This is a genomic window from Longimicrobiales bacterium, from assembly GCA_028823235.1.
Classification (GTDB): domain Bacteria; phylum Gemmatimonadota; class Gemmatimonadetes; order Longimicrobiales; family Gaopeijiaceae; genus UBA2589.
In genome coordinates this window covers 57,672-115,342 of the sequence record JAPKBW010000003.1, presented here as the reverse complement: position 1 = coordinate 115,342, position 57,671 = coordinate 57,672, and the positions used below count along the sequence as shown (strand labels likewise).

The 57,671-nt window shown below is 61.1% G+C and carries 51 protein-coding genes and 2 tRNA genes (2 of these 53 cut by a window edge); 43 read left to right on the top strand and 10 right to left on the bottom strand.

Annotation, left to right across the window (positions count from 1 at the left end; genetic code table 11):
• From OSA81_02375 to purH, 16 genes are all read left to right on the top strand, one after another.
• Positions 1-2,688, top strand: partial view of a hypothetical protein gene (locus OSA81_02375; GenBank protein ID MDE0897839.1) — the 3' portion only. The gene continues 663 nt to the left of window position 1, outside the view; only the last 2,688 of its 3,351 coding nucleotides appear in the window; the start codon falls outside the window, past its left edge; its stop codon occupies positions 2,686-2,688.
• Between the two features lie 167 nt (positions 2,689-2,855).
• Complete coding sequence (locus OSA81_02370) at positions 2,856-4,511, top strand: hypothetical protein (protein ID MDE0897838.1); 1,656 nt, start codon at positions 2,856-2,858, stop codon at positions 4,509-4,511.
• Positions 4,511-5,782, top strand: a complete 1,272-nt coding sequence (locus OSA81_02365; GenBank protein MDE0897837.1) for a hypothetical protein — start codon at positions 4,511-4,513, stop codon at positions 5,780-5,782. Before OSA81_02370 ends, OSA81_02365 begins: the two co-directional genes overlap by 1 nt.
• Positions 5,779-8,397 (top strand): DEAD/DEAH box helicase, encoded by a 2,619-nt coding sequence (locus OSA81_02360; protein ID MDE0897836.1) that lies wholly within the window; start codon positions 5,779-5,781, stop codon positions 8,395-8,397. Before OSA81_02365 ends, OSA81_02360 begins: the two co-directional genes overlap by 4 nt.
• 90 nt (positions 8,398-8,487) lie before the next feature.
• Positions 8,488-8,688, top strand: a complete 201-nt coding sequence (locus tag OSA81_02355) for a hypothetical protein (GenBank protein MDE0897835.1) — start codon at positions 8,488-8,490, stop codon at positions 8,686-8,688.
• A 119-nt stretch (positions 8,689-8,807) separates the two neighbouring features.
• Complete coding sequence (locus OSA81_02350) at positions 8,808-9,431, top strand: fumarylacetoacetate hydrolase family protein (GenBank protein MDE0897834.1); 624 nt, start codon at positions 8,808-8,810, stop codon at positions 9,429-9,431.
• On the top strand, positions 9,431-10,600 hold the full coding sequence (locus tag OSA81_02345; GenBank protein ID MDE0897833.1) for an aminotransferase class I/II-fold pyridoxal phosphate-dependent enzyme: 1,170 nt from the start codon (positions 9,431-9,433) through the stop codon (positions 10,598-10,600). The genes OSA81_02350 and OSA81_02345 overlap by 1 nt, the downstream gene beginning before the upstream one ends.
• Positions 10,601-10,634: 34 nt before the next feature.
• On the top strand, positions 10,635-11,447 hold the full coding sequence (locus OSA81_02340; protein MDE0897832.1) for a hypothetical protein: 813 nt from the start codon (positions 10,635-10,637) through the stop codon (positions 11,445-11,447).
• A 718-nt stretch (positions 11,448-12,165) separates the two neighbouring features.
• Positions 12,166-14,913 (top strand): valine--tRNA ligase, encoded by a 2,748-nt coding sequence (locus OSA81_02335; GenBank protein MDE0897831.1) that lies wholly within the window; start codon positions 12,166-12,168, stop codon positions 14,911-14,913.
• A gap of 41 nt (positions 14,914-14,954) precedes the next feature.
• The gene (locus OSA81_02330; protein MDE0897830.1) at positions 14,955-16,517 is read left to right on the top strand and encodes an Ig-like domain-containing protein; all 1,563 of its coding nucleotides are present in this window, start codon (positions 14,955-14,957) and stop codon (positions 16,515-16,517) included.
• Positions 16,514-17,941 carry an L-seryl-tRNA(Sec) selenium transferase gene (gene selA / locus OSA81_02325; GenBank protein MDE0897829.1) on the top strand — a complete coding sequence of 476 codons (1,428 nt, stop codon included), beginning with the start codon at positions 16,514-16,516 and terminating at the stop codon, positions 17,939-17,941. The genes OSA81_02330 and selA overlap by 4 nt, the downstream gene beginning before the upstream one ends.
• Positions 17,938-18,486, top strand: a complete 549-nt coding sequence (gene gmhB / locus OSA81_02320) for a D-glycero-beta-D-manno-heptose 1,7-bisphosphate 7-phosphatase (GenBank protein ID MDE0897828.1) — start codon at positions 17,938-17,940, stop codon at positions 18,484-18,486. Before selA ends, gmhB begins: the two co-directional genes overlap by 4 nt.
• Before the next feature lie 145 nt (positions 18,487-18,631).
• Entirely contained in the window at positions 18,632-18,958 is a 327-nt protein-coding gene (locus OSA81_02315; GenBank protein ID MDE0897827.1) for an iron-sulfur cluster assembly accessory protein, read from the top strand.
• 24 nt (positions 18,959-18,982) lie between these two features.
• Complete coding sequence (locus OSA81_02310; protein ID MDE0897826.1) at positions 18,983-19,639, top strand: MBL fold metallo-hydrolase; 657 nt, start codon at positions 18,983-18,985, stop codon at positions 19,637-19,639.
• Positions 19,636-20,325: a phosphoribosylglycinamide formyltransferase gene (locus tag OSA81_02305; GenBank protein ID MDE0897825.1), complete on the top strand. Its 690-nt coding sequence runs from the start codon at positions 19,636-19,638 to the stop codon at positions 20,323-20,325. The genes OSA81_02310 and OSA81_02305 overlap by 4 nt, the downstream gene beginning before the upstream one ends.
• Entirely contained in the window at positions 20,322-21,923 is a 1,602-nt protein-coding gene (purH, locus tag OSA81_02300) for a bifunctional phosphoribosylaminoimidazolecarboxamide formyltransferase/IMP cyclohydrolase (GenBank protein ID MDE0897824.1), read from the top strand. Before OSA81_02305 ends, purH begins: the two co-directional genes overlap by 4 nt.
• Here the strand turns inward: purH and OSA81_02295 are convergent.
• A complete protein-coding gene (locus OSA81_02295) occupies positions 21,895-22,488 on the bottom strand; it encodes a TlpA disulfide reductase family protein (GenBank protein MDE0897823.1) in 594 nt (197 codons plus the stop codon). The two genes, purH and OSA81_02295, sit on opposite strands and share 29 nt — an antisense overlap.
• A 185-nt stretch (positions 22,489-22,673) precedes the next feature.
• On the opposite strand from OSA81_02295, the gene OSA81_02290 reads away from it, so the two are divergent.
• Together OSA81_02290 and OSA81_02285 are read left to right on the top strand one after the other, a co-directional pair.
• Positions 22,674-23,060 carry a hypothetical protein gene (locus tag OSA81_02290; protein MDE0897822.1) on the top strand — a complete coding sequence of 129 codons (387 nt, stop codon included), beginning with the start codon at positions 22,674-22,676 and terminating at the stop codon, positions 23,058-23,060.
• A gap of 245 nt (positions 23,061-23,305) precedes the next feature.
• Positions 23,306-23,818 (top strand): hypothetical protein, encoded by a 513-nt coding sequence (locus OSA81_02285; protein MDE0897821.1) that lies wholly within the window; start codon positions 23,306-23,308, stop codon positions 23,816-23,818.
• 253 nt (positions 23,819-24,071) lie between these two features.
• On the opposite strand, the gene OSA81_02280 is transcribed toward OSA81_02285, so the two are convergent.
• Positions 24,072-24,155, bottom strand: a tRNA-Ser gene (locus OSA81_02280).
• Positions 24,156-24,485: 330 nt separating this feature from the next.
• Here OSA81_02280 and OSA81_02275 point away from each other — a divergent pair.
• The 3 genes from OSA81_02275 to OSA81_02265 all read left to right on the top strand — a co-directional run bounded on the left by OSA81_02275 (position 24,486) and on the right by OSA81_02265 (position 27,185).
• Positions 24,486-25,358 carry a carboxypeptidase-like regulatory domain-containing protein gene (locus tag OSA81_02275; protein ID MDE0897820.1) on the top strand — a complete coding sequence of 291 codons (873 nt, stop codon included), beginning with the start codon at positions 24,486-24,488 and terminating at the stop codon, positions 25,356-25,358.
• A 269-nt stretch (positions 25,359-25,627) separates the two neighbouring features.
• A complete protein-coding gene (locus OSA81_02270) occupies positions 25,628-26,125 on the top strand; it encodes an ester cyclase (GenBank protein MDE0897819.1) in 498 nt (165 codons plus the stop codon).
• Between the two features lie 22 nt (positions 26,126-26,147).
• The gene (locus OSA81_02265; protein MDE0897818.1) at positions 26,148-27,185 is read left to right on the top strand and encodes an alpha/beta hydrolase; all 1,038 of its coding nucleotides are present in this window, start codon (positions 26,148-26,150) and stop codon (positions 27,183-27,185) included.
• Between the two features lie 71 nt (positions 27,186-27,256).
• On the opposite strand, the gene OSA81_02260 is transcribed toward OSA81_02265, so the two are convergent.
• On the bottom strand, positions 27,257-27,940 hold the full coding sequence (locus tag OSA81_02260; protein ID MDE0897817.1) for a hypothetical protein: 684 nt from the start codon (positions 27,938-27,940) through the stop codon (positions 27,257-27,259).
• Between the two features lie 483 nt (positions 27,941-28,423).
• On the opposite strand from OSA81_02260, the gene ispG reads away from it, so the two are divergent.
• The 9 genes from ispG to OSA81_02215 all read left to right on the top strand — a co-directional run bounded on the left by ispG (position 28,424) and on the right by OSA81_02215 (position 39,169).
• Positions 28,424-29,629, top strand: coding sequence for a flavodoxin-dependent (E)-4-hydroxy-3-methylbut-2-enyl-diphosphate synthase (gene ispG, locus OSA81_02255; GenBank protein MDE0897816.1), 1,206 nt, complete (start codon positions 28,424-28,426; stop codon positions 29,627-29,629).
• 328 nt (positions 29,630-29,957) lie between these two features.
• Positions 29,958-30,341 carry a hypothetical protein gene (locus OSA81_02250; GenBank protein MDE0897815.1) on the top strand — a complete coding sequence of 128 codons (384 nt, stop codon included), beginning with the start codon at positions 29,958-29,960 and terminating at the stop codon, positions 30,339-30,341.
• A gap of 61 nt (positions 30,342-30,402) precedes the next feature.
• The gene (locus OSA81_02245; GenBank protein ID MDE0897814.1) at positions 30,403-31,161 is read left to right on the top strand and encodes a hypothetical protein; all 759 of its coding nucleotides are present in this window, start codon (positions 30,403-30,405) and stop codon (positions 31,159-31,161) included.
• A 10-nt stretch (positions 31,162-31,171) separates the two neighbouring features.
• Complete coding sequence (locus tag OSA81_02240; protein ID MDE0897813.1) at positions 31,172-32,362, top strand: hypothetical protein; 1,191 nt, start codon at positions 31,172-31,174, stop codon at positions 32,360-32,362.
• 364 nt (positions 32,363-32,726) lie between these two features.
• Positions 32,727-35,117: a glutamine--tRNA ligase/YqeY domain fusion protein gene (locus tag OSA81_02235; protein MDE0897812.1), complete on the top strand. Its 2,391-nt coding sequence runs from the start codon at positions 32,727-32,729 to the stop codon at positions 35,115-35,117.
• Between the two features lie 2 nt (positions 35,118-35,119).
• Positions 35,120-36,544 (top strand): glutamate--tRNA ligase, encoded by a 1,425-nt coding sequence (gene gltX / locus OSA81_02230; GenBank protein ID MDE0897811.1) that lies wholly within the window; start codon positions 35,120-35,122, stop codon positions 36,542-36,544.
• 95 nt (positions 36,545-36,639) lie between these two features.
• Positions 36,640-37,329, top strand: coding sequence for a transcriptional repressor LexA (gene lexA / locus OSA81_02225; protein ID MDE0897810.1), 690 nt, complete (start codon positions 36,640-36,642; stop codon positions 37,327-37,329).
• A gap of 56 nt (positions 37,330-37,385) precedes the next feature.
• On the top strand, positions 37,386-37,835 hold the full coding sequence (gene tadA / locus OSA81_02220; protein ID MDE0897809.1) for a tRNA adenosine(34) deaminase TadA: 450 nt from the start codon (positions 37,386-37,388) through the stop codon (positions 37,833-37,835).
• 143 nt (positions 37,836-37,978) lie between these two features.
• Positions 37,979-39,169 (top strand): family 10 glycosylhydrolase, encoded by a 1,191-nt coding sequence (locus OSA81_02215; protein ID MDE0897808.1) that lies wholly within the window; start codon positions 37,979-37,981, stop codon positions 39,167-39,169.
• Positions 39,170-39,209: 40 nt separating this feature from the next.
• Here the strand turns inward: OSA81_02215 and OSA81_02210 are convergent, their stop codons facing one another.
• Complete coding sequence (locus OSA81_02210; protein MDE0897807.1) at positions 39,210-41,126, bottom strand: Na+/H+ antiporter NhaC family protein; 1,917 nt, start codon at positions 41,124-41,126, stop codon at positions 39,210-39,212.
• A gap of 216 nt (positions 41,127-41,342) precedes the next feature.
• Here OSA81_02210 and pyrR point away from each other — a divergent pair, with 216 nt between their 5' ends.
• From pyrR to OSA81_02195, 3 genes are read left to right on the top strand one after another with little or no spacing between them, the layout of a single operon-like run.
• Positions 41,343-41,903, top strand: a complete 561-nt coding sequence (gene pyrR / locus OSA81_02205; protein ID MDE0897806.1) for a bifunctional pyr operon transcriptional regulator/uracil phosphoribosyltransferase PyrR — start codon at positions 41,343-41,345, stop codon at positions 41,901-41,903.
• A complete protein-coding gene (locus OSA81_02200) occupies positions 41,900-42,871 on the top strand; it encodes an aspartate carbamoyltransferase catalytic subunit (protein MDE0897805.1) in 972 nt (323 codons plus the stop codon). The genes pyrR and OSA81_02200 overlap by 4 nt, the downstream gene beginning before the upstream one ends.
• Positions 42,868-44,151, top strand: coding sequence for a dihydroorotase (locus OSA81_02195; protein ID MDE0897804.1), 1,284 nt, complete (start codon positions 42,868-42,870; stop codon positions 44,149-44,151). The genes OSA81_02200 and OSA81_02195 overlap by 4 nt, the downstream gene beginning before the upstream one ends.
• 104 nt (positions 44,152-44,255) lie before the next feature.
• Here OSA81_02195 and rpsT read toward each other — a convergent pair whose 3' ends face one another.
• On the bottom strand, positions 44,256-44,510 hold the full coding sequence (gene rpsT, locus OSA81_02190) for a 30S ribosomal protein S20 (GenBank protein ID MDE0897803.1): 255 nt from the start codon (positions 44,508-44,510) through the stop codon (positions 44,256-44,258).
• A gap of 114 nt (positions 44,511-44,624) precedes the next feature.
• Between rpsT and OSA81_02185 the strand changes: the two genes are divergently transcribed.
• From OSA81_02185 to OSA81_02170, 4 genes are read left to right on the top strand one after another with little or no spacing between them, the layout of a single operon-like run.
• Positions 44,625-45,290 (top strand): site-2 protease family protein, encoded by a 666-nt coding sequence (locus tag OSA81_02185; protein ID MDE0897802.1) that lies wholly within the window; start codon positions 44,625-44,627, stop codon positions 45,288-45,290.
• On the top strand, positions 45,281-46,123 hold the full coding sequence (locus OSA81_02180) for a segregation/condensation protein A (GenBank protein MDE0897801.1): 843 nt from the start codon (positions 45,281-45,283) through the stop codon (positions 46,121-46,123). Before OSA81_02185 ends, OSA81_02180 begins: the two co-directional genes overlap by 10 nt.
• On the top strand, positions 46,120-46,914 hold the full coding sequence (scpB, locus tag OSA81_02175; protein MDE0897800.1) for an SMC-Scp complex subunit ScpB: 795 nt from the start codon (positions 46,120-46,122) through the stop codon (positions 46,912-46,914). Before OSA81_02180 ends, scpB begins: the two co-directional genes overlap by 4 nt.
• An 11-nt stretch (positions 46,915-46,925) precedes the next feature.
• A complete protein-coding gene (locus OSA81_02170) occupies positions 46,926-47,669 on the top strand; it encodes a pseudouridine synthase (protein MDE0897799.1) in 744 nt (247 codons plus the stop codon).
• Positions 47,670-48,462: 793 nt separating this feature from the next.
• Here the strand turns inward: OSA81_02170 and OSA81_02165 are convergent.
• On the bottom strand, positions 48,463-49,917 hold the full coding sequence (locus OSA81_02165; GenBank protein ID MDE0897798.1) for a TrkH family potassium uptake protein: 1,455 nt from the start codon (positions 49,915-49,917) through the stop codon (positions 48,463-48,465).
• Positions 49,917-51,293 (bottom strand): Trk system potassium transporter TrkA, encoded by a 1,377-nt coding sequence (gene trkA / locus OSA81_02160; GenBank protein ID MDE0897797.1) that lies wholly within the window; start codon positions 51,291-51,293, stop codon positions 49,917-49,919. Before trkA ends, OSA81_02165 begins: the two co-directional genes overlap by 1 nt.
• A gap of 126 nt (positions 51,294-51,419) precedes the next feature.
• On the opposite strand from trkA, the gene OSA81_02155 reads away from it, so the two are divergent.
• Positions 51,420-51,493, top strand: a tRNA-Ile gene (locus OSA81_02155).
• Positions 51,494-52,171: 678 nt separating this feature from the next.
• A complete protein-coding gene (locus OSA81_02150; GenBank protein MDE0897796.1) occupies positions 52,172-52,582 on the top strand; it encodes a hypothetical protein in 411 nt (136 codons plus the stop codon).
• Between the two features lie 60 nt (positions 52,583-52,642).
• Here the strand turns inward: OSA81_02150 and OSA81_02145 are convergent, their stop codons facing one another.
• Positions 52,643-53,011: a peptide chain release factor-like protein gene (locus tag OSA81_02145; GenBank protein MDE0897795.1), complete on the bottom strand. Its 369-nt coding sequence runs from the start codon at positions 53,009-53,011 to the stop codon at positions 52,643-52,645.
• A 101-nt stretch (positions 53,012-53,112) separates the two neighbouring features.
• Between OSA81_02145 and OSA81_02140 the strand changes: the two genes are divergently transcribed.
• Together OSA81_02140 and OSA81_02135 are read left to right on the top strand one after the other, a co-directional pair.
• Positions 53,113-54,189 carry an AI-2E family transporter gene (locus tag OSA81_02140; protein MDE0897794.1) on the top strand — a complete coding sequence of 359 codons (1,077 nt, stop codon included), beginning with the start codon at positions 53,113-53,115 and terminating at the stop codon, positions 54,187-54,189.
• Between the two features lies 1 nt (position 54,190).
• Positions 54,191-54,700, top strand: coding sequence for a hypothetical protein (locus tag OSA81_02135; protein ID MDE0897793.1), 510 nt, complete (start codon positions 54,191-54,193; stop codon positions 54,698-54,700).
• Between the two features lie 58 nt (positions 54,701-54,758).
• Here the strand turns inward: OSA81_02135 and OSA81_02130 are convergent, their stop codons facing one another.
• Entirely contained in the window at positions 54,759-55,727 is a 969-nt protein-coding gene (locus OSA81_02130; GenBank protein ID MDE0897792.1) for a hydrolase, read from the bottom strand.
• Positions 55,728-55,765: 38 nt separating this feature from the next.
• Positions 55,766-56,314: a DNA-3-methyladenine glycosylase I gene (locus OSA81_02125; GenBank protein MDE0897791.1), complete on the bottom strand. Its 549-nt coding sequence runs from the start codon at positions 56,312-56,314 to the stop codon at positions 55,766-55,768.
• Between the two features lie 152 nt (positions 56,315-56,466).
• Here OSA81_02125 and OSA81_02120 point away from each other — a divergent pair, with 152 nt between their 5' ends.
• Both OSA81_02120 and OSA81_02115 read left to right on the top strand, forming a co-directional pair.
• Positions 56,467-56,730 carry a hypothetical protein gene (locus tag OSA81_02120; protein MDE0897790.1) on the top strand — a complete coding sequence of 88 codons (264 nt, stop codon included), beginning with the start codon at positions 56,467-56,469 and terminating at the stop codon, positions 56,728-56,730.
• A gap of 389 nt (positions 56,731-57,119) precedes the next feature.
• A protein-coding gene (locus OSA81_02115; GenBank protein MDE0897789.1) for a TetR/AcrR family transcriptional regulator crosses the window boundary here: on the top strand, positions 57,120-57,671 show its 5' portion. It continues 87 nt past the right edge of the window; the window shows 552 of its 639 coding nt (coding positions 1-552); its start codon is at positions 57,120-57,122; its stop codon lies off the right edge, out of view.

Sequence of the window (57,671 nt, the reverse complement as noted above, 5' to 3'; positions counted from 1 at the left end):
GCCGCCGGTCGCCTCCGGGTAGATGTCGCCTGGCAGGCTGCCGGTGATATAGCGCGAAGCGTGACCCTGACAGTCGAGGGTGGACGAGCGTCTCATGTCTTCCGCACAGTCTCTGCCGCGATCGACTATCGAGTCGAGGACGAGGAAGGAAACGCTTCCGAGACATACCGGATCGATCCGGTCGACCCACTGTTTGTAAGTGACCTCGTCCTGAGCGTGACGTATCCACCTCATACTGGTCTGCCCGCTGACGAGTACCGGGGGGATCCGCCTCCGCTTCGGTTGCCGGCTGGCTCGACGCTCCTCTTCGAGGGCACGACCAGTCGACCACTCTCTTCAGTGGCACTTCTCGATTCGGCCGGAGTCCGCAGGCTCGACTTCAGCATCGACGACGCGGCTTTTACTGCACGATGGACACCTCGCGCGAACGGTGTTCTCGAATGGGATTTTCGCGACGAGATGGGAGGTCCAGCAGAAATACAGCCGGAGCCGCTCGAGGTAACCGTAGTGCCAGATGTACCACCGGCCATCGGGATTCCGATGCCTGGTCGGGATACCATCATGCCGCTTAATCTGCGCCAGCCACTCATCATCGAGGCGGGAGACGACTACGGTCTGCGGCGCGTGGATCTCGTGGCGTATCGCGTGACCTCATTCGGCGAGCGCATGGAGCCAGTGGAGCAGGGCTTCCAGATTGGCGGGCAGCGAGCGATCCTCGCTCGCCCTCTTCTGGACCTCACACGTTGGGGACTCCTGCCGGGAGATACAGTTCGCTACTTCGCACGGGCCACGGACAACAGCCCGGCGGCGCAGGTCAGCGTCTCGCCCGAATATGTACTTCGCATGCCGGAGGCCGCTGAACTGCAACGTGAGGCCGAGGACGCACTCGAGGATGTTGCTGACCGACTCGAAGAACTTGCCGCGGAAGCTGAGCGTCAGGCGGAAGAGAACCGGGACCAAGCGCTCGAAGCGCAGAGCGAGCGAACCGACGTAGAGGGATCCGAAGAGGCCGCGGCCGACTTCGAGGAGCGCGAGAAGTTGCAGGCGGCTCTCGAAGAGCAGCAACAGATGTCCGCGCAGGTCGACTCCATGCAGTCAGAGATGGAAGCGCTCGAGCGCATGATGGAAGAAGCGGGCCAAGCCGACCCTGAGTTACGGAGCCAACTTGAGGAGCTGCAGGAACTCCTGAGCCAGATGACTGGCGAAGAGTTGCAGCAGCGGATGGACGAGCTAGGTGAGGCACTCGAGCAGGACAACCTCGACCAGGCGAATCAGTCACTCGAGGAGATGGCCGAACAGCAGGAAGAGTTCCGGGAACGTCTCGAGGAGGCACTCGAGCGCTTCAAGGAGGCGGCCCTCGAACAAGACTTCCGTGCTACCACGAGCGAAGCAGAGGAGTTGGCCAGGCAGGAGCAGGCCCTCGCCGACGCGATGAAGGAGGAAGACGATCCTAAGCTGCGCGCCCAGCAACAGCAGGATCTCGCCGACGAGGCGAAGCAACTCGAGGAGAGCATGGAGAACCTGCAGGAACGTCTCTCCGATATGGGCGAGGCGGAGGCCTCCGAAAGTGTACAGGAGGCGCAGCAGAAGGCATCAGAGGCGCGTCAGGAAATGCAGCAGGCCCAGGAACAGGTGGAACGAGGCGAAAGCCAGGAGGCCGGTGAGCAGGCGCAGGAGGCCGCGAACAAGATGGAAGAGGCCGCCCAGCAGATGCAGGAGGCCATGCAGGAGATGGCCCAGCAACAGATGGAGGAACAGCAGGCCGCGTTGCTGCGGACAGCCGACGACGCGTTGTCACTCGCGCGCCGGCAGGCGCAACTACGCGAGCGCATGCGTGGCGCGAGTCAGGAGCAACTCGTTAACATGCGAGCCGCGGAAGCCTCGCTGCTGCAGGGCGTGCAGAACATCGCTGAAAATCTTCAAGTAGCGACCAGTGGTGCCATGGGTGCGAACCGGGAGCTGTCCGCTCAGATGGGGCTCACCATGGAGTCCCTGCAGGGCACGGTCGAAGCGATGGAGAGCCGCCGCGGCACGACGTCGCCCTCGGCGCAGGCGGAGCAGGCGATTGGGGACCTGAATGGTCTCGCACTCATGGCCATCGCCGGGGCTGAGCAGTTGGGACAGCAGGGCGAAGGGCAAGGTGGTGAGGATGTTGCGGAGCAGCTGGAGGAACTCGCTCAGCAGCAGGGAGATCTGACGAACCAGAGCACGCAGCTGATGCCCATGCAGCTGGGTGAGCAGGCGATGTCTCAGCAGCTTCAAGAAATGCAGGAGGGACAGCAGTCCGTTGCCAGCGATTTGGGAGATCTGGCCGACGAGCCTGGGTCGGAAGAGTCTCTGGGTGACCTGCAGCAACTCGCAGAGGAAGCGCAGGAACTCGCACAGCAGATGGCTCAGGGACGACTGACACCGGAGATGATTCAGCGTCAGGAAAGGTTGTTCCATCGGTTACTCGATGCGGGACGGTCGCTGGAACGGGAAGAGTTCTCCGAAGAACGTGAGTCGGAGGAACCTGGGGACTTCGAGCGAGGAGACGTCACCTCACTTACCGCTGAGCAGATGGGTGTGATGCCCTACGAGGTGCCCGACGGAGACCAGTTGCAGCGTCTGAGCCCGGCCGTTCGTCAGCTCGTTCTTGAGTACTTCGACCGCCTGAACCGGCGCCGAACCGGCGGTGGTGGGTCTTGATGATTTTCAGCTCGGACTCCGAATCGTATGATTTCAAGCGACAGAGTACGTTGTGGCGCCGGGCCGTACTCGTTTTCACGTGGGCCATGCTTGCTGTGGCTTCCTCCGCCAGCTCACCTGACGACGCCTTCGCTCAGGGTCGGAGACGGAGCTCGGAAGCACAGCTGTTGCGCGAATCCGCTGCGCGTGAGTCGGGTGGCGACTTTGATGGCGCCGAGGAGGTGCTCCTCCAGCTTCTTCAGGAGGACCCGTCCTCCTCAGGCGGTCTTTTCGCACTGGAGCGCGTGCTTCGGTCGAAAGGCGAGATCCTGACGATTATTCCTGTCGTGGACGCGTTTCTCGACGAGCAGCCTCAGTCCTCCGGTGTCCGAGCCCTGAAGCTTCGGATCCTCGCAGAGGCGGACTCTCTCGACGCGCTCGAGTCTGAGGCCTCAGATTGGCTCCGAGCTGATCCGGACAGTGAGGTGCCGTACCGAGAGGTCGCCAAGGTTTACGAGCGTGCCTTCAACGGTGATGCCGCCCTTGAGCTGCTGTATGACGGACGCTCGACCCTGGGAGACGAGGATGCGCTCTCTCTGGAGATCGGCGATTTGTTGGCGGCGGCCGGAGATGTGGAAGGTGCCGCTGATGAGTGGGCCCGGGCAGTTGGAAGTGACGCCGCCCAGGTCGCGACGGTTACCCGTCGCGTGCAGGGACTCACGAGTGGCGTAGATGAAGCCGGCCTGAGGCTTATCGAGGTCCTCGCTGCGGCCCCTGAAGTGGGACGGAGACGAGCGGCCGCAAGAATCGCGATCGACCTTGGCCACGAAGCGGAAGCCATGAGGCTGTCGCGCAAAGTTGCTGAGGAACTCGATGGACGGGCGGAAAGCACATTCTTGACCGATGTCGCTCGCCGTGCGCGGGACATCGACCTCGTCGAAGTCGCGGCCTGGGCCTACGACGAGCTCGGCGAAGGTGCGGCCACCCCGGCCGAGCGTCGCCAGTTCGATCAACGGGTTATCGACGTGTCGCTCGCAGCGGGTGATACTGCGACCGCCTTGGAAGCGCAGCGTCGTGTTGCGGAGTCTTTCTCCCCCGGGTCTGTAGATCGGCGGCGTGCGACCGCGCAGGTCATACGTCTGGAGGGCACGCAGTCTGAGCCTGAGGTACTTCAGGTCATGCTGGTGGACTTCCGCGAGAGCTTCCCGAACGCCCCGGAGCTGGATGATCTGGCAGCGACGGTGGCTGCTGCACTTCAGACGCGGGGCGATCCCGCCGGGGCTGCCGCCGTGCTGGAGGGAATCGATGGCCCGAAGAGTTCCCTTGAACGCGGGTATCTCCTACTGGCGGCAGGTGATGTCGAAAATGGACGTTCTGCGCTGTTACTGGCCTTGACCGGTCTGCCACCGGCGGAGGCCACTCCCGTCATCCAGTTCGCAGGCCTGCTGGGCAGAGTGTCCCCGAAAGGTGCGGAGGCGCTCGCAGCAGCGGGTGTCGCGGCGCATCAAGGAAATCCTGGCCCTGCCGCTTCCGATCTTGCAGCAATCGTGCCTGATCTCGAGGCAAAGGAGCAACCTCCCATGCTTGCTGCGGCCGCGAGGATTGCGGCAGACGGGGGTGAGGCGGCCATCGCGGCTCAGATCCGGAACACGCTCGTACAAAGTCATCCTGAGGCTCCGGAGGTTGCGGAGGCGTCGCTGGCCCTGGCGCGCTTTCACGCCCGCACTCCGCGGGGCAGAGATGAGGCGATCCGGCTCCTGGAGGACTTGATTTCACAACGACCCAATGCGGCGGTTGTTCCGGATGCACGGGTTGAACTCGAGCGGCTGCGAGGTTTGCGGTAATGCGTTTCTATCAGAGGACCTGGTTCATGGCGACCATGGTCGGCTTCGCGCTCACCATCGGGGCGAATACTGTCGATGCTCAGTGGCTTCTGGTTCCAATGGATCGGGCGCAGGAGAACCATTTGAAGGCATACGGACTGACCTACTGGACGCTGGAGCAGGAAGAGCGTTCCGAGTGGCTCCTGAACTACCGGGGCGGGTCGTTTCTTCTGCCCGACCAGCCACGGGTACGACGAGAAGCAGCGTTCCGTGGGGTTACCGTCGAGCCGATGGGTGCGATTGCCGAGGCCCGCATGCGGGCGACGGTGGCCGGCTCCAACATGGAGGCGGTACCGCTGGAGCGAGCACCGAAGGTGGCCATCTACACACCGCCAAATTCGACACCCTGGGACGACGCTGTCACGATGGTCCTCGAATACGCGGGCATCGAATACGAGACCATCTGGGACCCCGATGTGCTCGATGGCAGTTTCGCTGACTACGAGTGGATTCACTTGCACCACGAAGACTTCACGGGCCAGTACTCGAAGTTCTTCCTGACTTACTCGGGCGCGCCGTGGCTGCAGGACGAAGTGGCGCGAAATCAGGAGGTCGCCCGTCGGAGCGGTTTCGCTGATGTGCCCGAACTGAAGAAAAACGTTGCTGCTATCATCCGGCAGTATGTCGAAGACGGAGGTTTCCTTTTCGCGATGTGTTCCGCGACCGAGACTCTCGAATTGGCCCTCGCGGCGCTCGACGTGGATATCGCGGCCGCATACTCGGATGGCACGCCACCCGACCCCAACGCCTCGGCGGCGCTCGACTGGGACCTCGCGATGGCGTTCACGGACGCTCAGGTGCAGATCGCGCCTTCCGTGAACTCCTTTTCCGACATCGACGCTCATCAGGTCAACACCCCTTGGCGGAAGGAACTCGGGGTGTACTCTCTCTTCGACTTTTCGGCCAAGTTCGACCCGGTACCCGCCATGCTTACTCAGAACCATGAATCGGTGTTGCCCGACTTCTACGGGCTTACCACTTCCTTCCGGGAAGACCGCCTCAAATCGGGGACGATCGTTCTAGGGCAGGAGTCAGGTTGGGCGAAGTACATCCATGGAAACCTGGGGGAGGGTACTTGGACCTACTACGGTGGCCATGACCCAGAGGACCCGGAACATCAGATCGGTGACCCGCAGACGGACCTCGCCCTACACCCGAATTCGCCGGGTTATCGCCTGATCTTGAACAACGTCCTCTTTCCCGCCGCCAAGAAGAAGAAGCTCAAGACTTGAGTTCGAACATTCCGGAGGGATTCCCGCTTACTCTTCCCCCGGAAGCACTAGCGGGACTGGACGGCCTGGATCCGGACGAGGACCAGCTCGAAGAGGAGGAGAAGGGCACACGCCTGCCAGCGCGGGTGTTGACGCTGCCCGAAGCTACCTCGGCCCGACTCCGGGCGGAAATCGAGCGAGCCGGGGGACGTGAGGTCTGCTTTCTTGCCACGGTCGACGCTGAGCGAGTCGTTCACGACCCACGTGCAGTCTCGCGCGGAAACTTTGCAGCAGTGCTCGTCGCAGCTCGAGACGCCCCCGAGGGTGGTGTCATGCTGCACAACCATCCCAGTGGCGTGCTGGAGCCCTCGGACGCAGACATGCACGTAGCGGGCAACCTCTACGAGCAGGGCCTCGGAACAGCGATCATCGACAACACCGGTGAACGCATGTATGTGGTCGTCGAGCCCCCCAAGGCCCGTAAGCGGATTCTCCTCGCTCACGATGAGCTCGACGCAGTTCTGGCGCCTGGTGGGGCCCTATCCCAGCGGTACCTGGGCTACGAGGATCGGCCCGGTCAAAGGGATATGCTCAACGTCATAACCGAGCGCTTCAACGAGGGTGGAATTTCGATCGTCGAGGCCGGGACTGGCACCGGAAAGTCACTCGCTTACCTGATTCCCGCTGCGAGATGGGCCCAGGATAACGGCGAACGTACCGTCATTTCGACAAATACCATCAATCTCCAAGAGCAGCTGGCTGAGAAAGATCTTCCTCTGGTTCAGTCTCTGGTCGGGGATGTGTCTTGGGCTCTCGTGAAGGGGCGGGGGAACTACGTCTCGATTCGGAGGGCATTGCTCGCATCCGAGAGTCAAGGCTCGCTGTTCGAGGAAGATCGATCGAACGAGATCCAAGGCCTTTTGGAGTGGATGGGGACGACCGAAGATGGCTCGCTGTCAGATCTAACTTTTTCTCCGGCCGACGAAACCTGGGAGGAGGTACGGAGCGATCCCGACATCTGCCTCCGCTCTCGTTGTCCGCACTTCCAGGACTGCTTCTACCAAAAATCCCGTCGGAAAGCAGCAGCAGCCGAACTGCTCGTGGTGAATCATCACCTCCTTTTCACCGATCTTGCTGTCCGAAGGGCTACTCAAAACTACTCACAGTCGGCCGTGCTGCCGGCCTATCAGCACGTGATCCTGGACGAGGGGCACAACGTCGAGGACGCGGCTACGTCTCATCTAGGCGTTCAGGTGTCCCGACGTGGGCTTTACCGAGCGATGTCGCGCCTGGACCGTCGGGGGCGTGGAATCCTCACGGCCATTCATGAAGCGGTCTCGGCGATCGAGGGCGGCTCGGAAATCCGGGAACGCGTGGAGAACCAGGTACGCCCGGCCCTGTCCCGTGCTCGAGCCGAGGTCGAGGGCCTCATCGAGCGCCTGGAGCCGTTTGCTCCGGCAGGTGAGGGGGCGATTCGCCTTGGTGTGGCGGACGGTGGCGAGCCGGCTGAAGATGAGGCCGTTGGAGAGCGCCTCAGGGGAACGATCAGCAGTCTCGGAGTCCTCGAGAGAGAGCTGGCCGAGTTGCGGGCCCGGCTCGAGTTGGAAGAAGGTCTCGCAGAGCGGCTGGAGGCGCGGATTCTTGATCTTCGTTCGATCGAGCGACGGCTGGCATCGGCGGTGCATGGCCTCCGGCTCGTTCTCGCTCCCGGCGAAGAGGCATCGTCATTCGTCCGATGGCTCGAGTCGAGGGGGAAGGGACGGAAGTCGAATTTGGTGATGGCGGCGGCTCCGATCGAGCTGGGCGGGCTACTCCGCGAATCGCTGTTCATGCAGGCCGAGACGACTGTGGTGACCTCTGCCACACTCACCACCGGTGAACGATTCGACTTTCTCCGTGGACGATTGGGGATCTTGCCGGCTGAGCTTGAACTGGAAGATAATCGAGTGGAGGTCACGGAACATATCGTGAAGTCCCCGTTCGACTTCGAGACTCAGGCTCTCCTGGCTATCGCGACCGATCTTCCGACGATTCAGTCTGGAGATTTCGCATTTGACGGGGCCACCACGGGTGTCCTCGCAAGCTTTGCCGAGATCACAGATGGAGGGCTGTTCGCGCTCTTCACCTCGCATGGAGCTCTTCGACGCGTGGCACGTGGACTAAGAGATCTCGGACTGGATGCGAGGTGGCCACTCTTCGTTCAGGGAGAAGAGGATCGGCATCGCTTGCTCGATCGCTTCGTGACGGCAGGCGATGGCATTCTGCTCGGAACCTCATCGTTTTGGGAGGGGGTGGATGTGCCTGGCGACCCGCTTCGGGGACTTCTTATTCAGAAGCTTCCGTTTCGTGTGCCCACCGAGCCCATCACGGCAGCCCGAATGGAGGCGCTGGAGGCCCAAGGGATCGACCCGTTCCAGAACTTCATGCTGCCGCACGCAGCATTGCGATTGAAGCAGGGATTTGGGCGCTTGATCCGCGCCCGCACGGACCGTGGGGCGGTTGTGGTGCTCGATGACCGCCTCATGACCAAGCGGTACGGACGGTATCTGCGTGAGTCGCTCCCACCTGCACCTCTGGTGAAAGGGGCATGGACCGATGTGGAGAGACAGCTTCGATCGTTCTACGAAGCGCCGTGAGCCCCTTGGAGTGGCCGGTTCACATATCTAGATTCTTGAGTACGGAGCGCGCCCAAGCTCTCCGGTCACCGCACCACCGTGGAAACAACGATGAAGCGAGCCATCGGTATCGGCATTGGCGTGATCTACTACGGCATCGCGTTCGGAGCACTCACCCAAGCCAACACTGGGTGGGACACTGGATACAATGACATCGGCTTATGGTGGACCGTCATCGCATGCCTGCTCGCTATAGCTGCGACCGGTGCAATCGTGGGGACCTGGATTCACACCCAGAGCACCGAGAGCTGAGGTAGCGTAGCCTGAGCGATCTAGATTGAGTACATCGAGGGGTCGTCCGAAAAGCGTCGGGTGACCTCTCTTCTCTTGTCCAACACTCTTGACTGCGACTTTCGTCGCTGGAGCGTCCGATGGCATCTCTTTGTCCGTCCAAGATCGTCTGTGTGGGCCGTAACTACGCTAAGCATGCCGCGGAACTTGGGAACGACGTCCCGTCGGAGCCTTTGATTTTCTTCAAGCCCCCGTCGTCGATGATCCAGGAGGGTGACATGATCGTGATGCCGGTGGGGTCAGGCCGTGTGGATTTCGAAGGTGAAATCGGGGTAGTGATTGGCAAGCGGGCACGCGGAGTTTCGGCTGCTGAGGCTTGGGACTACGTCGAATCCCTGGTCCCGGTGAACGACGTCACTTCTCGTCACTATCAGAACTCGGATGACCAATGGGCCCGCGCAAAGGGGTTCGACACATTCTGCCCCGTGGGTACTCCAGTCCCTCTGGCCGAGGTCGACCTTGAAACGCTCGGAGTGACGACGCATGTAAACGGTGAGCTCCTGCAGGACGGGGAGGCCAGCGACATGGTTTTCGATATTCCGGCCATTATCGAGTACGTCAGCGATATTATGACGCTGGAGGCCGGGGACCTCATTCTGACCGGGACCCCGGACGGGGTACAGCCACTGTCGCACGGGGATGAGGTCACTGTGACTGTGACCGGCGTCGGAGCAGTTTCCAATCCCGTAGTCGCAGCCAGCTGATGCCAAGGCCGAACGAGCGCTACGGCTCATTGCCGCCGTATCCGCTCGCGGAAATGAAGGCGATACGCCGAAGGCTCGAAGCCGACGGCGTTGATATCATCGACCTTGGCGCGGGTGATGCGCCGTTGGATCCACCGCCTGCTGTTGTTGATAAATTGCGTGAAGTCGCGAATGATAAAGCCTACTCTCGTTATGCTTTCCAGGCCGGCCTGCCGTCGTTCCGCAACGCGGTGACTGACTTCATGTCCAAGCGATTTAATGTCGAACTGGACCAGGCAGCAGAGGTCCTTCCGCTGATTGGCTCCAAGGACGGACTGGCCCATCTACCCTTCGCGTACGTCGGACCCGGCGACTCGGCGATCATTCCTGATCCAGGTTACCAGGCCTATCTTGGCCCGGTGCTGCTGGCGGGCGGGGAACCGCATCTCGTTCCGCTTCGTCCTGAGAATGACTTCCTCATTCCGCTCGACGAGATCCCGTCGGACGTGGCGGCCAGTGCTCGCATCCTGTATCTGAACTACCCAAACAATCCGACAACCGCGACGGCTCCGGACGAATACTTGGAGCGGGCGATCGCCTTCTGTCACGAGCACGATCTGGTCCTAGCGTACGACAATGCTTACTCGGAGTTCGGCTTCGAGGGGTACCAGGCCCGAAGCATTCTCGAATTTGACGGGGCTCGTGAGGTTTCGATCGAATTCCACTCGCTGTCCAAGACGTACAACATGACCGGATGGCGGCTGGGTTGGGCCGCGGGGAGCGCGGAGGTGATCGCCGCACTGTCTCGAGTCAAAAGCTTTATGGATACCGGTCAGTACCTTGGTATCCAAGCGGCAGGAGTGGCTGCGCTTGAGAGCTGGGAGGCATGGGCTCCCGGGAACATCGCGACCTTCGAATCACGCCGAAACCGTGCGGTTGAGGCTTTTCGGGAAGCTGGGTTTGATGTTTCGACCCCAGATGCAACCATGTACCTGTGGATTCCCGTCCCAACCTCCGAGGCGTCTGAGGACTTCGCTACCCGAGCGCTCGAAACGGAAGGTGTCATCGTGCTGCCCGGTGGTGCGCTCGGGGCGGGCGGTGAGGGTTTCTTCCGGGTCGCGCTGATCGTGGATGAAGATCGGCTTGCTGAGGCGGCGGCTCGCCTCGGGCGCGTGAGCACACAAGGGTGAGGAACTGGCCCGTAGGGCCGGTTTAGCAACTGACATGCAATCACGGCCCGGGAGAGAGGACAACGGGGACCTGACCTGGCGAAACAGCCGGGGCCTCGGTTCGTCGCGTACCCGGGTTTCTGCGTTCACCATCTCGATCGCAGCTCATGTCGTGGCGATTCTTCTCTATACCTCGGTGATGCAGGTGATCCGGCCCGATGCGGCGGATTTTAACGTGGATTTAAATGACGACCCAGAAGATGCAGTTCAGTTGATTCAGCTGATCGACATCGACGAAGACGATCCTGAACGCCCCGAAGACCCCGAAGACATCGAGGCGGTGATCGCACCTGAAGCGGAAACACGGCCTCCCTTCATCCCTAGTCCCACGACCGCGGAACTCGTACCGCCGGGGCCGACTGCAGCAGAGCGCCTCCGCCCGAACCTTGTGGACGCCCGTATCTGGGCGGAGCCCCCACCTGAGTTCTACGCGTTGAGCACAGAAGAGCGAGAGGAGCTGCTGCTGTCCCAGCGGATCGTGGAGTGGTACGACTCGGTGTCGATCGCTCGGGCTGCTGAAGATCGTCTCACCGACTGGACATTCCGAGACAGCAACGGTGGGCGGTGGGGCGTCGCGGACGGACGTATCTACCTGGGGGACATCGTAGTGCCCATTCCGATCAATTTCGGGACCCCGGTCGGTAAGCGGGACGTGACGAACTACCGACTCTGGGAGTTCGATGAGATTCAGCGGCAGAGTCAGCAGTACATCATCGAGCAGACCTGGAAGGAGCGATCGGCTGCCATTCGGGCGCGCCGAGATCGGGAGAGGGCCGAGGTGCGGCCGGATACACTCGGGATTCGTTAGGCCTCAGTAGCTCCGCCCGCTCGCGATGTCCCGCGGTCAGGGTCTGGTGGCAGGCTCAGTTGATAACGCTTGGGTGGTTATCAATTTCAGCCGTTTAGGCTGAAATGACTGATAGAGACGGTCCGATCTTTCCCGTTGAGCTTCCTCGACCTCAACGGAGCTCGGTCTTTTGGCCGGCAACGACTCAGGCAGGGAAGTCTGCTCGGGTCTCCTCGAAGCTCTCACTGGTGTCATGGGCTCCGCCACGAGATACCATGCGCGCATGGCCCGCAGGTCGCGACCTTGGCAAACCGAACGGCATGGAACTTGGCCTCGACGCGGAGAGCTGCCCAGAAGTGGCCTTTGCCGCCGTTCTATCGGATATGGGCATGACCGGGCTTTCTGAGGAAGCGAGGGAGAATTCGGTGGCTGAGGTCTCCGACGAGGTTCCGCAGCATCCGGAGAGGTGGAAAACCCGAGTCCGCGGAGGGGGTTCGCTCGATTCCCGGGGACACCTTTTGGGGGTCTCCACCGGTCTCGGACGTGGGCGTTCAGACACATCCCTGAGCGTGTTGGGACACTGAGTGTGATGGACCCTCGGTGGTTCACGTCGGGACCACCGGAAGCAACTTGAGTGTCCACGGGAACGACGGATGAACTGAGGCCGTATATAAAGGTTCCGCGCTGCGCGCGACCAGGCCATCTTACGTGTTGCTCACACGCCACCCCCGGAGTTCACGTGTCCCAGGAGTTAGCCCCGCGCCTCGATCCAATGGCGATCGAACCAGCGCGCTACCGTGCCTGGCAGGAGGGCGGGTATTTCCATATTCCCGCGACCGCCGTGACAGAAGACGGGCGCGATCCGTACGTGATCGTGATTCCGCCGCCGAACGTGACGGCCGCACTCCACATGGGCCATGGGCTCAACACCACGGTCCAGGACGTTCTGATTCGTTGGCGTCGCATGCAGGGACGTGCCGCGTTGTGGGTGCCCGGCACAGATCACGCAGGCATCGCTACCCAGAACGTCGTTGAGAGGAAGCTGGCCGAGGCGGGCTGTCACCGGGATGACCTCGGCAGAGAGGAATTCGTTGCGCGGGTGTGGGACTTCGTCGAGCAGACGGGCGGGACGATTCTCGAGCAACTCAAGGCGATCGGGGCCTCATGCGACTGGGAGCGCACACGTTTCACACTGGATGATGACCTGGCGACGGCGGTACGAGAGGTCTTCGTCTCGCTGTATGAGAAGGACCTGATCTACCGGGGCGAGTACATCATCAACTGGTGCCCACGGTGTCTCACGGCGCTGTCCAACGAGGAGGCCGAGGGCGAAGAGACCAACGGCCACCTCTGGCATCTCCGGTATCCGCTCCCGGCCTCCGCGTCGGAAGCCGCTCACGCCGCATCAGCCGCAGGTGCCGACACCATTGGCCAGCTAACGGATGGTCGTTGGTACCTGACGGTCTCCACGACCCGTCCTGAGACGATGCTTGGGGATACCGGGGTCGCCGTCTACCCAGGTGACGATCGGTACAAAGGACTTGTGGGCGCTGAAGTTGAGGTGCCACTGACGGGACGCATGATTCCGATCGTTGCAGATCGGCATGTGGACCCGAAATTCGGATCCGGGATGGTCAAGGTCACCCCGGCGCACGACAAGAATGATTTCGAGATCGCCGGGCGAACAGGCCTGCCTTTGGTCGACATCATGACGCCCGATGCTCACATCGGTGAGGCCGCGCCTGAAGCCTTCCGGGGCATGGAACGTTTCGCCGCTAGAAAGGCTGTTCTGGCGGCTCTCGACGCTGAAGGACTGCTAGCGGGCACGGAAGATCACGCGCATTCGGTGCCGCACTGCTACCGGTGTCACACGGTCGTCGAGCCGCGACTCTCGGAGCAGTGGTTCGTGAGTATGAAACCGCTTGCCCAGCCTGCCCTCGAGGCGTCCCGCGATGGAACGATCACGTTCACTCCGTCGCACTGGCAGAAGGTGTACGAACACTGGATGGAGAATATCCAGGACTGGTGTATCTCCAGGCAGCTGTGGTGGGGCCACCGGATTCCGGTCTGGTATTGTCCCTGCGGTGAGCAGATCGTCGCTCGGCATGACCCGACGGACTGTCCGAAGTGCGGTAGCAAGGACCTGGAGCAGGATCCGGACGTCTTGGACACGTGGTTCAGTTCGCAGCTATGGCCTTTCTCTGTCTTCGGCTGGCCGCGTGAGACGGACGACATGCGGGCGTTCTACCCGGGGCACACGCTCGTGACCGCACCGGAGATCCTTTTCTTCTGGGTCTCTCGCATGATCATGATGGGCTACGAATTCCAGGGAGAAGCGCCGTTCACCGAGGTGTATCTCCACGGAACCGTGCGTGATATCAAGGGCCGAAAAATGTCGAAGTCCCTCGGCAACGGCATCGACCCACTTAGTGTGGTTGAAGAGTTCGGGGCCGATGCCATGCGGTACACGATCGTGAGCCAGTGCGCGGTGGGAACCGACATCACCCTGGATCACGAAGATGTCGAGGCATGTTTTGCGAACGGTCGTAACTTCGCGAACAAGATCTGGAATGCGGGCCGCTTCGCGCTCATGAGCATCGGAGAGGACCCGGTGAAGCCGGTGGCCGAAGTTGCCGATGATCTTGCGCTCGAAGACCGGTGGATCCTGTCCCGTGTGGCCATGGCATCGGCCGAGGCCACCCGTGGGCTCGAACGTTTTCGCCTGCATGATGTCGCGGAGGGGCTGTACCACTTCTTCTGGGGTGAGGTGTGCGACTGGTACCTCGAGCTGGTGAAGAGCCGACTCGGTCCGGACGCTGATCCCGCGACACGCGAGGCTGCCCGGTCCACATTAGTAGCAGTACTCGACAATGCGTTCCGTCTGCTGCACCCGATCGTCCCGTTTGTGACCGCGGAGCTGTGGTCCCGCCTGCCCTGTCCTGAAGGGGAGGACCGCCCTGAGGACCTGATCATCGCTCCGTGGCCTGAGACCTTGGAAGCGTGGCGTGACGAAGACGTCGAACGTCGCTTTGGGGACCTCCAGGGTTTGATCGTCGAGGTGCGCCGACTTCGCAAGGAATACGGTGTCACAGAAGGGAAGCGCATCGGCATTCACCTTTCGGGTGGACCGAAAGATTTTGGTGCCTCCGTCTCGGCTCAGGCGGCCGCAATGGTGCAGCTGTGTCGGGTCGATCGCATCGAACTTGGTGCCGGCGCGGGCGTTGGTGCGAACGCGGTTCTGACGAACGGAGCCGAGCTGTTCATTCCTCTCGGGGGCGTGATTGACCTCGAGCACGAGCGGAGCCGGATGCTCGCAGAGATCGGAAAACTGGAGGGCGTACTGAAGGGTGCTCAGGCCCGACTCTCGAATGAGAAATTCGTGTCGAACGCGCCTGAGAATGTGGTTCAGAAGGCCCGTGAAAACGCGACTCAGCTTGAAGAGCAGGTGAGGAAGCTCGGGGCCAAGCTCGCCGGGCTCGGGGACTGAGAGAGGGGCGTGGGACGTCACCGCATGGGGCCAGATCCGGAATGAGCCGCAATGGGCGTCTGGCCGCAGCGGCGATGGTTGTCGCCTGGGCAGCCGCGTGTGCTCGACAGGGCGTTCCGACGGGTGGCCCGGAAGACCGTCGCCCGCCGGTGATTGTCGACACGTACCCGGCGCCATTCGAGGTGCTCGACGAAGTCGACGGCGATGTGAAATTCGAGTTCGACGAGCGTATCAGCGAGAGAGTGTCTGGGACGACCCTCAGCGATGCGGTCATCGTCTCTCCGTCGAGCGGCGATGTTAGTGTGAGCCACGGTCGCACCACGCTGTCGGTCACCATGGAGGGAGGCTTCCAGCCGGGCGTGGTTTATCGGGTCACGGTTCGAGCCCTGATCTCCGATCTCTTCGGCAACCAGCTCGTCGATTCGTTCGAACTCGTGTTTTCAACCGGTGATAAGCCGGTACCCACGACTCTGGCCGGTGAGGCTTGGGAGCGGGAGACCGGTCAGGGGCTGTCGAATGCTATCGTCTTCGCGACTGGGGCCGACGGGCTCGTGCACCAGTCTAGAACGGACCGATCAGGGATCTTCGCGTTTCGATACATCCCCGAGGGCGACTACACGATCACTGCTTTCGACGACCTCAATCGGGATGCCAAGGTCGATTCTGTCGAGACGCAGGGCGTCGCGATCGCTTCCCTCGGGACGGGAGACACCGTTCTCGTGGACATCCCCGCGCTGATGCCGGACACTGCGGCGGCCGTCCTGACATCTGTAGACGTCCTCGACTCGGTGACTGTCGTTCTAGAGTTCGATGACTTTCTGGATCCCGGGGTCGCGGTTGAAGGGTTCGATGGTGTGGACGTGACGATCTCTCGTGACGAGGGCGGTGCCCTTTCCGTTCTTCGGGTGTTTCACGAGGCCGATTATGCCGCGTTCATTGAGGTAGTCGCTGATTCTTTCTCCGTTCTCGACTCGATCGAGGCCGAGGAGGCGTCGGCGCAGGCTGCCCTTGAAGCCGAGGTTGCCGCGCTCTTAGTCGGGGACTCTGTGGCCGGGGACTCAACCGCCGTGGGCACGGATGCTGCCGCGAACACCGTCGGCGGAGCGGCCGAGGTGGGTGCCGACGCAGAGAACCCTCCTGCGGATACTGTCGTGATCGACCCGAGTGGAGACCCGCCGACGCTTGGTGCGGGACGGGCGGCTGAGGTGGTAGCACGCAGAGCAGCGGTCCAGGAGCGCCCGGGACGTAGATTGCCACCGCGACTTCAGGCTCTCGGGGGCGCTACGCCTGGGCCGAATCGTGATGGTCGAAGAATCATTCCGGCTCGCAGGCTGGTCTTACAGCTTCAATCACCCATCGAGTACGATCTCGAGTACGAAGTGGAGGCGGGCGCCGTGGTGAACATCTTTGGGTTGCCAGGCGGTGGTGGTCTCGTGCCGCTCGTCTGGGAGGCTCCGCCGCCTGATACCGTGGCGGCAGACTCGCTCGGGGCGGACTCGCTGGTTGCCCCTGATTCCGGTCAGGTTCCGGATACCGCAAGGGCCGCGGACCTCGCGACCGTCGACAGCTTGGTCAGGGACGACGGGGGCAGGGAGTACCGATGAGCGACCCCCGAAGCCGGATCCCGTCGGTCGATGCGCTCCTCGCGTCTGGGCCGATCTGTGCCTTGGTCGAGGGGTACGGCCGTGTTCGGACTCTGAACGCGTTGCGGGACGCCATTGATGAGGTGCGGGTTCTGATCGGTCAGGCGGGGAGTGGCCCGGAACGAGAGGAGTGGAACGCGCTGGTCGAAGATGCGATGACCTACGCCGAAGCGGCACGCAGTCGGATGGACCAAGCAGATACGCCAAGCCTCCGGAGTGTCATCAACGCGACCGGTGTGGTTCTGCACACCAACCTCGGCAGGGCGCCGCTGCCGGAAGAGGCAGTCTTGGCCATGCAGGCCGCGGCCGGAAAGTACACGAACCTGGAGTTCGATCTCGAGGGGGGCGGGCGCGGGTCACGTTACACCCACTGCGTGTCACTGCTCACAGAGTTGACCGAAGCCGAAGACGCCCTCGTGGTCAATAATGCGGCCGGGGCCCTGGTTCTCGCGCTGAACACTCTCGCCCTCGGGCAGGGTGTCGCGGTGTCGAGAGGGGAACTGGTAGAGATTGGTGGGGGCTTCCGAATCCCGGAAATCATCGAAAGGGCGGGTGCCCGACTCGTCGAGGTCGGTAGCACCAACCGCACACGGCCAAGCGATTATACCAACGTATTCCCGACATCGGCCCCGCAGGCGATTCTCAAGGTGCATCGGTCGAATTTCCGGATGTCGGGATTCACAGAAGAGGCCTCAGTCCAGGACCTTGCCGCGGTCGCGACCCAGCACGGCGTGCCTCTTGTACACGATCTCGGCTCCGGGCTCATGGTAGATGCGGATCTCCTCGGGCTCCCCGGCGAGCCACGGGCAGATGCCTCGTTGCGGGCCGGCGCCGACGTTGTGATCGTCTCAGGTGACAAGCTCCTGGGAGGACCTCAGGCCGGGATTCTCGTTGGCAAAGCAGATCTGATCGGACAGATGAGGGAAAACCCTCTGTGCCGCGCGCTTCGAGTGGATAAGGTCACCCTTGCAGGACTGGAGGCTACGCTTCGGCTCTACCGAGATCCGGGTCAGGCGCTCACCCGGGTCCCGACGTTGGCCTTGCTGTCGGCCGATCCTGCGGACCTGAAGTCACGAGCCGGTTCGCTCGCACAGGCGCTCGCAGAGAGTGGTGTTGAGGCCTCTGTCGTCGATACCCAGGGAGCCGTCGGCGGCGGTACGTATCCCGGGGTGGAACTTCCCGGGTCAGCCGTCGAGGTTGTCCCACCCCACGGTGCCGATCGCATGACGGCTGCGTTGCGGGCCGGGGACCCTCCGGTCATTGGACGAATCGTCGATGATGTCGTCCGATTCGATGTGCGTACGGTACTGCCGGGTCAGGGGGTGGACTTGATTCGCAGGATCACCGAAGCCGTTCTTGACGCTGGCCCGGTGCCCGAGTCGTGAGTCGACCGGCGGTGTTTCTTGATCGTGACGGCACGATCATCGTGGAGAAGATCTACCTCTCCGACCCCGACGGCGTCGAGTTCATCGCCGGGTCGATCGAAGCGATGCGCCAACTTGCCGATGCCGGGTTCGTTGTTGTCATCGTGACCAATCAAGCAGGGATTGCTCGTGGCAAGTACGGTGTCGAGGAGTACCAAGCGGTCGCGCGGCGGGTCGCGGAGAGACTGGAGGCGGGAGGGGTACAGGTCGGCGGAACGTACTTCTGCCCCCATCATCCCGACGTGACGGGGGTGTGTGATTGTCGAAAGCCGGGGACAGGGATGTACCGGGAGGCTGCCGCTGCCTTGGCGCTTGATTTCGACCAGTCTTGGTTCGTCGGCGACAAACTCAGCGATGTTGGCGCCGCTGAAGCGCTCGGTGGCTGCGGAATTCTGGTCCGGACCGGGTATGGAGCCGAACTCGAAGGTGAAGCTCCGAGCCACATACGCGTTGTAGACGACCTTGCGACCGCTGCGCGCCACATCATCGACCGAGCAGGTCGTTGACCCTGTTTTTCGGCTCGGGTAGCTTTTCGCTCAACCGCAGGCCGAGGGGCAGAAACCCCAGCCCTCGCGGAGGGTATGTTGCGTAAAGAATCGCGAGTCGATCCCGGCCGCTACGCTTGATCGGACAAGAGGAGATTTCGACGCCATGGTCACAATCACCAACTCGGCGACCGACAAGGTTCAGAGCTTCATTTCCGAGCACAGTGCGGAGAACGATGCGGGACTGCGGGTGGCAGTGCTGCCCGGCGGCTGCTCCGGTTTCCAGTACGGACTGAACATCGAAGACAGCCCCGAGAATGACGACGAAGTCGTCGACATTCACGGTATCAAGATCTTCATCGACCCGTTCAGCGCCCAGTACCTCGAAGGCGTCGAGATCGACTACGTAAGTTCGATGATGGGCCAGGGATTCACCTTCCGGAACCCGAACTCTGCTGGCGGCTGTGGTTGCGGGAGTTCTTTCACGGTTTGATCACCGTGGATCGCCGAGGCTGACATGGTGAAGATCCGGGCCTTCACAGGAAGAGGGTTCGGAGAGAACGCGTACCTCGCTGTCTGTGAGAGTACCAACCGCTGTGTGGCTGTAGATCCGGGCGCTGGGGCCGCCGCGATGGCATCTGTCATCATGTCTGAGGTGCTCGAGCTCGAAGCCGTTCTCCTGACCCACGCGCACCTCGACCACATTGAGGGCGTCCACGAGATCCGAGCGATCGCCCCAGACGTCCCGATCTGGCTGCACCCCGATGATCTGGGCTTGTACCAGGGTGTCCAAAGCCAGGCCGCGATGTTCGGTCTCCGCGTCGAGACGCAGCCCGAGCCGACGAACATGCTGGTGCCGGGTGTGCCATTTTGTTTCGGGGACTGTGAATTCGATGTCTGCTTCACGCCCGGTCATGCGCCTGGCCATGTCATCTTCGTCTCAGCAGCGGACCAGCTCGTTCTGGTTGGCGATGTCGTGTTTCAGGGCTCGATTGGCCGCACCGACCTTCCCGGCGGCGATTTTCAGACCCTGATGACATCAATACGGCGAGAAGTGCTGACCCTAGATGATGAGATGACCCTGTATCCTGGACACGGCCCTCCCACGACGGTCGGACATGAGCGAGTCGGGAATCCCTTCTTGGTCCCCCATTACGGCGGAGAACTCGCGTGAGCGACGCTCCGCTCACCGTCGCGGTCTTTGCGTCCGGTGGTGGGACCAACTTTCAGGCACTGCTCGACCATCAGTCGTCTCAGGACAGGTGGCGTATCGGACTCCTCGTCGTGAATCGCGAGGCCGGGGCCCAGGAAAAGGCTTGCCAGGCTGAGATTCCGGTCCGGATCATCGCGACGAAAGACCGTTTGCCAGGGGCTGTATCTGTTGAGACCATGGCGATCCTCGACGAATTCCGGGTCGATCTCATTCTGTTGTCGGGGTACCTGCGGCGCCTGCCTACCGAGGTCGTACGCCACTTTGCGGGCAGGATCCTGAATGTCCACCCGGCATTGCTCCCCGATTTTGGCGGAAAGGGGATGTACGGAATGAATGTGCACCAGTCCGTGGTCGACTCCGGGGCCGCGGTTTCGGGTGCCACCGTGCATTTCGTGTCCGAGGAGTATGACGAGGGCGAGAACCTTGGACAGTGGCGAGTTGAAGTCCGCCCTGGAGACACCCCGCTGGAACTCGCTGCACGGGTGCTGAGGGTCGAGCACCAGCTCTATCCAAGGGCAGTAGACCACCTGGTTGAGGCGCTAGGGGAAGATCGATCACCAGAGCCGATGCCTGACGTTTGGCTCAACGAGCCACCGAACGCCGAACGATCATTACTATCCACCGAATCGAACGAGGAAGAGGTATGAGGCGCGCACTCCTGAGCGTTTCTGACAAGAACAGCATCGTGGGCCTGGGCAATGCGCTGACCTCACGTGGCTGGGAAGTACTGTCCACGGGGGGCACCGCCCGTACCCTTCGTGACGCCGGCATCAAGGTCACGAACGTTGCGGACGTGACTGGACATCCCGAGATGATGGACGGTCGCGTGAAGACGCTTCATCCGGCGATCCACGCGGGCCTGCTGGCTCGACGGGACCATCTCGACGACATGGCTGCGCTCGAGGAACACGGGTACGGACCGATCGACTTGGTGGCCGTGAACCTCTACCCGTTCCGGGAAACCGTGGCGCAGGGTGACGTCACCGTGGATCAGGCCATGGGGAAAGTTGACATCGGTGGGCCGACCATGATTCGCGCGGCCGCCAAGAGCCACAAAGATGTGTGGGTGGTGGTCGACCCCTCTGACTACGAAGCGGTTCTGGCCTCGATCGACGGGGACGATGACCCGGTGCTTCGCCGGGAGCTCGCTGCGAAGGTCTTCGAGCACATCAGTGGATATGACGCTGCTGTCGCGAACTTCCTTCGGGCAGAAGGAGACGGAGGAGAGGAAGACGTGCTGGGCGCGCGCATCGAGGGTTCACTGACCCGTTTGCAGACGTTGCGGTACGGCGAGAACCCAGATCAGGCTGCCGCCTTCTATGGGCCAGAGAACCGCGTCGGAATCTCGGCACTCGAAAAGCACCACGGGAAGGATCTGTCGTACAACAACATTCTGGATCTCGATGGCGCTTTGCTGAGCCTCGCGCCCTTTGCGATCTCGCCTCGTCCTGCGGTCGCAATCATCAAGCACACGACCCCGTGTGGTCTTGGTGTCGGCGATTCTCTCGCCGAGGCCTACAGCCGGGCGCTCGCCACGGATCCGATGAGTGCATTCGGCTCGGTGATCGCTGTGAATCGTGCTGTAGATGCCGAAGCTGCGGAGCTGATGTCCGGACTTTTCATCGAGTGCCTCGTGGCTCCGGGCTATTCCGAGGTGGCGATGGCCAAGCTCAAGGAAAAGAAAAACATCCGCATTATGACGATGCCGGTGTCAGGAGATGGCGACGATGCCACGACTCAGTTCCTGAAGGACCATGGACGACTGCCGCAGCCACGCGTGCTTCGATCGGTATATGGGGGGATGCTCGCCCAGACTCCGCCGAGGCCTCCGTACTATGGGGAGATCGACGCCAGCTGGACGGTCTCCACCGAACGCCAGCCGACGGCACAGGAATGGGACGACCTCCGGTTCGCCTGGTCTGCGATCTTCGGCGTGAAGTCCAATGCGATCCTGATGGCCCGTGATGGTGGAGTGCTGGGAATCGGGGCAGGGCAGATGAGTCGAGTCGATTCGTCCAAGATCGCGGTGCGGAAAGCCGGAGATGCGAGGCTGGATCTAGCGGGGTCCGTGCTCGCATCGGACGCGTTCTTCCCGTTCAGGGATGGGGTGGACGCCGCCGCCGCCGCCGGCGTGAAGGCCGTGATTCAGCCGGGCGGATCGGTTCGAGACGAAGAGGTCATCGGTGCCGCGAACGAGCACGGAATCGCGATGGTCTTCACCGGGCGGAGGCTGTTCCGACACTAGGAATCGGTTCTTCAGCCAACAGTCGATTTACTGCAACTCTCATGGCGGGCGGAGCGAAGTAGCCCAAGATCTTGTGCCGAATGATGCCATCACGGTCGATCAGATAGGTGGTCGGGATCATCGAGACGCCTCCGAATGAGCGGCGGTGATCGCTCGTGGCCCGGCCGACCGCGTAGGTGATGCCTTGCTCCTGGAGAAATGCATCTACGACTGAGCCATCTCCCGCGTCGGTCGCGAGTCCGAGAACCACGACTCCGTCCTTGCCCCTGTCCTCGTGGAGAGACTGAAGGGAGGGCATTTCCAGCTTGCACGGTCCACACCAGGTCGCCCAGAAATTCAGGACCACGACCTGGCCCTTCAGTGCCTCTGAATCGACACGGGTGCCGTCGAGTGCGGTGAACGTGTAGTCCGGAGCGCTGCCCAAGTCCGGTCCGACTCCTGTGAACGCTCCTAGTTGGGGGCCTAGCCGGTAAAGGGCAAAGACGAGAAGCGCTCCAAACAGAGCGCGCTCGCCCCAGACCATGGCCCGGCGGAGAGGCGTTTGCGGTGCAGGTGAGTCGGACATGCCCGGTTCAACCCGCGAGGGGTGCGAGGGGGTCCGCGGAGAGATATGTGACGGGTGAACCTCTTCTTGCTGGAGGCGGTCGCACGGTGTCTCTTGGGTCCAGCCAAATGGTGAGTCAGTCATGCGAATCACAAAAGTCTCTGGACATCGGAGTTCGCGATGTTGAATCGACTGTGGGTCGGCTGATGGCCCGCGGACGGCATGTCGCGCTGATCGTTCTCTCGGTGTTTTTCGTCATCGCGGGGGCGAACCACTTCCTCGATCCTGATTTCTATCTCAGGATGATGCCCGGGTATCTCCCGGCACATGGCTTTCTGGTCGCGGTCAGCGGGCTGACGGAGATGGGGCTAGGGGTGGCGGTGTTGGCCCCGTCCATCCGGCAGAAAGCGGGCTGGGGATTGATCGGATTTCTCGTGGTGGTATTCCCAGCGAATCTACACATGGCCCTCAGCCCGGCGGCCTTTCCCAGCGTGCCGGTGGCCGCCTTGTACCTGAGGTTGCCGGTGCAGGGCCTTTTTCTTTTTTGGACGTGGTGGGTGACTTGTCCCGGACCGACGAAGGCACATGACTGACGCAATGCACTCGCAGGGCCGTCACGACGCGATTACGAAGGTCGTCACCTGTTTCTCGCTGATGCTACTGCTGCCGAGTACCAACGCAGGCCGAACTGGGCGGTAAGGACCCCCGGTTGTGCTTGCGTCAGTGTCCACCTTCTTTGTTCGGTAGCGCCACCATAGTGGTTCGAGCCATAATCTCTAGCTCTTTCATTGAAACAGATGTGCGTATTCAGCCAGGTACTCCTAGACGGGACACGGGTATGATGATTCGGGTACATCCTGCAATGTTGGTGGCTGTCCTCGCAGTTGTTGCTGCGGTAGCCACGACACCGCTTTCAGCGTGGCAGGCCGCAGAGGCTCCGCGAGTTCAGGTCATTTCCGCGAATCCGTTTGGACTACTGCTCGGGCTCTTCAACGCGGAGTATGAGCGCGTCGTGTCGGAGACCACCACGGTGGGAGTCGGTGGGTCTACGTTTTTTTCCGAAGGCGATGTGCAGTACGTCAACGCCGACCTGTTCTGGCGTTTATATCCCACGGGCGATCCGCTCAACGGATGGGCATTTGGCGGAAAAGTAGGCATCACCGTTCTGGCTGACGGCGAGTACTTTGGCTACGGGTTCGATTTGAATCGCAGCTGGGTGCTCGGAAAGCAAGACAACTTTTACGTTGGTATGGGGTTCGGGCTCAAGCGGCTGGTTGGAAGCTTTGATGATGATATGGATTTCCGCGTCATTCCCACGATACGGATCGTTAACGTCGGGATCGCCTTCTGATCTCTGAGATCGGCTCTCAGTATCGATATGAGCTGAGCGATCTCGAAACGTTACAATTTCACGAGTGAGTAGTAGCCGGTGCCTGGGTGCAGGCACCGGCTACTGTCCTGGCTATTCGGACGCCAGTATTTACTTCGGTCGTCTTGCCGAAAGCTTTGGTTTCGCCCACTCGGACAACACTTTGGGTAACGCCGAGGCCACCACCACCACCACGATGATGGCCTTATGTGCCGTAACTCGTTGTCCTGCATGACGGAGGAGGTGGGATTCGAACCCACGAGTCCTTGCGGACGCCGGTTTTCAAGACCGGTGCATTAAACCACTCTGCCACCCCTCCAAGTTGTTATGCTGCAACCCCTTAACTCCCCGCGAGTCATGTCGTGGAAGCGTGTCGCTCGAGTGGATATCACCCAAACTGTCACCTAGATCAGCCGTCTCAGTACCTGCAGACGCAAGGCCCAACATCTCACCCATCTGGTCGAAATGCGGAGCAAGGTCACTGTAGCTGGGATGAAACTCGGCGTACTTCATCGTCATTTCAATATGCTTGTGCCCCAATTGCTTCTGGAGCAGCGGGAGCGGACCAGCGCTACGGCGGCGGTGTGCCGGTGATCGTGTACTTGATCAGCCAGAACTCAGTAGCCTGGACGGGCGGATGAGAACGAGGATGACCCTGCGAATTTTCCAGAGGGCCCCAATGGTGGAGTCACGATTGGCACGGTGCGCTTCAGCGCTGCTGTTCGCGGTGGCTGTCGCCCTGATCGCTCCGTCCGCAGCGCAGGGACAAACGGCGCGCGGCATCCTTGTCGACGAACACACCGGTGAGCCGATCGCGCTGGGGAAAGTCATGCTGGTCACGGCAACTCGGGATTCAATTGCGGCGACGCTGACGACGGACGAGGGCTACTTCGAGCTCCAAGCTGGCCTCCCCGGCACCTTTTCCGTCGTCGCTGAGGCCTTCGGGTATTGGTCGACGCTCATCGGACCCTTCCAGCTCTTGGCGAAGACAGATCGGATCGTGGAGGCACGGATTTCAGTGCGCCCGGTGTCTCTTCCAGGCCTGACCGTAGAGACGGAGACCGAGTATGAGCCTCGTGTAAACCATCTGGTCAGCAGCGGCTTTTACGAACGGATGGGCAGTGGTACGGGCGAGTTCATCACGCCGGGCGATGTCGCGATGTCAACCGCGACTTATATACAGCAGATGTTCTACGAAAAGAAGTCGACTCGAGTCTTTCAGACTCAGACTGCCAAACCACGTACGTACCGCGACTACGAAAGGGTCGAGGCCCGAGCTACGACCTTCGGACCCTGGGGTGACGTTGTTCTGATGCGTGCGCTGATGGGCGGCTATTGTCAGCCTTGGATCTACATAGACGGCCGTAAGGAAATCGAGGACTTCGAGTCTCTGGACGACCTCGTGAAAAAGAGTGAGGTCGCGGCGGTGGAGATCTACCATGCGCCATTCGACATCCCGACCGACTTTCGAGACCTGGCCTTGGCAGGGTGTGGGGCACTCATGATCTGGACTCGCAGATAGGCGATCCCTGGTGCCACCGTGAGACAACACGAAGTGCGTGAGAGGGGTGGCCCCGGGGGGGAGATCATTCGTTTGGCGTAACACCGACCGATCAGACACCAAACTGTTAGCTGCCGACCATGAAAAGGGCGGAGGCCAGGAGGCTGAATTGGGTCCTCGACAAGGGCATGCTGCGCGTGAGTGGGCTAGCAACAATTCGTATTTATTGTGGAGTGCCTTAGCCGAGGTGAATCGGAGCCATGACGGTGATCTCAATTTGACAGGGTGGGATGCGATCCATCGCTTGGTTCGTCCGGGCGTGTGCCCCATCGAGTTTCTATTTGGACTCGGTGCCCTCGGGATGCTGGATTCCCATATACCCGCAACACCTCGACGCCGTTATCGCGGCGTGGAACGGAGGCAACGTGAACCGACTGGACGCGTACCTGTCTGCCGACATAGCGCGGAAGGCGCTGCCGGCCCTCGATGCTGATGCGAATAGCCTGTCCGAACGTAAGGAGGTCACCGCGGGCTTCCGTGAGGCGCATCCGGACGCGCACGTCGCCATCGGTGACTTCCGCCAAGCTGGTGACATAAGTATCGCCAAATGGACACTTGCCGGCACGAACACGGGGCCCGGGGACATGTCGTCGACGGGGAAGGGAGTCTGGGTCGAAGGCGTCTCGATCAATAGGTATGTCGCAGGAAAATCGACGGACGAGAACCAGACCTTCGACGCCCTCAGGTTGATGGCTCCGTTAGGACATATCGAGCTCTCAGATGGTTGATCTTCCGGTGATGCGTACACGCATGAGCCTCGTTACCGCCGCTCTCGTGGCGGCGGTGACCGTGGGTCACGTTGGGGCACAGTCGACGCCTCCGTCCGAGCCACCGGCCGACTGGGGCCCGATCGCGATCGACTACAGCAACGTCCCATATCCATATCCCGTCGAGTATTTGGACGTTCGCCTGTACGGTGAAGATCACAGAATGGCGTATATGGACGTGCCGCCAGTGGGTCCGGCCAACGGCCAGACGGTTGTGATCTTCCACGGGATGAACTTCTTCGGCGCTCCTTACGAGCCAGTCATCCGGGCGTTGAGCGATGCTGGTTTTCGCACCCTCACGGTCGATCGACTTGGGTACGGGCGGTCATCCAAGCCGTTGATTCACTACAACCTTCACATCGCCGCTCGGAACACGAAGGCACTGCTCGACAAGCTTGGTATCGACACGGCTGCGATCGTTGGACACTCAATGGGCGGCATGGTCGCGACCCGGTTCGCCTCTACCTATCCGGGCGTGACCACGCACGTCGCGATGGTGAATCAGATTGGGTTGACCGACACGCGTCCAGGGCGAGCATGGCCGGACCCTGAACAGGCATACCAAGATGCGTTGGGCACGACCTACGAGTCCGTTCTGCGAGGACATGTTCGCTACTATCCGCGAGGGTGGAAGCCAGAATACCTGGCGTGGGTCAAAGTCCAGTTCGGCCTGACACTGAACGGGGACTGGCCCAGGATGGCACGAGTCAGGGCGGGGCAGCGGATGATTCTGTTCGAAGACCCCGTCGTTTACGAGTGGCAGCACATCGCGACCAAGGCTCTGGTCGTCGGCGGTGCCGAGGATCGCCTGGTGGCGGACTTTCCGGCGCGAGCACGGCACGTGGCAGAGGAACTTCAGAATGCTGAGTTGCTCATTTATGCCGGAGTGGGTCATTCCCCCCACCTCGACAACCCCGAGGTCTTTCATCCCGACCTGATTCGGTTTCTGAGGTCGGACCCTAATGAGCCTGCGGATCAGTCGTGGCGGAGCACGGACGTAGGCGTTCGAGAAGGGAACTGAGCCCAGTACCATGAGAAACGGCCGGTCACCCGATAGGGCGACCGGCCGTCTGTCCTTTCAAGGGCTGGGTTTTACTCAGTGGTGTGAATCCCGCAGGTGCTGTACGTGATGGCGTGCTCACCCTCGATCCAGGTGCCACATGGATTTCCGGCAAACAGAATTCCCTTGAGGTCGAGGCCCCTGTCCTCGTGATAGCGCTCATAGAGGCCTTCCATCTCACCAAGGCGGTAGGTCACCAACTCGACGAGGCGCCCGCCCATGTACCAGCGCCGTGGTCCGTCGAAGACACCGTCGCGGTGCGTACCTTCTTCGTAGAGGTCCCCGTTCTCCCAGTAGGCGCGGTAGGGACCGTCGAGACGCCCTTCTTTGTAGGTGCCTGACTCGAACAGCTGTCCGTTCTCGAAATACCACTCGTACCGGCCGTTCTTTACGCCATTCTGGTAGATCTCCTTCGAGCTGACCTTCCGATTTTGGAAGAAAGCCTCCAAAGAACCGTGGTACGTGCCGTTCTGCAGACTCAGTCGCTGAGCAACGACACTCGGCTGGCCCTGGAAGGTGGAAAAGGCCAGTCCTGAGTAGGGCTGCATCGTTTCCGGGGTGAGGAAGCGATCCCCACTGCGCACCAGCTCCTCGACGGGGCGGGCGTCAGGACCGCACGCGGTGGCTGCGATGACCGCCAGGTATGTGGCCAGGCGGAGGGCATGCCCCCGTCCGGGTGGCTTACGATCGAGGCTGACTGAAATGGTGGTGTGCATGAGACGTTGGCCCCGGGGAGGTTTTCATAAAAATACACCGGACCCGAGCTGTAAACAAACGTTTACTTTGAGGGCAGATACTTAAGTTGTGGCTAAGGCGTACGCAGGGCAGGGTCCCAGTCATGCGATTTGTGGGCCCCGTCGCAAAACGGCTTGTTGGCCGATTCGCCGCATCGGCAAAGGAAAAACGGTCGACCCTCAGGCGTGGCGACCGGATTCCCGTCGTGATCCAGGAGGGTCGTTTCACCCGAGACCTTGTAAGATCCTGACTTGGATATGGTGATCGCGATTTCAGATTCTGACATTCTGTCGTCCTTGGAAAGCGTTGGCCATCAGGCCAGGGAACGGATCCGATCCTGATTCTTGCAAGACCGCAATGCGAACCCTTCACTGCTTCGCGGGTTCCGAGGTTGGTCGTCCGATTTCCCCCCGATAGATTTCGGCCGCTTCAACATCCATCGACCCAAGGATTCCGTGATTCCAGTGGCCCGAAGGAAATCCGTCGCGGTCGACGTCGACGGCGTGGTGATCGGAGGGACTGCACCCATCGTGGTTCAGTCCATGACCAACACCGACACCGCCGACGTCGAATCGACAGTCGATCAGGTCAAGCTGCTCGCCGACTCGGGGAGTGAACTCGTTCGGGTGACGGTAAACAACGACGCCTCGGCCGAGGCCCTGCCGGAGATTGTGTCGAGGCTCACGGCAGCCGGGTATCGCACCCCGATCGTCGGAGATTTTCACTACAACGGACATATCCTTCTCAAGAAGTACCCTGACGCTGCGCGTGCGCTGGCCAAGCTCCGGATCAACCCCGGGAACGTCGGCACGAAGCGTCGGGATGAGAATTTTACCCAGATCATTGAAGCAGCGATCGAGTATGGGAAGCCGGTCCGCATCGGGGTGAACTGGGGCTCTCTTGACCAGCGACTTCTCACGGAACTGATGGACGAGAACGCGTCGCTGTCCGAGCCACTGGAAGCCCAGGAAGTCTTGCTGGAGGCCCTCGTCGAGAGCGCGCTTCGGTCCGCAGCGCTCGCGGAAGAGGTTGGACTCGATCACGACAGAATCGTGATTTCCACAAAGGTCTCGTCTGTTCGGGAGCTACTCGGGGTGTATCGGATGCTGGCTGGCCGGTGTGACTACCCGCTCCATCTCGGGCTGACCGAGGCCGGGTTGGGTGCGAAGGGGATCGTGGCGACCACCGCGGGACTCGCGCCTCTGCTCCTCGACGGGATCGGGGACACCATTCGCGTTTCACTCACGCCGAAACCCGGCGGCGATCGATCGGAAGAGGTGCGGGTCGCCCAGCAGGTATTGCAGTCCCTCGGCCTCCGCCATTTCGAGCCTCAGGTGACGTCGTGCCCAGGTTGTGGCCGGACGACCAGTACCTTCTTCCAGGAGATGGCGGAGGATATCACGGACTACATCCGTGAGATGATGCCGAAGTGGCGCGTTGAGTACCCAGGCGTGGAAGAAATGGACGTAGCTGTGATGGGGTGTGTGGTAAACGGCCCCGGTGAGTCAAAGCAGGCGAACATCGGTATCTCACTGCCAGGAACATTCGAAGAACCCAAGGCGCCCGTTTATGTCGATGGGGCCCATTCTGTCACCCTCAAGGGGGTTGGCTTGGTCGACGAGTTCAAGACGATCCTGAACGATTACGTGGTGCGCACCTACGGCACTTGACCACGACTGCGCTCGCTCGGTCCACCTGAAGTAACCCACGAGAATCAACGATCATCGTGCCGGGCATTACACCCGTGGCATACCAGGGTCTGCGAAGGGGGACGTATACCGAGGTTGTCACCGCAAAGTGACACGGGTGTCCTGCCGGAAGGAGCCGAGCTGGCGCCCTGAGGCTATGAAAGCCCCATACTACAGGGTTTTATCGGTTGTCCTTACGGCACATCCCTTGCACCTCTCCGTATTAGACGAGTGGCAGTAAGTTTTGGCCGTACAAACTAGGTATTTCGAGGCGTCTAGGTATTTCGAGGCGTCAGTGGTTCAACAGAGGATGAGTCCAATGGTTGAGGTCGTGAAGAGAAGCTCGAGGTTCGTGCTTTGCGCAGTGACGATCGCCGCAGTTGGAGGATGCGTGCGCGCTACGTTCGTACCCACCCAAAGCGTGGCGTATCCGTCCGCGGACAGGGACTGCCAGATTGAGGTTTTTAGCTCCGCGCTGCCAGATCGAGAGTACATAGAGATCGGCATTGTGGAAGCGCAGGGAAAAGCGTGGAAGTCGGGCTTGGAGCATATCATGCCCGAGCTCAAAGGAGAGGGGTGCGGTGCCGGAGGGGACGCACTCATCATTATGGGGACGAACACGTTCTCGGAGGGAGAGCAGGGCACTAAGGTCCAACGCACTTCCGCAACTGTCATCCGATGGAAAACCCGTTAGCGCCACATCTGAACCTTCAGGACAACTAGATCAATCCATTCAGAATTCGGAAAGGCGGGGCATGAACAGTAGCATTTTCCAGAGTGGAGCCCGCGCGGTGATTCTCCTTGCGTGCTTGGCAGTCGCCACCCCGGGCGGAGTGATCGCTCAGGGCGGCGACGGTTTTTTGTTCAAGGAGCCCACGATCACGGTGAAATTCGAGTCAGGATTCGGTTTTCAGAAGGCGTCGAGCGATATCTACGATTTCCTCAAGACTGAGCACACGATCGGTGAGAGGGACTTCGACAGCCCGTATGTCGGCGGCGAGTTTGGTATTCGCCTTTCCAATCAGATCGATATTGCGATCGGGCTGGGATATCAGGGCAGTTCCACCGATTCGGAGTTCCGGGATTGGGTCGATACGGACGATCTCCCGATCACTCAGGTCACTGAACTCCATCAGATCCCTGTCACGGCCAGTTTGAAATTCTACCCGTTCGGCCGGGGCCGTAGTCTCGGGCGCTTCGCGTGGGTGCCGCAGGCCATTTCTCCCTTCATCGGAGCAGGCGTCGGTGTTATCACATACGATCTGCGCCAATACGGCGACTTCGTCGACTACCAGACGTACGAGATCTTTTTCGACGAATTAGACAGCCAGGACGATGCGTTCCTTGCTCGTGCATCCGCCGGCTTAAGCATATCGCTAAGCAGTCAATTCTTGTTCGAGATTGAAGGCCGGTACGGCTGGTCCGATGGTGACTTGAATGGCGACTTCATTGGATTCGACCAAATCGACCTCGACGGTCTTCAATTGATCGGCGGGGTTGCCGTCCGCTTCTAGGAGGCAGAGGATGAACACCATGACAATGCAAAGGCTAGTGCTCGGCGCGATCGCAGCAACCGTGTTGACTCTCCCGGTTCAGGCGCAGGATACAGACAGCCGGTGGCTACCCTTTGTGGGCTGCTGGGAGGCTGTGGGCGGGGAAGAGGAGATGGGTCTTCTCTGCTTCAATTTGGAGAATGGCGGGGTCGAGCTGAGCAATTTCATGAGCGGGGATGACGTCTCGACTGAATTTCTCGCCGCCGACGGAAAGCAACGGGATGTTAGTGCTGAAGGATGCTCCGGCTGGGAGGCTTTGCATTTTTCAGAAGACGGACGGCGCGTCTTCACACAGACTGAGTTCCTGTGTGGCGCAGATGAGCCGAGGAAGGGAAGTGGGGTCATGGCCTTCATCGGCCCTAACCTGTGGTCGGATGTGCGCACGCTTGACGTCGATGGGGAACCGTTCTCTTGGGTCCAGGACTACCGACTCGCCGGAGTTGACCTCGTCGCGGAGGAAGGAATAGACGATCCGACCGGGGGCGTTGGCATGGCGGTGCGCGGGGCCCGGATGGCAGCTGCGGCCGGGCTCGACCTCGATGATGTCGTCGAGGCCACGCAGAACATCGACTCGAAGGCGGTCGAAACCTGGCTGGTGGCGCAGCATGTCGATTTCGACCTCACGGGTCAGGACCTGATGGCGCTCGCCGACGCCGGCGTGTCCGACAACGTAATCGATGCGGTCGTCGCGGTTTCGCACCCAGACCGGTTCATTGTTGCCAGTGATGGTCAGATCGACGGGAGTGCGCCAGCTCCGACCCACTATCGGGGATACATGGCGTTCAATCCTTTTTGGGGACCCACATGGGGCCTATCCAGGAGTAGTCGCTACGGATACGGACAGGACTACGGGTACGGGCCTGGCCTTGGCTCGGGATACCGCGGTTACGGTTACGGTTACGGTTACTGGGGTTCCAACCCGGGCGTAATCACTATCGAGCCACGGCCAGCTGGAGGTACGGTTCAGAAGGGACGTGGCTACAGGCAGGGTAGTGGCAACGGCGCACGGTCGGCACAGCCGCGCGGGGCGGATGGTCAGCCGTCGTACTCAACGGGGAGCAGCGCTTCAGGCGGAAACTCCAGTGGCTCCGCTGGTTCGAGCGGCAGCAGTGGTCGCACAGCTACCCCGAGAAGAGCTCGGAGGCGCCCGAGCGGTGTCTGAACAGGGCACGGTGCTAGCCCGCGATCCCCTCCATTTTTAACAACTCGGAATCGCGGCCGAGCACGACTAGCACGTGGGCGGCCCCGATCGTTCGTTCAAGTGAGTGTCTAGCTTCGGCCCTTTCCGCGCCACGGTCCGCGTTCGGCGGGTCACGCGTTCATACCTCGGCACAAGGCTTAGCCATGCCCCCAAAGGATGACTCCGGGTTGCGGTCTGCCCCGGCAGGGGGGAAGACCGCTGCAGAGCTGGTCGTTAATGTGACCCGCTCTTCGGTCATTGGCGGACCTCGAAGTTCGAAATCGGAGCAGGGAAGGGATCCTCTGCGCTGAGTTTCGCTGTCTGGGCCCTGTAGTGGACATACCATGTGCTACATTTTTTCGGTATGGACGACACGACGAGCACCCCGGCAACCGGGACTGACTTCATTCGCCAGAAGGTGCGCGCCGATATGGAATCGGGTGCGTACGGGGGACGGGTTGCGACCCGCTTTCCTCCTGAGCCCAACGGCTATCTCCATGTAGGGCACGCCACTGCGATTTGCCTCAACTTTGGCATTGCCGAGGACTTCGGCGGCCAGTGCCACCTCCGCTATGACGACACCAATCCGGAGAAGGAGGCCGAGGAGTTCGCTCGAGCCATCCAAGAGGACATTCGTTGGCTCGGTTTCGACTGGGGCGAAAATCTCTACTACGCCTCGGACTTCTTTGAGCGCATGTACGACTGTGCGGTGACGCTCATTCAGAAGGGGCTGGCGTACGTCGACTCACAGCCGCTCGAGGCGGTCCGCAAGGGGCGAGGATCGGTGACCGAGACCGGGACTGATTCGCCATTCCGCGATCGCTCGGTGGAGGAGAACCTCGATCTCTTCGCGCGGATGAAGGCAGGGGAGTTTGCGGACGGCACGCACGTGCTCCGTGGGCGCATCGACATGGGCCATCCGAACATGCTCATGCGTGACCCAATTCTCTACCGGATTCGACATGTCGAGCATTTTCGACAGGGGGATTCCTGGTGCATTTACCCGCTGTACGACTATGCGCACTGCCTTGAGGACGCCTTCGAGGGCGTGACCCACTCGATCTGCACAATCGAGTTCGAGAATAACCGTGAATTGTATGACTGGGTTCTCGAGAGCGTGGGTTACGAGGAACCGCGACCGCACCAGTACGAATGGGCGGGCCTGGATCTCCAGTATGCTGTGCTGTCCAAGCGGGCAATTCTGCCCCTAGTTGCGGCAGGGATCGTGTCGGGCTGGGACGATCCCCGCTTGGCGACCATCGCGGCCTGGAGGCGTCGAGGCATCCCCGCCGAGGCGATTCGGCGGTTGGCGAAGATCGTAGGAGTCTCTCGCTCGGGCGGGCGCACGGAGGAGTCGAAGCTCGACTACGCGATCCGAGGAGTCCTCAACCCTGTCGCACCTAGGGTGATGGCCGTGCTCGACCCGCTCAAGGTCGTGCTTACGAACTTCCCGGAGAGTGAGACAGAGATCTTCGACGCGCCGTACTTCCCGCATGACATCGCCGCGGAGGGCTCACGTGAGGTTCCGTTCTCGCGAGAGCTGTGGATCGAGCGAAGTGACTTCGCAGAAGACCCCCCGAAGGGGTTTCGCCGACTGGTGCCCGGTGGCGAGGTCCGTCTGAGGTATGCCTATGTCGTTCGGTGTGAATCCGTCATTCACGACGAAACCGGTGTGGTGAAAGAACTTCATTGCACTTACGACCCTGCTACGAAGGGCGGAAACACGCAGGACGGTCGGAAGGTGAAGGGGACGATTCAGTGGGTCTCGGCCCCTGAGGCCCGAGTGGCCGAGGTGCGTCTGTTCTCGCCCCTCTTCCTCGACGAAGACTCGGAGGATGTCGATGGCGGTTCGATCGACCCAGTGGACCGAGTGAATCCGGACTCGCTCACGGTCGTGGAAGGCGCTCGGATCGAGCCGTCGGTCGCCAGCGATGAGGTTGCGACGCGTTATCAGTTTGAGCGCACGGGATATTTTTGGCGCGACCCAGTGGATGGGGCAGAGGACAGGTTGGTCTTCAACCGGATCGTCGGCCTGAAGAGTTCCTATCACGGGGCTCAGAAGACCCAGGCGACGAACCCCGCACTGGCAGACGGGAAGGACGCCAGCGACTTGCAGAAGACGAAACCTGGCGCGGGAGAGCGAGCAGCCTCTGTCCGGCCCCAGATGAGTCATGAGCGAGTCGAGGCGCGGGAGCAGGATGAGGTGCTCGCGGACCGGTTCACACGCTACACATCCCAGTTGGGGCTGAGTGAAGAGCACGCGGACCTGCTGACGGGCACGCGAGGTGTTGGTGACTTCTTCGAGGCGGCGATCACTCTTGCCGCCCCCCAGACCGTAGCGTCCTGGCTGGTCACGGATGTGCGCGCTCTCCTGAGCGGGCGCACGCTGACGGAGTTGCCATTTGACGGAGTGGCATTGGGGCGGCTGGTCGGACTGACCGCGGAAGGGTCGGTGTCACGCCGCGCGGCGAAGGATGTTCTCGCTCGGATGGCGGAATCTGGTGGGGATCCGGCGAGCCTCGTCGAGGAGATGGGCCTGGGAGCGGTCTCCGACGAAGGTGCGCTTGGTGAGGTGGTCAATGAAGTGCTGGCAGCCTGGCCTGCCAAGGTCGAAGAGTATCGTGGGGGACGTAAGAACCTTGTCGGACTCTTCGTTGGTGAGGTTATGAAAGCAACACGCGGCGCCGCGGACCCTGCGGTCGTTCGCACCATTCTGGCACAAAGGCTTGATTTGTGACGATGCGACTTCGCTTTGCCCCGTCGCCGACGGGGTATCTGCACGTCGGTGGCGCCCGCACGGCGATTTTCAACTGGCTGCTCGCCAAAAAAGAAGGTGGTGTCTTCATCCTCAGGATCGAAGATACTGACAAGGCGCGCTCGAGCGACGAACACACCCGTGCCATCCTCGACGGCATGAACTGGCTGGGTACGGACTGGGACGAGGGCCCCTTTTTCCAGAGCGAAGGCGTAGAGCGCCATCGGGCGGACGCACTTCGCCTGCTCGACGAAGGGAAAGCATATCGCGATTTCTCCGACCCCGATGCAGTACGAGCTGAGGCTCAGGAGCGAGGGATGCACCCTAGCCGTGTCGCCAGGGAGGAGGCCGATGCCCTTGGCTTCGACGAGGCGGTCCGCCGTGCCGACGCTGGTGAGGGGTTCGCGGTCCGATTCCGTGTGCCGGACGGTGAGACGCTCTTCACCGATCTCGTGCACGGCGAAATGCGGTTCGGGAACGATGATGTCGACGACCTGGTGATCCTTCGGTCGGACGGGAGCCCGGTCTACAACCTGGCGGTTGTCTCCGATGATGCGCATCAGCGGATCACGCACGTCCTGCGGGGCGACGACCATCTCTCCAATACACCCAAGCAAGTGTTGCTGTCTCGCGCTCTGGGATACCCAGAGCCGACGTTCATGCATGTACCGATGATTCTTGGACAGGACGGAAAGAAGCTATCCAAGCGACATGGAGTGACCGCGGTCGGCGAGTACGCGAACGAGGGCATCCTCCCAGAGGCGATGGTAAATTTTCTGGCGTTGCTGGGGTGGAGCCCCGGCGATGATCGGGAGTTCATGACCGCCGAAGAGCTCATCGAAGCGTTCAGCTCGGACCGGCTTCTCAAGTCGGGATCGGTCTTCGATATCGAGAAGCTCCAGTGGCTGAACGGGCGGCATCTCTCCGCTCGACAGTCTCCGGAACTGTGTGACTACATCAGGGCCGGACTTGAAGGACAGGTGTGTGACGTCGATCGACTCGACGACGCTCCGTGGGTCGATGCCCTTCTCGAGGTTATTAAGGTTCGCGCCCGAACGCTGGACGAACTCGTCGCTCAGGCTCACCCATTCCTGTGCTCGGATCTCAACTTTGACGAGAAAGCGGTCGAGAAGCAGTGGCGAAAGGACCCTGAGGCTGCGATTGAGCGTCTGCTCCGCCTTCACGCGGCATTTGAGGACGCTGAGTGGAAGCATGAGGTCCTCGAAGAACGTCTCCGTGGCCTTGCGGCTGAGATGGAAATGGGTGCGGGAAAGCTCATCCATCCGCTCCGCGTTGCGCTCACAGGCAACATGGCGAGCCCCGGGATCTTTGACGTCCTGGTACTGCTTGGCCGCGAGCGAGTGATCCAGCGCATTGCGAGTGGGGTGGAGCGTATCCGATCGGCCTGAGAAAGAGTGTTCTTGACACGTTTCCGAAGCGCACATTAGGATAGATCCCGGTCACCGATCAGGTGCCCCAATGCCCTCCTCCAAGTGTTTGTTTGTTGGCTAGATCTGACGCCATAACCCAGCGCGAAGTCCCGGCCACAAGTCGCCAGGTCGAACCACTCAACGAGATTGAGCGGAAGATCCTCGATTTCATGGTGAGTTACCTGAGGGCAAACACCTATCAGCCGTCGATCCGCGAGATCTGCGAGCGCTTTGCGATCAAGAGCACCAGGACGGTTTCTGAACACCTGCAGGCGCTGGCCGACAAGGGTTGTCTTGAGCGAGACCCATCGCGGTCACGGGGGGTCAAGATCCTGGGGGTCGACCTCAGCGCCGATACCGTCGCCGTACCGTGCTTTACCGATGTGCCGACGAGTGGGGGCATGCGGAGCGCCGACACCTACTTTTCGATGGATCGACAGTTGGGCAGCGAAGACGGATCGTTTATGGTCCGAGCCAGGGTGGGTGATCTGGCGGTCCTCGGCGTGACAGAGGGCGACCTAGTGCTGGTGTCACCGGTGAACGTCGAGGACATCGTCGACGGGAGTGTGGTGGTCGCCGAAATTGGAGACACGTCAGCTTTCCATCGCGTGACTCGCAATGGGAAAGGAGTATACCTTGAGGCGCTTCAGCCGGACGGTGGCATGACTCTGGTTGGCGATGCCGATATGCGGGTGATTGGCCGAGTCGCTGGCTTTTACCGACGGATGGGGGAGGTCTCGACGGTCAACCTGACCACGCACTGACGCAGGGCGCGGGGGCAGATTCACCGTCGAGCGCGCCCGAACTTTCCCCGGCCGACTTGGCCACACACGATTCGTGGATGTCGCACGCCCTTGATCTCGCGCGAGCGGCTGAAGCTGTCGGTGAAGTTCCCGTCGGTGCGGTTCTTGTTCGAGGCGGGGCGATACTCGCTGAGGGGGCGAATCGCACGGTCAGGGATTCGGACCCCACGGCGCACGCTGAGGTCGTTGCGATTCGTTCGGCCGGGAAAGTCGAAGGAGACTGGCGACTGCTCGACACGACGCTCTATGTCACGCTCGAGCCATGCGCGATGTGCGCGGGTGCAATCGTACTCGCCCGAATTCCTCGGGTTGTCTTTGCGACCCGCGACCCAAAGGCTGGCATGGGAGGATCGCTGAACAACCTCCTTCAGGATGATCGACTCAATCACCGCTGCGAAATCGTGACCGGTATTCGCGCTGAAGAAGCTTCCTCCATGCTCAAGACGTTCTTCAAGGCGCGCCGATGAGGTCAGCTTTCGCCCCGAAAGTGGCGCTGGCACTCTTGCTGCTCGCAGCCGGGTGCACGCTGGTGGGACCCCAGCGGCCGACGCCGAGCACGACCCAACCGGAGGCCGCGCCCTCACGGCCTCTACCGAATGAGGCGTCGGGCATGCCCGACGCGGTCGGGCCGACGGTGGATCCGGTCCGCTCCTTCGACGAAGTGAGAGCGGTCTGGGTCGTGCGGTATACGATGACGAGTGCTGAGGCCGTTACCGAGATGGTGGAGAATGCCGAGGCCGCGGGCATCAACACGCTCCTCGTGCAGGTGCGCGGACGGGCGGATGCGTTTTACTCCTCGGAGCTTGAGCCGCGCGGGGAATCTGTGCGTGAGCCGGACTTCGACCCACTTGAGTTGGCTATTGATTTGGCGCACAACCGGGGCATGGCGGTCCATGCCTGGGTGAACACCCACCTCGTGTGGGGACCTGCGGAGTTGCCAGAGAGCCCGGATCACCTCGTGAACGCGCATCCGGACTGGTTGGCCGTTCCCAGGGACCTTGGCCAACAGTTACTCCCGGTGGATCCGTTCGACGATCGCTTCGTGGCCGCGCTGGTTCAGTACGCTCGGGACAACCCCGATACGGTCGAGGGTGTGTATTCGAGCCCGTCGCATCCGGAGGTACAGGACCGTGTGCGCGCGGTCTGGCTCGATCTTGCAACCCGTTACAACCTGGATGGCATTCATTACGACTACATCCGCTTCCCGTCCGGACAGTATGACTACTCCATTGGTGCGCTCGAACGGTTCCGGCTATGGGCCCGTGCGCCACTGACTCCGGCACGGTTCGAGCAACTCGACGATGCCTACTTGTCGGATCTGTATGCATTCGTTGAGGGCGAGCCGACGCTCTGGGCGGACTTCCGGCGGGAGAATGTCACTCGGCTGGTCCGACGCATTCATCAAGATGTCAAGGAGATCAACCCTCGCCTCATGATCTCTGCCGCTGTGATCGCGGACACCGATCTCGCGTATAACGATCGCTTCCAGGAATGGCCGGCTTGGCTACGGGACGGCCTCATAGATATCGCCGTCCCCATGGCGTACACGCCGGACAGCAGCCGATTCGCATCGCTGATACAGGTCGCAGCCGACGCGGCCGGGGATGGGGACCGGCTGTGGGCCGGGATCGGCGCCTACATGAACTCAGTCGACGGCACTCTTGGCATGATCGACATAGCACGACAGGGCGGTGCGGGTGGTGTCGTGCTGTTCTCCTACGACTGGGCTGTAGGCGAAGGGATCGGTGATCCGTCCGATCCCTACCTGCAACGCATTGGACAGGGCCGCTTCGGCCGGTAAAATCGAGGAGCGGTGGTGGGGCAGACGACTGCCCGACACCTCAGACTGATTCGTTCGCGGCGGTCTCCACCGGTTGTCCGACTGTGTAGACTACGACGACAAGAATCAGCGTTCCGATTCCGAGTGCAGCCCAGGCTGGTAGGCCATAAGCGGTCCCTATGTTGCCCAAGAGAACTCCGATTCCGCCGACCATAAGGGCGTACGGCAGTTGAGTTTTCACGTGATCAACATGATCACACGCGGAGGCCGTAGACGAGAGCACCGTCGTGTCGGAGATGGGCGAGCAATGATCTCCGAAAATCGATCCGGCGAGTACCGATGCGATGCCTCCGAGCAGCAGGTGGGCGTCGACCGCACCTGGCAGAACGTCCGGGCCGCCGAGCGCGACCGTGAGCGGGATCACGACGGGTAACATGATGGCCATGGTGCCCCAGGATGTTCCCGTCGCGAACGCCATGGCTCCCGAAGTGAGGAAGACGATGGCAGGGATCAGCTCAATGGCGATTCGGTCGGATAACAGCAGCGTCAGGAAGCTTGATGTCCCAATCGCTTCGGTGACGGATCCCATGGACCACGCGAGAACGAGAATCATCATCGCGAGCATCATTGACCGAAATCCGCCGACGGAGGCATCCACGCATTCTTTGAGGGTCAGGATTCTCTGGACGATCGAGAGGAAGGCAGCCATGAGCGCGCCCGACAGTGAGCCCCAGAGTAGGGCATCGTATGATGAGGCCTCGCCGAAGACGTCCCTCAGGTTGGCGCCTGGACCGACGACGGCTCGCCCTGATGTGTAGAGGCCAACTAGGACGACAATAATGACCGTGAGGACCGGAAGCGCGGCGTTGTACCACAGTCGTGGCGCGCCCTCTTTCGGGTTCATGTCTTCCGACTCGGTGTCGACTGCCAAGTTCGCGCCCGGACGATAGAGTCCCTGTCCGTTCGCGGCTCGTTTCTCGGCAGCGGCCATGGGACCGAAGTCTCGCCCTGTCACTGATGTCAGGAAGACGAGGACCAACGCGAGGAGGGGATAGAAAAGGTAGGGGATGGTTTCTACGAAAATCGAAAACGAACTGACGTCGAGTGCTGCGGCCGCCCCGGGAGTCTGCTCGGCCGCGATGCCAAGGCCGTCGCCGATCAGGCTGATTTCATAACCGACCCATGTCGAGACCGGCACGAGCGCTGCCACCGGTGCCGCTGTGGAGTCAACGAGATAGGCCAACTTTTCGCGGGAAATCTTCAGACGGTCCGTAATCGGCCGCATGGTGTTCCCGACAATGAGTGTGTTGGCATAGTCGTCGAAGAAGATGGCCATGCCCGCTCCCCACGTGGCCATTTTTCCTCGTCGCGGCGTTCTCGCCATCGGCGCTACTGCGTCCACGATGCCGCGAGTCCCGCCGTTCTTCGAGATCAACCCAACCATCGCACCCAGGAAGAGTGTGAAGACCATGATGCTCGCATGATCTGCATTAGCGACGGCCGGGACGATGAACTGATCGACGAACCGGCCGGTGGCGGTGATAGGGTTGAACCCACCAACGGCCAGTGCGCCCAGCCACACTCCGACAAAGAGCGCAGTCACCACTTCCCTGAAGATCAAGGCCAACGCGATCGCGACGATGGGCGGAAGGATCGAGTACCACCCAGACGTGAGGGTGGGGTCGACCGTAAATGTCTCGTCACCCACCAGAACTGTGAGTGGAAGCTCCTCCCGGCTGGCGACCGTCATGTCTCTTGCCGTCGCCGAGTTGTGGCTGTCCACCGTGCCGCTTCCCAGGACCTTTCCTGACGCGTTGCGGATCTCGAACCAGAGGGACTCCTCGGTTCCACCCCCAACCATGATTTCGAATGGGACGTTCTTCAGTACGACTTGAGGGTGTTCCTTTACTTCTTGTCCAGCCGCGGGGAAGGCCAGGGGGAGCATCACGAGCAAAAGAAGAACAGAGCGCAGTCGCATGAGTAGGACGTTTTTTGGAGACGATGACGGCTTGCATGTCGCTTCCGTCCCCCCGTTCTCGGGGACCCGCGCGACGGCCGTAGAATGGGCAATTGGCGGCGCTCATGACAGTACCGCGAACCGTCGTTGACCCGGGGCACACGAGGGCCGAACTTACCGTACCCCAACCCGCCGGAGCCCCTCTGGGACTGGTAGCCGGCCTTCGAACCCGACGAGATGCCTGAACAGAGCCGCATCCCCGTGATGAGTGAGTCCGACGTGCGTCGGGCCGTAGCTCGAATGGCCCGAGAGATCGTGGAGCGCAATGGGGGGACAGATGGACTTGTCCTTATGGGGATTCATCGTCGCGGCACACACATCGCGGCTTTGATTCAGCAGGAAATCGAGCAAGCAGAGGGTGTCGCCCTCGATACCGGATCTCTGGACATTACGCTGTACCGAGACGACCTGGAGGTGATCGGTCCGCGACCGGTGATCGGAGGCACGGAACTCCCAACCGGGGGGATCGACGACCGATGCATCGTCATCATCGATGACGTCGCTTATACCGGGCGTACGGCCCGAGCGGCGTTGAACGAACTCCACGACTGGGGGCGTCCGAGTCAGATTCTCCTCTGCGTGCTGGTCGATCGCGGCGGGCGGGAACTTCCGATTCACCCCGACATCACCGGCCGCGAGGTTCAGGTTCATCCCGGCCAGCGGGCAGAGGTGCTCGTTCCGGAGCTGGATGGGCGACTTGGAGTCGAGATTGTGCAGGCGAAAACGGAGGCTTTGTGAGCGAGACCGTGGCACCTTTCGGGAAAGATCTGATCGGGCTCGAGGATCTGACGGCAGAGCAGATTCTCTCGATCCTCGACACCGCGGAGCCGTTCAAGGAAATATCGGAGCGCAGGATCAAGAAGGTGCCAGTCCTGCGCGGCAAGACGATCGTTAACCTCTTCTTCGAGGCGTCGACGCGTACCCGCGTCTCATTCGAGTTCGCTGAGAAAAGATTGAGTGCCGACACGGTCAATATCTCTTCGTCCGGCTCCTCAGTGACGAAAGGCGAGACGCTGGTCGACACCGCCCGGAACCTCGAGGCGATGCGCATCGACATGGTCGTGATGCGGCATGGCTCTTCCGGCGCCGCACGCTTTTTGGCGGATCGGATCCCATCCAATGTCATCAACGCTGGGGATGGGGCTCATGAGCACCCGACACAGGGACTTCTCGACCTGCTCACGATCCGTGACCACCGGGGCCGACTCGATGGCCTCAAGGTGTGCATCGTCGGCGACATCCTGCATTCAAGAGTCGCACGATCGAACATATATGGGCTCAGGACTCTCGGCGCTGAGGTCGGGATCTGTGGGCCACAAACGCTCCTGCCTCCGGCCGTGGCGGATCTGGGAGTTACGGTGTTTCCTCACATCGAAGAGGCGATTCAGTGGGCTGACGTGCTAAACGTCCTCCGGCTTCAGTTGGAGCGGATGGAAGCGGGCTATGTGCCGAGTCTGCGTGAATACAACCGGATCTGGGGGGTCTCGACGGCTCGACTCGAGGCCGCACCGAAGGATCTGCTCATTTTGCACCCGGGACCAATGAACCGCGGGGTCGAGATCGACTCGGACGTCGCGGATGGCCCGCAACAAGTGATTCTGAATCAGGTGACAAACGGCGTGGCGATTCGTATGGCAGTTCTGTATCTGCTCGCAGGTGGACGGCCTGAGAAGGCCGAGGCCGCGAAGAGGGGAGGTGAATCATGAGCGAGAAAATTCTTCTGAGGGGCGGTCGGGTCGTTGACCCGAGCCAGTCTCTAGACGCGAACGTCGACGTCCTCCTTGCGGCCGGGGTCATCGCCTCTGTTGGTGAGAGCCTCGACGCGCCGGAAAATGCCAAGGTCGTCGATTGCGGCGGGTTGATCGTTACCCCGGGCCTGATCGACGTTCACGTTCACCTCCGTGAGCCGGGCGGTGAGCACAAGGAGACGATCGCAACGGGTACGGCTTCAGCCGCGGCCGGTGGGTTTACGGCGATTTGCGCGATGCCGAACACGACTCCTCCCATCGATGACCAGGCGACGGTTGGCTATGTCGTGGCTCAGGGAAAAGCCGCCGGGTTCAGCAAGGTCTATCCGGTCGGATGTATCTCGGAGGGGCGGGAAGGCAAGCGACTGGCTCTTGTCGGAGAGATGGTCGACGCCGGAGCCGTCGCGATAACAGATGATGGAAGCCCGGTCATGGACTCCGGGCTGATGCGGCTGGCACTGGAGTATTCACAGACATTCAACATACCGGTGGCGGATCACCCCGAGGACCTGACGCTGACCGCGGCGGGTCATATGAACGAGGGCATCGTTTCGGCTCGCCTTGGCCTGACCGGTAAGCCAAACGCAGGTGAAGACATCCATATCGTCCGCGATCTGCTGCTCGCGGAACTCACAGGTGGGCACATCCACCTTCAGCACATCTCGACCGCGCATGGAGTGGAGGCAATTCGCCAGGCGAAGGCCCGTGGTGTTCGGGTAACGGCGGAAGCTTCACCCCACCATCTGGTTTTGACACACGAAGCGGTCGAGGGATACAGGACCGAAGCGAAGATGAACCCACCGCTGCGTAGGCCGGAGGACGTCGACGCAGTTCGCGCCGGTGTGGCGGACGGAACACTCGATACGATCGCGACGGACCACGCGCCCCATCATTACGACGAAAAAGAGGCTGCCTTCGCAGACGCACCGAACGGTATAGTCGGTTTGGAGACGGCGATTGGGGTCATCATGACTCGCGTGGTCGCGGAGGGCGTCATCGACCTGCCGACAATGGTGGAGCGCATGAGTTGTCAGCCGGCGCGGGCCTTCAATCTCCCCGGTGGCACGCTCGCAGAAGGTGGGGTGGCCGATGTGACAGTACTCGACCCGACGGAAACCTGGACCGTCGATGCCAAAGCCTTCCTGTCGAAGAGCGGTAATACGCCGTTCGGCGGTTGGGAACTGACGGGTCGCGCACGTATGACGATCGTCGATGGACGGGTGGTCTGGTCGGCGTGACGTCCGTCTTACATCGTTGGCGTGTGGGCACTAAAAGAGACCCGGGGGCGTTTCGCCTCCCGGGTCTCGATGCTTTCGGCGCTACAGGGCTGCCGGAGCAGGCCTCAGGCCAAGGCGTTCACGTGCCGCGCGAGCTGCCCCTTGATCCGGGCGATCCGGTTCGGATGGAACAGACGGCGTGTCCCCGCACGGTCCAGCAGGGCAACCGCAGCGATGAGAAGCTTCGCGCCATCGGCGGCACTCTCAGCGGCTCGTACCTGTTTGATCGCATTACGGATACGCGAACGCTCTGCCCGATTCTTCGTACGGGCAGCAGCACTCAGGACCATCCGCTTCTTTGCACTTTTGATGTTCGGCATTGCTTCGCTCGGTGAGCGGTTCTTCGACAACTCGTTAGCGAGAAAAGCTAGAGGAGACCCTGGATGGGATCAACGGGTAGGGACGCGTTCAACGTGGAGATACCTTAGTCGGATATGGACGCACTTATCCTGATTCCGGTTCTGATGTTTTCCATCGTCGTGCACGAGGTCGCCCATGCGTGGCAGGCCCGGCGCGAGGGGGACAACACTGCCCATGATCTCGGACGAATTACCTTCAATCCGATCCCTCACCTCGATCTGTTCGGATCGGTCATTGTGCCCGCCATGCTGTACGCCTCCGGCACGGGGTTCCTGTTCGGGTGGGCGAAGCCGGTGCCGGTGAATCCGGCTAACTATCGTGAGTACGTCGCGGGTGACATTCGCGTGTCGATGGCCGGGATCGTTTCGAATCTGATCCTCGCGGCGATCTCGACGGTTCTGCTCGCGATCGTCGTGAAAGCAGATGCGATGACGAGCGGTGGTGAGATGGTCCTCAACCCGCTTCGCCAGGGGCTCGAGTGGTCGCTACTCATCAACCTGGTGCTGGCGTTCTTCAACCTGCTGCCCATTCCGCCTCTCGACGGCTCGCATGTTCTGGCGCATCTGCTGCCATCAGGACTCGCGACGAAATATCGAAACTTCGGACAGTACGGAATTCTGGCGCTGATCGGCATCATGTATCTGGGCCGATACACTGGCTTTGATCTGTTTTCCATTGTTCTGTGGCCCGTGTACTTCTTCGTCGACATCGCTTACTGGTTCATACGCTTGTGGATCTGACCGTCGCCGAGGGTGCTCCAGATCGCGAGGGGTTTTTCCTGGTCGAGCTCGACCGGTTCCAGGGACCGCTCGACCTCCTTCTACATCTGATTCGCACGCAGGATATCGACATCTTCGATATCCCGATCTCGCGGATCACGGATCAATTTCTCGGGGCTATCAATAAGCTCGAAGCCCATGATCTGGACTCGGCAGGCGAGCTCCTCGAGATGGCCGCTGCCCTGATCCACATCAAGGCGCAAATGCTCCTCCCTCGCCCCATCGAGGACGAGGACGCCGATCCTCGGGCTGAACTGGTGCGTCGGTTGCTCGAGTATGAACAGATTCGAGAAATCTCGGAGCGGCTCAGGGCGGCTGAGGCCGATCGGGGCCGAAGGCGAGGGAAAGGATACGCTCCGGCGCGCCCTCGTCGACCGATCAATGAAATCCCTCTAGAAACCACGTGGGATGAAGTGTTCGCCGCGGCGCTAAAGGTCGAAATGCCTGTGCCGTACCAGCGGGAGCACAGGGTGACGACACGGACAGTCACCATGGAGGAGAAATCGGTCCTTATTCTCGAATCCTTGAAGAGCTCCACACGCGTCGAGTTCAGTCGCCTGTTGGAAGGGTTCAAGGATCGATCTCATGGCGTCATGACCTTCCTTGCCGGATTGGAGCTAACGCGGCGCCGGATCCTCTTTCTTCGCCAGACACGGCCGTTCTCCGAGCTCTGGATCTATCGACGAGAAGAAGGTGACGAGGTGCAAGTGGAGGCCGGTCAGGAAGGGAAGCAGGACGAGCAGGAATACGTACCCACAGCCGAACCAGTGAATGACGAAGGAGCCGACGTTTGAACGTTCATCAGATCGTTGAGGCCGTGCTGTTTGCCTCCGACGCACCGCTCACAGCAGATGAGATCGCCCGAGCGGATGAATCGCTCGACGAGGATCAGGTTGAGGAGGCTCTCCAGTACCTGAGGGCCGAGTATGACGATGCGGGTCGCTCGTTCCAGATCACGGATCTCGCGGAGGGCTACCAGATCCTGACCCGTCCCGAGCTCGCACCGTACCTGGAACGGTTCGACACGGTGCCGCGGCCATCACGACTGTCTGGCCCGGCCCTCGAGACCCTTTCGATCGTCGCCTATCGGCAGCCGATCGGTCGTCTAGAGGTGGAGTACATCCGGGGGGTGGGTGCATCCGGGGTCATGCGCTCCCTCGTCGATCGTCGACTCATCGACATCGTTGGCCGTGCCGAAGGGCTGGGTCGCCCCCTGCTGTATGGCACGACCACCTTCTTTCTGGAGCATTTTGGCTTCAAGTCTCTTGAAGATCTGCCGCGACCCGACGAGTTGCCGGTGTTGTTGCGTGAGCGGATTCCACTCGGGTCGGAAGAGCCGACTGAAAAGGACGATGCCCAGCTCGAGCATGGCGAGGGCGAGGGTGACAATGGAGCCGAACACACACGCAGCGAGGCTGCTGACGAGGAGGAGCCGGTCCATGAGGCCGAGGAGAATGCCATCGTTGACGAGGTCGAAGATCTGGAGGTCGCGAATGATCTAGATGCGGCAGGTCACGATGAGCTTCGTGCTGAGGACTCTGATGACGACGAGACGGATCGCACCCCAGATCCAGCGGGAGGCTGAGGGCCACCCACATGGCTGATCGACAAACCCCCGAGGCTGTTCGCCTGCAAAAATATCTGTCTCAGGCGGGGGTCGCTTCTCGGCGGGAGGCTGAGCGGATGATGCTCGCGCTGCGAGTTACCGTGAATGGAGACACCGTGTCCGAACTGGGTGTGCGTGTGGTGCCGGGACAGGATGAAGTCCGACTGGACGGGGCGGTGGTTGGCGAGAAAACCGAACGGTGGATCGCCTACCACAAGTCGCCGGGTGTTCTGACGACCCGCTCGGACCCCCACGGGGGCCGCACGATCTACGACGAATTGCCGGATGATTGCGGAGGACTGCGGTACGTCGGGCGCCTCGACAGGGACGCAGAGGGTCTGATCTTGCTCACAAATCAGGGCGACGTCGCCCACGAGCTCCAGCACCCGAGTTCCGAGGTAGAGCGTGAGTACCGTGTCGAGGTGGCTGGCCGCGTGACCCGTGACACCACCGGCCGTCTCTTACGAGGGGTTCAGCTTGATGACGGTCCCGCAAAGCCGAAACGGATTCAGCGGGTGAAGCCAGGTGAGGTGACGTCAAATCTGACCGTCGTGCTGATCGAGGGACGGAAGCGCGAGCTGCGCCGACTGATGGCCGCGGTTGGCCACCCGGTAATCCGCCTGAGCCGTGAGCGCTTCGGGCCGATCGCGCTCGGGACACTCGCACGCGGCTCCTACCGAAAGTTGTCCGGGAAAGAAATCAGTCAGCTTAAGCGGGCGGCCGGGATGCTCTAACGCAACTCGACGAGTACTACTTCAACTGGTCTGGACTCGGCGGCATTGTCCAGCAAAAGCGTCTCAAATATCCCCCAACCCGGGCGGATCCGGCGGCTTCGAGCGATGTGGTCCAGCCATCCGGGCGTGTTAGCTCTAGTCGACCGTCGTGGATTATCACCACCGCTACCGGTGCTTCCTCCACTCGCCAATCCAGTTTCCCCCCGGGGGTGAGAACGACCCTGCTATAGGCGAACCAGGTGTTGGGCTGACTTTGCGTCTCGCCAGGCCGCGCGGGTGGTCCGGCCTTGTTCGCGGCTGGCCGAGAGATCCCTCTGCTTCTGCTCGCGTTTGCGATGAGACGAAATATCGTTTGCCCGACGTTCGTGACCTGATGGGTCACCGGCTGCTCTCTGTACGAGGTCACTCCACGCACTGATCCGATCCTTCCGGGAGGCGGATCTCGTGAAACCGTCCCTTTCCACGAGCCGTCGACCGATCGCTGATCGGTCGATGAGATGCCGATCGTCACGTACGAGATCGGGGTGCTGTGGGTGTGCAGCAGCGTGGTGTCGCCAGGCTGAATCTGTACATTGAGCACCCACATCCGGGTCGATTCGTACGGGAGCCTGTGTCTCGGCTCCTACTGGACCGGGACCACGCGCTGAGACAGTGCCGCCTCTGGTAGCAGGGCGGCGTGGACTGCAGATCTCGATGAGATGAGTAGCGCGGTGAGCAACGGGGAAGGCATCAGCCGAACGATCATCCTCAAGAGAACTCCTCCGGAGAACTTCTTCGAAGGTGCGTCGTGCCACTAATGGAAAGAGCGGCGACCCTTCCACAATTCGGGGTGGAACAGCAACAGGACCGTATAGATCTCGAGCCGGCCCACGAGCATCAGGAACGTCAGTACCGCGAGGCCCGGCGAAGATATCCACCCATAGTTGTTGGTCGGGCCCAATTCTGCGAAAGCAGGACCGACGTTTCCCACCGAAGCGATACTGCCTCCGATCGCGGTCAATGGGTCGATTCCGGTCATTGCCAAGGCCATCGCTCCGGCCAGGCAGAGCAGGAGGTAGAGGATCACGAAGGCGACGACCTTTGTCGCGACCTCCTCCCGGACTGGCTTCGTGCCGATGCGCGTTACGAAGACCGCCCGGGGATGCAGGTGTTTTCGAAGCTCATTACCCGTCTGCTTGAGGAGCAGGAGCACACGTAGCGCCTTGATCCCACCACTGGTACTGCCGGCCATTCCGCCAACGAAGAAGAGAGCGAACAGAAGCATGCGCGCACCAGGCACCCACTGTGCGTAGTCGGCGCTGACGTAGCCCGTGGTCGTGGTGATGGCCATGACCTGAAAGAGGCCGTCACGAATGGACGACTCGACGCCGGAGCCCGAGCCGCTCGCGAGGTTGAGTACGGTGACCACCGCAGCAGCCACGAGCAGGATCATCGTGAAGAAGCGCCATTCCGCGTCCTTCAGGTACGCGAGTCGCCCGGTCGCTGCTCGGAAGTGGAGCGCGTAGTTCACGCCGGCTAAGTACATGAACACGATCGTGACCCACTGGATGAACGGCGACATCTGGGCCATGGACGTGTTGCGGGTACTGAATCCCCCCGTGGCCATGGTCGAGAAGCTGTGGTTGATCGCATCGAATGGCCCCATGCCGCCCAGCAGATATAGCAGCGCTAGCAACGCTGTCAGACCGAAGTATACGAGCCATAGAAGCTCGGCTGTCTGGGCAATTCGGGGTCGTAGGCGTTCTGGGGTCGGCCCCGGGACCTCTGCCCGAAAGAGCTGCATGCCTCCGACGCCGAGGTAGGGCAGGACCGCGATCACGAGCACGATGATGCCCATGCCGCCGATCCAGTGCGTCAGGGAACGCCACAGAAGCACCCCGTGGGGCAGGGACTCGATGTCGGCGAAGACGGTGGCGCCCGTCGTCGTGAACCCGGACATCGCTTCGAAGACGGCTGCGACCGGATCGTCCAGGACACCGGAGAACAGGTAGGGGAGCCCTCCGAAGACCGCTGTTGCTGTCCAGGCCATTGTGACGATGGCAAAGCCCTCTCGGACGGTGACGTCGCCCTCGAAGCGGGTGAGCATGTAGACGCCCCCCCCAACGAGGAATGTGATCCCGGCCGACTGAAAGAAGGCGGTCGCGTCTCCGTCACCGTACGCGAGGGCGACCAACCCCGTGAGGACGAGTGAGAGGGCGATGAATACCTGCAGCAGCCCGACGACGTTGGCGACCTTCCGGAGTGACATTAGCCGAAGAGCGCCTCGACGTGATGGATCGCCTCTGGCATGGCGAAGACGATGACGTCGTCACCAGGGCGCAGCACGTCCTCACCGCGCGGGAGTATGATCTCCTCGTCTCGGAGGATGGTCCCGATGACGGCCTCCTTCGGAAAGTCGACATCCTTCAAAGCCTGACCCGCGATCCGGGAGTCGCCGCCGACGACGAACTCGATGACCTCGGCCTCGATACCGGAGAGGGAGGCGACGGTCATGACCCGGCCGCGCCGGATGCGCCGGAGAATCGCGTTGACCGTGGACATGCGGGGGGAGATCGCTGCGTCCACACCGACGGCAGGAATGAGCTTTAGGTACTCGAATTTGTGAACGAGGCTCAGCACCTTTACGGCCCCGGCCTCTTTCGCAATGAGGCTCGACAGGAGGTTGGTTTCGTCGTTTCCAGTCGCGGCGATGAATCCGTCGGATCCGCTGACGCCCTCCATTTCGAGCAACTCCAGATCGGTCGCGTCCCCGTGCAGGACGAGTGATCGGGTCAGATGTTCAGCCAGTTCCACGCATCGACGTCGGTCTCGATCGAGGAGCGTGCACTCGACGTGCATCTCCTCAAGTAGCTCAGCGATATACTGCCCCTCTGTGCTGCCCCCGGCGATCATCACGCGCTTCAGGTCGAAGGCGTCGTAGCCTGCGAGCGGCGGCACTGTATCGATTTCACTCGTCGGCACGAGCAGGTAGATACGATCACCGGCTTCGATGGTTGAGTCTGCCTTGGGGATCTGGGTCTTCCCGTCACGAACGATCGCGGCGGTGACGTAGTGGTAGCCTCCGGAGAACTGAGCCCGCAGATCGCGGATGGACTTGCCGGCTACGGGGGCTCCCTCCCTAACCTTCAGACCGACTAGCTGCACGCGGCCGTCCGCGAACTCCGCCACTTCCGTAAACGCGGGATTCTGGAGGAGTTGGACCGTCTCACGAGCGCACTCCCGCTCCGGATTGACCATCAGATCGATGCCCATGTGCTCTTGGGAGAGCACTGCGTCGGTCTCGTAGTAATCCGGGTTCGAGATCCGTGCGACCGTGTATGGGACTCCCAGGCGTTTCGCAGCGAGGCAGGCGATGAGATTCACTTCATCATGGCTCGTGACGGCCAACAGCATGCTGGCCTCCCGCACTGACGCCTGCTCGAGAGCGGAGACGGAAGCCCCGTTGCCGACCACGGTCTGGACGTCGAGTTGTTGGGCCGCGTGCTCGGCCTGCTCCGGGCCCGCCTCGATGACGACGACGTCCTGGTGTTCCTCGGACAGTCGCTGCGCGAGATGGTATCCCACCTCACCAGCGCCAACCACGACCACTCTCATGGCAGCGGTACCCCGCATTCTGCGATGCATGCTCCGTCCGGATGGTCCGGAGCCGACCGAGTAAAATTAGCCTCCTGCGGGCACCGCCAATAGTGCCACTACGCTCGCCGGTGCCGCCTGACAGCACCTCGGGTCGTGCGCTATCTTCACAGGCTCGGGCCCGTAGCTCAGTTGGTTAGAGCAGCCGACTCATAATCGGTAGGTCCCAGGTTCAAGTCCTGGCGGGCCCACTGGCCGAGGCCCCTTCGATCGGAAGGGGTCTCGGCGTTCTGTTCTTCAGCATTCGGATTCGTTGCATTTCATCTGAGAGTGAAACCAAAATCATCACAGTCTCAGGTCAGAACTCACGAGACGGGGGGAGGCGCAGGGAGCCTGGATCGGGGCTCGGTGGCGCGTGTTGGCTGTCGCGGTCCTAGTGCGATTTGCGTTCAACAAGCTCGTGGGTTTCCGAGTCGGCATGGAAGGCGTGAATGATCGTAGGCTCGGTTTTGTCGATCACTTCCACAGACCCTCATGAAGCCGCCACCGGTCTGTGGTAAATGCGGAAAACTGACCTTCGCTAGCAAGGCGAAGGCAGAGGAAGCGGCCTATCGCCTCCAGCACGATCATGGCACGCGACTTTATGCGTATGCGGACCACGGCGGATGGCATCTCACGGCTGACACACTTCAGGGCAAAGGTCGAGCGCATCGTGGCTGAAGCGGGCGAATAATCATCTGCAGTCAGTGGGGTTCCGCCGGCTGCCTGGGAGGCAGGCCTTCATTGCCTCCTCACCTCCCGCTCCCCAGCCTCTGAGTATCATCCACAAGGAGGACATATGTCGGGCGGGGGTTTCTGTGAGCGGCGTTGAGGGGCCTATCCTGAGTGATTCGATACGCGAGTGCGGTTCCTGCTCTGCCTGCTGCACCGTGCTGGGCGTTCATGAGATCAAGAAGGGCACGTACCAGACCTGCGAGCACCTCTGCGAGGCGGGCTGCGGGATCTACGCGGAACGCCCGGGATCGTGCCAGACGTTCGAATGCCAGTGGTTGCGCGGAGTGCTTGAGGTCGATGGAGCCATCGACACAGAAATGCGCCCGGACGCCTGCGGCGTGATCTTCGACTACCAGCCTGAACCGATGTTCGGCGAGGTGTTCACGGCATGGGAGGTGGAGCCTGGTGCGTCGGCCAGCAGCCACGCGAGGAGCATCGTCAAGGGACTCGCGGAGAGATTCCTTGTCATGATCGTGACCCGCGGCCTGGACGGCGAGAAGAGGCCAGGTGAAGGCAGCTTCGTCGGTTCGCCACATCTGGTGACGCAGGCGGCCGACGCGATGTAGAGCGGGAAAGCGAGATGATCCACCTTGCGTTCTCGCTAGACATTTCTAGATGTCGAAGGGTCACTCCTCCGGTTGTGGAGGCTTCCGAAGCCGCTTCGTATCGCCGCGTTTTCGTTTCGCTTCAAGGCGCTTTCGCTTGGTCGCCCGGGAGGGCTTCTTCGCAGGCTTGCGGGGCTTCACCACTCGATTCAACTCCTCGAGACGTGCCCGGAGCCGCTTCAGCGCCAGCGATCGGTTTCGGAATTGGCTGCGTTCATCTCTGGCGATCGCGCGCACACCAGTGGGCATGTGAACGAGCCGCACGCCGCTCTCGGTGGCGTTCTGGTGTTGACCACCAGGGCCACCCGCACGGAAGGTGTCGACGCGACACTGTCCGAGCAGTGCTTCGTCGTCGTCCGGAATCGAGACTGTGAGACGTTCGTCGGTCATGGCTTCACGACCAGATCGTTGACTGGACATCCTATGGAAGAACCCGAGCCAAGGAGCTACTGTACGGCCTCGACGGCATCGAACTGCTCCAACAACCCTTCATGATAATAGATCAGACGGACCAGAACCCAGGCGCGAAGGTTCTCTTCAGTCTCGCCTGTTTAGTCGTGATCGTGTTCGGTCTCCAGTTCGCAGCTCCGATTCTGCTGCCCTCCGCCCTGGCTCTGTTCCTCGCGGTGTTGAGCCTGCCGATGATGGTCTGGCTTCGGAAACACGGGCTACCGAAGGCTAGCGCCATCATTCTGCCGCTCATCGTCAATGTGGCTGTAGTCTTCCTGCTGATTCTCGTGGCGAGCAGCTCGGTGTCCGAACTTCAACGGGAACTGCCGACCTACATCAACACGCTGCAGCAGCTTCAGGTCGTGTGGATTGAGTCGTTCGAGGCTCGAACTGACATCATCATGAGTGACTGGGTCGATACCGACCTGCTCTTCAATCCAGGTGCGATCCTCGGCTTTGCAGGGGGCGCGGTTGGGTGGGTCACACGCCTCCTGTCGATGACGTTCTTGGTCTTCCTCATCATGGCGTTCATGCTGAGTGAGGCTTTGGTGTTCCCGGCCAAGTTCCAATACCTGACCGGCCGTAACGGTCTCGAAGAGGATCGCCTCTCCAAGGTTGTTACGGAGGTTCAGAGCTACCTCGGCATCAAGACGGTGATCTCGCTTACGACAGGCCTGATCCTTGGCAGCTGGGCGTATGTGATGGGGCTCGACTTCCCGGTCCTGCTGGGCCTAGCGGCTTTCCTGCTCAACTATGTGCCGACGGTTGGATCGATTATCGCCGCGATTCCCGCTGTTCTTCTGAGCGTCATTCTCTACGGCTCCGTGGGTCACGCGTTTCTCGTCGCTGCTGGTTATGTAGTCGTGAATTTGGTCTTCGGAAACATCATCGAACCCAACCTTCTGGGTCGCCGGCTCGGGCTGTCCACGCTGGTTGTGATCCTGTCTCTGTTGTTCTGGGGATTCATATGGGGCCCGCTGGGTGCACTGCTGTCCGTTCCGCTGACCGTAGTCCTCAAGATCTGGCTCGAGAACACTCCAGACCTTCGATGGGTCGCGATCCTTCTCGACAAAAATCCTCCGCCGGTCGCAGATGTGACTGCGGACGCGGGAGACTGATATGCCACAAGTCCCTTTTTCGGAACTTCCTGATCACGGACGTCTCTGGGTGTTTCCCCTGAGTCGGACCCTTGAGGCGACAGAAGGCGAAGCGTGCCTGAGCGTAGTGGACTTGTTCCTCGAGCGATGGGCGGCCCACGGCATGCCGCTTCGGTCCGCGCGTGCACTACTCGACGATCAATTCCTGCTGATCGGTGTCGATGTCGATGCAGAAGCGCCGTCTGGTTGCTCGATTGACGCGCTCGTGAATCAGCTCAGAGCGATGGGGCAGAAGATTGACATTGCGTTTATCGATCATTCTTCAGTTTGGTACCGGAAAAATGGTGAAGTAAGGACAGCGACCCGAGGTGTTTTCAGGGAGCTGGCGAAGGCCGGCGACGTGGATTCACGAACCCACGTCTTCGACACCAGTCTGACTCGTGTGGATCAGTACCGTGCGGGTAATCTGGAGCGTGAGGCCGCCGCCACCTGGCATGGACGCGCCTTCTTCAAGAACACACTGCCGGCCTGACCTTGGGCCCACACCTCGCGTTGTCGGGGCCTCCTGTCTGTCGGGTGCTGTCAGTGCCTCAAACCAACGCATCCGCGAGGAATGCCGCGCCGGCTCTGTCGCCCCAGAAGTCTGGCTTCCGGAGAGATCCCTGGATGAATCCGACGTGCCCGCCGTAGTCGGTCGTCACCATACGAATGTCGGGATTCGCTGCTGCTCTCGCTTCCGGGATCGAGTCCGCGGGAAGGAACGGGTCATTGCGCGCGTGAAGGAGCAGGGTCGGTACCCGAACCTCGGGCAGGAAAGCGGCGCTCGAACAGCGCCGATAGTAATCGTCCGCGTCGTCGAAGCCGTTCAGGGGTGCCGTAACGGCCTCGTCGAACGCCCGAATGGTACGAGCACCGTCGACCTGATCCATGTCGAGTACCTCGGCGAGGCGGTCGCGCTTGGTGGACACCTTCTGCCGTAATGACCGCATAAAATAGTCGCTGTAGACGCGTCCCATGACAGATCGCTCAAGCAGGGAGCATCCCGCAGACAGATCGTATGGCACCGACATGGCAACGCATGCATCCAGCATCCCGGTCCCACCGTCGTCTCGCTCGCCCATCGCTTTCAGGATCATGTTGCCACCGAGAGAGAAGCCCATCGCGCCGAGTCTGCGGTCAGGGAAACGCTCGCGAATCGTTTTCAGTACGAGCCCGGGGTCAGAGGTCTCTCCCGAGTGATAGAAGCGCAGTTGCCGATTAGGCTCTCCACTACATCCTCTGAAGTTCATGGCGACAGCCCTGACACCACGCTGGAGAAGTTCGCGCGCCACGTTGCGCATATATCGGCGGTCGGAGGACCCCTCGAGCCCGTGCAGCAGTAGGACGATCGGCGCTCCCTCTCGGGGGTCAAACGTCCAGTCGAGATCGATGAAATCGTCGTCGGATGTTTCGAGTCGCTCCCGTTCGAAGTCCGGGCCGTCTTCGGATCGCAACCACCGGGCGAGCAGTGTCTGAGCGTGCGGCCCACGAGCCCACCATGGTGCCAGGAAGGGCTCCATCGGTTTCAAAGTCCGCGCCCTGGTCGTATTGGGCAACGTCAGTCCATCCATCGTGGCTTGAGGGCTGCGACCTCGTCGAAGACGGGGCACCCCTCGACGTGAGCCCCCGGGAGGTATCCGAGACTCATCAAGAATTCACCCGTGATCTCGCCACCCGTAAAGCGGAACGTCTTCTTGAAGAGGCCTACCCAGTCTGCCTTTTCGAGCGGGTGATGTACGTCCAGCCACTCAGCGAACGAACCATGCGACGCGCGCAGTTCCAGAATGCGCTGAGCGTTCGAGATCGCCGCATCGACCTTCAGTCTGTTCCTGATAATTCCAGTGTCGGCGAGGAGGCGCGCCCGGTCGACCTCGCCGTATTCGGCCACGGCGTCGACGGAGAAGCCGCTGTAGGCGGCTCGAAATCCTTCCTTTTTTCTCAGGATCGTGATCCAGCTTAACCCCGCCTGATTGATCTCCAGGAGCATCCGACCGAAGAGGGCATCGTCATCGTAGATGGGGAAACCGTACTCGCGATCGTGATAGGGGCCATGAAAATCATGCCCCTGGGCGATGTAGCAGTAACTGTTCTTGGGAAACTCACTCACCGGTGCGGCTCCCATGGATCACTGATCGGCAGGGTTCGTACTACGGGTCGTATGTGACGATCCGGTACTGTGCAGGGCTACCCGTTTGCGTCGCCACGGATCCTGAAACGCTTTCGTCGGCGGGCACGCAGGGCCCGCTGACGAGGTTGTCCATGAGGTTAAAGGGAATTGATGGGACTCACCACGCTCGGCGTATTGTAGGCGCTGACCGTGGCGGGCGAGGGAGACAGGACTCCGGTCTTGCGGGCCTCTGCGGTCGTGCACTTACCGGCGAGGATCACCTGCGTGTTCGAGCAGCGGTCGCTCTGACCGCCATCTTCGGGTCCGCTTTCCCGTTTTCGGGTTACGGTTGGGCGGGCAATTCTGAGACGTTCGAGTTTGACAATGGCTTTTACTCGGTCGGCGCCAACGCCTAGTTGCTGGATGGCCCCTTCCGGATCGATGGGGGGATACGGCCTGAGGGATCCCAAGGGCTTCCGCCTGGATTTCTATCTAGACGCCATCCTCTGACACACTTGCGTTGGGCCTAGCCGGAGCGGGGGACGGGCTGCTTCGAACGTGCCCCTAGGGAAACACCTTCATTGAGAGCCAGGTGACCCTGGGTCTGGAATGGGATGGATTCAGATCACGCTGACCGGGGGGGGGGAGGGCAGGGCCACGGATACGTAGTCGTGTGCGGCGAGAAATATGTGGCACGTCAGCGACCGTTGCGGTATCCGGTTCGCACCTTTTGGCACTAAACAGTGTTATCTCCATAGGGCCGTTCGCCGTTGACCTGTGCTGGCGCCTTGTTTACAGTGTTCACATGAATGGTCAACGTGAACGGATTCTCGCCTGCGCTTGCGAATTGTATCTCAAGGTCGGGCTGGACGGGTTTTCCATGCGAAAGCTGGCAAGGGACCTTGGCGTTACGGCACCGTCGATCTATCGACACTTTGAAGGCCGTGAGGAGGTCTTGGGCGAAGTGCTCAGGGAAGCTCACAGGACGTTCTCCGGGTACCTCTACGCTGCGCTGAACGAGCCTACGCCGCTCGACCGTTTCATCGGTGCGGGAGAGGGATATCTGAACTTCGTGGTCGAGCATCCGCGCTGGTACAGCATCATGCACACCGGGATCGACCATTTGGGTATGGACGCTCTGCCCGCCGACATCGAAGGGATGCAGGCCGGGATCCACCAGTTCTGGATGGACCGAGTCCGGGAGTGCATCCAGGCGGGCATCCTCAAGGACGGGGACCCCGAACTCATATCCGTCACGATGTCGGCCCACGCGCACGGCATGGTGCAGCTCTATCACGAAGGGTGCTTCCCGGGGACAGAGGCCGAGTTTCGGCTGCTGTTCAAGCAATCCGGCACC

What these genes read in the sequence shown, in the direction of transcription:
- OSA81_02185 (MDE0897802.1), top strand. Translation starts at nt 44,625, where the DNA reads ATGGACGCACTTATCCTGATTCCGGTTCTGATGTTTTCCATCGTCGTG.
- OSA81_02250 (MDE0897815.1), top strand. Translation starts at nt 29,958, where the DNA reads ATGAGTCCAATGGTTGAGGTCGTGAAGAGAAGCTCGAGGTTCGTGCTT.
- selA (MDE0897829.1), top strand. Translation starts at nt 16,514, where the DNA reads ATGAGCGACCCCCGAAGCCGGATCCCGTCGGTCGATGCGCTCCTCGCG.
- OSA81_02240 (MDE0897813.1), top strand. Translation starts at nt 31,172, where the DNA reads ATGAACACCATGACAATGCAAAGGCTAGTGCTCGGCGCGATCGCAGCA.
- purH (MDE0897824.1), top strand. Translation starts at nt 20,322, where the DNA reads ATGAGGCGCGCACTCCTGAGCGTTTCTGACAAGAACAGCATCGTGGGC.
- OSA81_02340 (MDE0897832.1), top strand. Translation starts at nt 10,635, where the DNA reads ATGCAATCACGGCCCGGGAGAGAGGACAACGGGGACCTGACCTGGCGA.
- OSA81_02350 (MDE0897834.1), top strand. Translation starts at nt 8,808, where the DNA reads ATGGCATCTCTTTGTCCGTCCAAGATCGTCTGTGTGGGCCGTAACTAC.
- OSA81_02310 (MDE0897826.1), top strand. Translation starts at nt 18,983, where the DNA reads ATGGTGAAGATCCGGGCCTTCACAGGAAGAGGGTTCGGAGAGAACGCG.
- OSA81_02210 (MDE0897807.1), bottom strand. Translation starts at nt 41,126, where the DNA reads ATGCGACTGCGCTCTGTTCTTCTTTTGCTCGTGATGCTCCCCCTGGCC.
- gltX (MDE0897811.1), top strand. Translation starts at nt 35,120, where the DNA reads ATGCGACTTCGCTTTGCCCCGTCGCCGACGGGGTATCTGCACGTCGGT.
- OSA81_02275 (MDE0897820.1), top strand. Translation starts at nt 24,486, where the DNA reads ATGACCCTGCGAATTTTCCAGAGGGCCCCAATGGTGGAGTCACGATTG.
- pyrR (MDE0897806.1), top strand. Translation starts at nt 41,343, where the DNA reads ATGCCTGAACAGAGCCGCATCCCCGTGATGAGTGAGTCCGACGTGCGT.
- OSA81_02315 (MDE0897827.1), top strand. Translation starts at nt 18,632, where the DNA reads ATGGTCACAATCACCAACTCGGCGACCGACAAGGTTCAGAGCTTCATT.
- OSA81_02345 (MDE0897833.1), top strand. Translation starts at nt 9,431, where the DNA reads ATGCCAAGGCCGAACGAGCGCTACGGCTCATTGCCGCCGTATCCGCTC.
- OSA81_02165 (MDE0897798.1), bottom strand. Translation starts at nt 49,917, where the DNA reads ATGTCACTCCGGAAGGTCGCCAACGTCGTCGGGCTGCTGCAGGTATTC.
- OSA81_02260 (MDE0897817.1), bottom strand. Translation starts at nt 27,940, where the DNA reads ATGCACACCACCATTTCAGTCAGCCTCGATCGTAAGCCACCCGGACGG.
- OSA81_02265 (MDE0897818.1), top strand. Translation starts at nt 26,148, where the DNA reads ATGAGCCTCGTTACCGCCGCTCTCGTGGCGGCGGTGACCGTGGGTCAC.
- OSA81_02140 (MDE0897794.1), top strand. Translation starts at nt 53,113, where the DNA reads ATGATAATAGATCAGACGGACCAGAACCCAGGCGCGAAGGTTCTCTTC.
- OSA81_02290 (MDE0897822.1), top strand. Translation starts at nt 22,674, where the DNA reads ATGGCCCGCGGACGGCATGTCGCGCTGATCGTTCTCTCGGTGTTTTTC.
- OSA81_02285 (MDE0897821.1), top strand. Translation starts at nt 23,306, where the DNA reads ATGATGATTCGGGTACATCCTGCAATGTTGGTGGCTGTCCTCGCAGTT.
- OSA81_02270 (MDE0897819.1), top strand. Translation starts at nt 25,628, where the DNA reads ATGCGATCCATCGCTTGGTTCGTCCGGGCGTGTGCCCCATCGAGTTTC.
- OSA81_02365 (MDE0897837.1), top strand. Translation starts at nt 4,511, where the DNA reads ATGCGTTTCTATCAGAGGACCTGGTTCATGGCGACCATGGTCGGCTTC.
- OSA81_02120 (MDE0897790.1), top strand. Translation starts at nt 56,467, where the DNA reads ATGAGGTTAAAGGGAATTGATGGGACTCACCACGCTCGGCGTATTGTA.
- OSA81_02145 (MDE0897795.1), bottom strand. Translation starts at nt 53,011, where the DNA reads ATGACCGACGAACGTCTCACAGTCTCGATTCCGGACGACGACGAAGCA.
- OSA81_02295 (MDE0897823.1), bottom strand. Translation starts at nt 22,488, where the DNA reads ATGTCCGACTCACCTGCACCGCAAACGCCTCTCCGCCGGGCCATGGTC.
- rpsT (MDE0897803.1), bottom strand. Translation starts at nt 44,510, where the DNA reads ATGCCGAACATCAAAAGTGCAAAGAAGCGGATGGTCCTGAGTGCTGCT.
- OSA81_02195 (MDE0897804.1), top strand. Translation starts at nt 42,868, where the DNA reads ATGAGCGAGAAAATTCTTCTGAGGGGCGGTCGGGTCGTTGACCCGAGC.
- OSA81_02330 (MDE0897830.1), top strand. Translation starts at nt 14,955, where the DNA reads ATGAGCCGCAATGGGCGTCTGGCCGCAGCGGCGATGGTTGTCGCCTGG.
- OSA81_02215 (MDE0897808.1), top strand. Translation starts at nt 37,979, where the DNA reads ATGCCCGACGCGGTCGGGCCGACGGTGGATCCGGTCCGCTCCTTCGAC.
- OSA81_02170 (MDE0897799.1), top strand. Translation starts at nt 46,926, where the DNA reads ATGGCTGATCGACAAACCCCCGAGGCTGTTCGCCTGCAAAAATATCTG.
- OSA81_02245 (MDE0897814.1), top strand. Translation starts at nt 30,403, where the DNA reads ATGAACAGTAGCATTTTCCAGAGTGGAGCCCGCGCGGTGATTCTCCTT.
- OSA81_02135 (MDE0897793.1), top strand. Translation starts at nt 54,191, where the DNA reads ATGCCACAAGTCCCTTTTTCGGAACTTCCTGATCACGGACGTCTCTGG.
- trkA (MDE0897797.1), bottom strand. Translation starts at nt 51,293, where the DNA reads ATGCATCGCAGAATGCGGGGTACCGCTGCCATGAGAGTGGTCGTGGTT.
- OSA81_02130 (MDE0897792.1), bottom strand. Translation starts at nt 55,727, where the DNA reads ATGGAGCCCTTCCTGGCACCATGGTGGGCTCGTGGGCCGCACGCTCAG.
- OSA81_02355 (MDE0897835.1), top strand. Translation starts at nt 8,488, where the DNA reads ATGAAGCGAGCCATCGGTATCGGCATTGGCGTGATCTACTACGGCATC.